Here is a 54,534-nt window from a genome sequence, read left to right on the forward strand (position 1 = left end):
GTCGGGCGCGGCGTCGCGAACGGTGTCGACTATCTCCTCGTCGCGGTCGGTCCCGAGTTTCACCTTCAACACGGAGTAGCCGTCGTCGACGGCGGCTTCCGTCTTCTCGCGCATCGTCTCCGTCTCGTCTAACCCGACGGTGAACGACGTCGTCGGGGCTTCCGTCGGGTCGAGTCCCCACAGGCGGTAGAGCGGGAGGCCGAGGCGCTTCGACGCGAGGTCGTGGAGTGCGATGCTCACGGCCGCGCGCGCCGACGGGTTCCCCGCCACGCGTTCGCGCATCAGTCGCTCGATGCGGGCGTGTCCGTGGGGGTCGCCGACCGACTCGACGACGTCGAGGAGTTCCGGGAGAACCGCCTCGACGGTGTCGGCCGTCTCGCCGTAGTGCGCCGAGGGGGCGGCCGCCCCGATACCGGTCATCCCGCCGTCGTCGGTGACGCGGACGACGACGTTCTCCGCCTCGGTCTGCGTGCTCCGCGAGATGGTGAACGCGTCGGCCAGCGGGTACGAGACGCGTTCGAACTCGGTCGTCAAGAGCACGGTCAGTCCTCCAGAATCGCGTCCAGCACCTCGTCGGCGTCGAAGCGAACGAGGTCCGTCGCGGGCGCGTCCAGTTCGTCGGCGTAGGCGTCGACGGCGTCGCGGGCGTCGGCGTCGTCGAGGTGCGAGGTGTTCAACGCGCCGGCGACGACTTTCGACTCGTGGACGGGCGCCGACAGCGACTCGTAGAGGTCGACGTACTCGGAGACGGGCGGGATGTCGAACGACTCGTAGCCGTGGATTGCCTCGCGGCCCTCGACGTGACAGAGGACGAGCGAGTCGGCCATCGCGCCGTGGAGGATGCCGCAGGTGACCGCGGAGTACGCCGGGTGCGTGATGCTCCCCTGTCCCTCGACGAACAGCACGTCGTAGTCGTCGCCCATCTCAAGAATCATCTCCTCGACGGCTCCCGCGGTGAAGTCCGAGACCACGCGGTCGATAGGGTTGCCCCACCCCGCTATCATGATTCCCGTCTGTCCCGTCGGGACGAACCCGGCGTCGATACCGCGTTCGCGGGCCGCCTCGACCAGTTCCAAGGAGACGGTCATCTTCCCGACCGAACAGTCGGTCCCGACGGTGAGAACCACGTCGGCGTCGACGTCCGCGGACGTCCCCTGCGCCACCGAGAGGTCCTCGTGCGGCTTTCGGACGTCGTTCAGGTCGACGCCGTGGTCGGCCGCGAGGCGGGCGAACTCCTCGTCGTCCGAGAGGAAGTAGTGCAGTCCGGCGATGACGTCACAGCCGCGTTCGATGGCCGTTCGGACGTCCTCGCGCCACGACTCGTCGAAGCCGCCGCCGATGGGTGCGATGCCGACGAGGAGGGCGTCCGCGTCGGGCGCGTCGTCCATCGAGGCGACGATGGGCACGTCCGGTAAGTCCGCGCGGTGGTCGCGCGCCGTGGTGCCGGGGTTGTCTCTGTCGAGGACGGCGACCACGTCGTAGTCGGCGTACTTGAGGACGCCCGTCGCCGTCTTCGCTCGGTCCGGAAACTTCTCGTGTGCGAGGACGACGACCCGGTCTGGGCCGTCGTCGGTCCGTGCGGCAGTCATCGTGCGAGTGACGACGGCGACGGAGGGCTTAATTTCGGGTGTTCCGGCGACCGCTCACAGTCGGTACAGCCGCGTCGTCCAGAACTCCCTGACCGCCTCGCGCAGGGCGTCTTCGGGGTCGCCGGAGGCGTCCACCGTCGCGACGTGGTCGGCCATCTCTCGAAAGCCGCCGAGGACGGTTCGCTCGCCGAGGACGACCAACCCGTCGGCGACGTCGGCGTGCGCTGCGAGGACGTCGTGCGCCCTGTCGAGGTGGTTGTCGACCTGTTCGTCGCGCCGCCGTTCGAACCGCGCCTGCGAGAACCCGCCCTTCGAGTGGGCGTTCATCACGTCGGACTCCACGTCGTCGACGAGACGAACCGAGTCGCCGTCGTAGACGCCGAGGGCGAACAGGTCCGAGCGAACGAGTGCGACCTTCGTCGGAGCGTCGGGGACGAACCACGAGCGTTCGAACTCGAACTCCTCGGCCCACGTCGCGAACGTCGCGGGCGGGGTGGGAACGGAGAGGGCGACGGAGACGAGGCCGGCGTCGTCGGTGAGACAGAGACACGGCGCGGCCCGACGGACGAGTGCGCTCCGGTCGTCGAACGCGTCGGTCACCGCCTCTGGGAGTTCGTCGCCGACGACGGCGGAGAACGCTCCCTCGGGTCCGGTCGAGAACGAGTCGAGTCTGGACAGCACTTCGTCGCGACGCTCGCCGAACAGGTCCTCGGTGCCGCGGTAGTCCAGCGTCGACTCTTCGTCGCCGCCGAGTCGACCGACTCGGTCTTCCAGTTCCGTGATTCGGTCTTCGAGGCGGTTGACCTCTTCTTCGGCCTCCTGTCGCTCTCTGGCGGCCTCGGCGCGGCGTTCCTCTTCGGCCTCGGCGCGGCGTTCGAGGTGGTGTTTCTCCTCCTCCAGTTCCTCGATGCGCGCTTTGAGTTCCGCCCGTCCCAGCAACTCGTCCAGCATCTTGGTACGAGGCGGGCGCGCGGCCCACTTGAACGTGCGCCTTGTGCGGCCGGTGGCCGGCGGCCTGCGCCGAACGCGAGGGCCGAACGCGCCGGAACAGGCCGGGGGAGTCGCGGACGACGCCCGCCTCGTCGAGACAGCCGTCGAGTTCGGGGGTGACGGCGCGGCGTCGTAACTCCTCTGACGCGTCTCTTTCGGGTGCGCCGACCGAGGGAACGACGGAAGCGACCGACCGCGTCCCGGTTCAGGCGACTGCGGAGTCGTCGAAGTCGTACCCCGCGTAGCGGAGCAGTTCCGTCGCTCGCTCGGGTTTCGCGAGGAGGACGTCTCTGTCGTCCGGCAGGTCCATCCCGGCGAACTCGCGCGGGAGGGCGAGTGTGCCGGAGGGGACGCCCTCGTCGCCGACGACGGGGAAGTGTCCGTGGTCGAGTTTCATCACGAGTGGCACGTCCAGGCGGACGAGTTCCTCGTCGGCGTACAGTCGTTCGTTGACGTGGGTGTGGTCGGTTCGGTGGATAGCGGGAACGTCGCCGTCGTACGGTTCGACGTAGAGGCGGCCCAGGTAGTAGCCGCTGGAGAACTGTTCGAACATCTATGCATGTGATTGTCACACATGAACTGATATAAGCCTTGTCACGAACACACATATGGACGCGCAAACAAGGAAGTCGGTCCGCGGTGGTCGCCGAACCGCCTCGGCGTTCGTTCAGTCGTCTCGGCGTCCGCCGTTCGTCGCACCCGTCATCGACCAGACGGCCGTGAGACCCAGGATGGCCGCCGGGAGGAGGGGGAGGATGAGGAGCGCAACGGTGTACGGGATGCCGACGGCCGCGAACACCGACGGTTCCAGGTAGATTATCCCGGGGACGACGATGGTACACAGTATCAGGACGGCCACGAGTCCCCACCCCGTCGAACCGAATCCCGTCGCCTCGGGTTCGTCGCGTCCGGCGTCGGAACTGGGAGCGCCGTCGGGTCGGTGGACGTATCCGCCGGTGTCGTCGCCGTTAGAGTTCACTGTCGGGGATTACCACCACCTTGCCAAAGCCCTCACGGTTCTCTATCATCTCGTGCGCTCGCGCGATTTCGCTCATGGGGAGGGTGTCGCGGACGCGCGGTTCGAACGTGCCGTCCCACACCAAGTCGAGTGCCTCGTCGGCCTCTCCGGGCGTCGCCATCGTCGACCCGATGACGGACAGTTGGTTCCAGAAGATGCGGTTGAGGCCGGCGTCGGGGTTCGGGCCCGTCGTCGCCCCGCAGGTGACGACGCGGCCGCCCTTCCGGAGACTCTTCAGCGAGTCTTCGTACGTCGCCGCGCCGATGTGGTCGACGACCATGTCGACGCCGCGTCTGCCCGTCGCGTCGCGAATCGCGGCCGCGAAGTCGTCCGATTCGTAGTTGATGGTGTGGTCCGCGCCGCACTCCTCGGCGTACCGGAGTTTCTCGTCCGTCGACGCCGTCGCGAACACCTCCGCGCCCGCGTGGTCGGCGATTTGGACCGCCGCGTGCCCGACGCCGCCGGACGCGCCGAGGACGAGGACGGACTCGCCCGGCCGAATCTCGCCTCTGTCGACCAGCATCCGCCACGCCGTCTGGAAGACGAGCGACGCCGACCCGGCGACTTCCCAGTCGACGCCCTCGGGGACGGGAACGAGGTTCGCGGCGGGGACGGCGGCGTACTCCGCGTGGACGCCGCGGACGTGTTCGCCAATGATATGGAAGTCGTGCGCCAGCGTGGGGTCACCTTTCCGCGTGAACTCGCTGTGCTCGCCCGCGACGCCCGCGATGAGTGCGACTCTGTCCCCGGGTTCGAAACGCGTCACGCCCTCGCCGACTTCGTGGACGACGCCCGCCATGTCGCTGCCGGGGATGTGAGGCATCTCCAACTCCACGCCCGGCAGCCCACGTCGCGTCCAGATGTCGAGGTGGTTCAGCGCCGCCGCCTTCACGTCCACGACGACTTCGTCTCGCCCGGCCTCCGGGTCCGGGAACTCGCCGTACTCTAAGACGTCTCTGTCGCCGTGTTCCGAGAATTGCACAGCCTGCATAGACAGTCGGTCACACGGTGACAGTAAAAGCCTCCGTGTACGACGCATGTCTTTCTGATAGTTCGACGTTCGACGAAGTATTTCCGTGTCGAACTGTTCGCTCTGCGGCGACGGCTGAGACTCTCCGCCCCGTTCGGAGCCGTCCGCGACGGGAAACTTCTAGAGAGAGTCAAAATCTTCAACACTGGTTGTCGAGAACTAGCACACATGTCCAAAGAGCGGCGGTCTCTCGAAGACGTAGTTCTCACCCGAGAAGACGTGCTTCGAGCGGTCGTCCTCGAACCTCGGGACAAGCGCGAGTTGACCGAGGCCGTAGAGAGTTCGCGGTCGACGGTCGACCGCGCGATTCGCGAACTCCGCGATGCGGGGTTGGTGAAGCGAGTCGACGGACGGTACGAGGCGACGGTGGCCGGTGGCTGTTCGCTGGACGCCGCCGAGCAGTTCCACGAGCGAATACGAGACGTGGGCGACGCCGTGGCCGTACTGAACCAACTGCCGGTCGACGGGCCACTCGACCGGCGGTTCCTCGCCGACGCGGACGCGTACGCGGCGACGCCCGAGATGCCCGACGGCGTCGTCCAGCAGTTGTTCGACAGCGTTCGGACGGCGAAACGCCTTCGCGGCATCGCACCGGTCGTGCTCTCGGGTCATTTCGAGGGGTTCTACGAGGCGGCGACGGCGGGCGACACGCAGGTGGAGATGCTCATCTCCGACTCCGTCGTCAGCCAACTCGTCTCGACGGCGGCGACGCGCGCGGTGTTTCTCGAACAACTCCGCGACGAGAACGTGACCATCTCGCGGGCCGAGATTCCGTTCTCGTTCGGTCTCTGGGTCACCGAGTGGGAGGCCGGAATCCTCGTCTACACCGACACCGGCGTCGGCGGCCTCCTCCGCAACGATTCCGACGAGGCGGTGGCGTGGGCCGAGTCGGTGTTCGCGGACCTGGCGGCAGACGCCGACCGAATCACCCCCGACGGGATTCGGAGCGTCGGCGACGACTGACCGGCGACGCGAAACCTTTGTGCACCCGGCCCGAACGGTGCGCCCGTGAGCGACCACGGACGCGACGGGAACGAGACGCACCGCCACCGCGACGACGACGCGGGCGACCACGACCACCACGGTCAGGACGGCCACCAGCACGCGGACGACGACCACCACGACGACCATCACCACCATCACGCACACGACGTGGAGAGCCTCGGCGTCGGCGTCGTCACCGTCTCTTCCTCTCGGTCCATCGACGACGACGCCGCGGGCGACGCCATCGTCGAGGGGTTCGAAGACGCCGGCCACTCCGTCTCCGTCCGCGAACTGGTCGCGGACGACTTCGACGGCATCCAGTCCACCGTGAACCGCCTCGTGGACCGAGACGACGTGGACGCCGTCGTCACCACCGGCGGAACGGGCGTCACGCCCGACGACGTGACCGTCGAAGCCGTCGACGACCTGACGGAGAAGGCCCTCCCCGGGTTCGGCGAACTGTTCCGCCGTCTCTCCTACGACGAGGTGGGAACGCGCATCGTCGGCACGCGCGCGACGGCCGGCATCGTCCACGACACGCCCGTCTTCTGTCTTCCCGGGAGCGAGAACGCCGCGCGTCTCGGCACCGACGAGATTCTCGTCGCGGAAGCGCCCCACCTCGCCGGGTTGGCGCGGCGAGACTGACTCCGTCGTTCTCCGACGAACGAACCTGTAATTTCTGTCCCGTCGGGGTAGTTTAAGGGCACAGACGGATACCCACGAGTATGAGCAGTCAGACTCCCCGCGAGGACGAAGACGACGAACCGTTCTCCAGCGGGAAAGACGAACGTCTCCGCAGTTCCGAGGTGACGGAGGGCGCAGAGCGCGCCCCCCACCGAGCGATGTTCCGCGCCATGGGATTCGACGACGAGGACCTCGGGTCGCCGATGGTCGGCGTCGCCAACCCCGCCGCCGACATCACGCCGTGCAACGTCCACTTAGACGACGTGGCAGACGCCGCAATCGAGGGTATCGACGAGTCGGGCGGGATGCCCATCGAGTTCGGCACCATCACCATCTCCGACGCCATCTCGATGGGAACGGAGGGGATGAAAGCCTCGCTCATCTCCAGAGAGGTCATCGCCGACTCCGTCGAACTCGTCGCGTTCGGCGAACGACTCGACGCCCTCGTCACCGTCGCCGGGTGCGACAAGAACCTCCCCGGGATGATGATGGCCGCCATCCGGACGGACCTGCCGTCGGTGTTCCTCTACGGTGGCTCTATCATGCCCGGCGAACACGAGGGGCGCGAGGTGACCGTCCAGAACGTCTTCGAGGGCGTCGGAACGTACGCCGAAGGGAAGATGAGCGCCGACGAACTCGACGACTTAGAACGCCACGCCTGCCCCGGTGCGGGTTCGTGCGGCGGGATGTTCACCGCGAACACGATGGCCTCCATCTCCGAAGCACTCGGTCTCGCGCCGCTCGGCTCCGCCTCCGCGCCAGCCGAGTCCGAGGAGCGCTACGACGTCGCCCGCCGCGCGGGTGAGGCCGTCCTCGAAGCCGTCGAGAACGACCTGCGCCCCTCGGACATCCTCACGAAGGAGTCGTTCGAGAACGCCATCGCCATCCAAGTCGCCATCGGAGGCTCCACGAACGCCGTTCTCCACCTCCTCGCACTCGCCGCCGAGGCGGGAATCGACCTCTCTATCGAGGAGTTCGACGAAATCTCTCGCCGGACGCCGAAGATAGCGAACCTCCAACCCGGCGGCACGAAGGTGATGAACGACCTGCACGAACAGGGCGGCCTCCCGGTCGTAATCCGTCGTCTCGTCGACGCCGGACTGTTCCACGGCGACGCGATGACCGTCACGGGTCGCACCGTCGCGGAGGAACTCGACCACCTCGAGTTGCCCGACGACGAGGACGTCTCCGGCGACTTCATCTACACCGTCGACGACCCGTATCAAGCGGAGGGAGCCATCAAGATTCTCACCGGCAACCTCGCGCCCGACGGTGCCGTCCTCAAAGTCACGGGCGACGACGCGTTCCACCACACCGGCCCCGCCCGCGTCTTCGAGGGCGAAGAGGACGCGATGCGCTACGTCCAGGAGGGACACATCGAGTCGGGCGACGTCATCTGCATCCGCAACGAGGGACCGAAAGGCGGTCCCGGGATGCGCGAGATGCTTGGCGTCACCGCCGCCGTCGTCGGACAGGGCCACGAGGACGACGTCGCACTCCTGACCGACGGCCGGTTCTCCGGCGCGACGCGGGGTCCGATGGTCGGCCACGTCGCCCCCGAGGCGGCCGTCGGCGGCCCGATAGCCCTCCTCGAAGACGGCGACGAGGTGACGGTCGACATCCCCGAACGCGAACTCTCCGTGGACCTCTCGCAGGACGAACTCGACGCCCGAAAGGACGAGTGGGAACCGCGTGACCCGCCGTACACCTCGGGTGTGCTGGCGAAGTACGCGAACGACTTCGGTTCGGCGGCGAACGGCGCGGTGACGAATCCGGGCGCGAAGCGGTAACTAGCGTTCGGCGTTTTTGGTCCAGCTTTTCGAGCGAGCGTCGTGCTCAGTCGGGCGTTTCGCTGTCGTCCATCATCGACGAGACGACGAGTCGTTTGATTCCACGTCGGAGGAGGCCGCTGGCCGCGGGCTGAGAGATACCCAACTCGTCGGCGACGTCGCTGAGCGTCGCGTTCCGCGGCTCTTCGAAGTACCCCGTCTCGAAGGCGACGAGGAGCGCGTTCCGTTGGCTGTCGGTCAACCCGGCGTCGGTATCGCCCAAACTCGCGTACTCGTTCACCCGCAGTAACTCGATGTCGATGCCGTTCCGTTGCGCGTAGTCCCAGATGTGAACCAAGTCCGTGCGCTCGGGAATCCACACCGTGAGAACCCACGCGCGCCCCTCGTTCTTCATGTCGAGGATGACGCCGTTGGCGGCCGAAACCACCGGCGAGAGGACCTTGGCTTCGTCCGTGTACTCGAAGCGATAGATGGCTTTCCGGTCGCCGGTTTCGGAGACTCGCTCGAACGCGCCGATGGTGCGGTCGTTCCGTAACCCATCTTCGAACCGGGAGAAATCCGACGACTCGATGTGATAGAAGAACTTCCCCGACGTCGGGTCGGTTCCCGCTTCGGACACCGACCTGACGCTCGAACTAGGGTCGTGGCTGACTGTCTCCGTGAGGACGATGTCCGAGTGCTCGACTCGGACGACCGCTTTGGTGTCGGTCATCGTTCTGTGGGCCGCGTGGTGGTCGCGTTCGGGCGTTCCACTCGAACTTTCTTAAACGCTCGGTGGACGGTCGGAGCGCGAGGTGTGCTCGCGGAGCGTAGCGGTGGCGATGTGACGACTCGACTGGTCCGGTTTGTCGCTGGTTTCGAACGCCGAGAACCTGTCCGTTGCGTCGGACCGCACCCGTGCCTGCCTCTTCGGGTAGTCACATCAGAAACCGTCGCAATCGACCACGTGTCGACCGTTTCAACGCAGTCGCGCGCGGTGGTATCGACGTTTCAGACTCGATTGTTGAACAGCGCCGACCAGACGTCGTCGACCAGCGTGGTCTCGAACGCCGAGGTTTCCCCGGCGGGCAGATAGAGGGCCGATTCGGTGGTCGTGCTCTGCGCGTTCGCGTGGTGGCTCTGTGCCATACACGTGAGTTGACGGCTCGTAACTCCATCGTTCTGTAGCTTAAGCGTATAACCCGTTTATATGGGGTTCAGCGTAGCTTGGACGGTTCCACCTCTGCGGGACGTACGGCGACTCGCTTCGCTCGTCGCGTAGCGTCGTCAGAAGATATGGGACCGCTGAGAGTCGAACTCAGGTCCTACCGACCCCATCGGCAGAGGATACCACTACCCCACGGTCCCAGGGTGTATTCGAGAGAAGGAGGGTCCGACCGTTAAGTGCTTCGTTTCGAGGCGGCGCAGTCACGGGATACCACGATTATGTGTCGGCGTCGGCGTCCGTGTCGGCGTCGGCGTCGGCGTCGCGCGGGACGACCAACTCGCCGTCGTCGCGGACGGCCATGCTCAGCACGGGGTCGCCCTCGTACGCGGCCAGTCCCTCCCGCCGAGCGATGACGTAGCCGTCGTGTTCTGATTCGACGGTGTCGGTTGTGTCGCCGTGAGGCGACACCACGTCGGCGACGACGTCGCCCGCTTCGACCACGTCTCCGGCGACGACGCGGTGGCGCACGAGTCCGGCCGTCTCCGTCCGCGGGTGGACCGCACGGCGCACCGGATAGTCGACGGGCGCGTCGGGGACGTCGGTACCGGGAGCACCCACCGCGTCCGGGACGTCGCTCTCGTCGACCATCCCCATCTCGACCAGTACGCCGAAGACGCCCGCGACGCCGGCGGCGCGTACGTCCTCCTCGACGACACTGTGTCCGCCGAGTTCGACGGTAAAGGACGGAATCCCGGCCGCGTTCAGCGCCGCGCCGGCCGTCGAGCGCTGGAGGGCCTGTTCGACGTACTCCGCGGCGGGGTACTCCGTGAGCGTCGGAAAGCCGTACGCGTCGACGAGTCGGGACAGGTCCTCGGCGAGCGATTCGGCCTCGGACTCGTCGCGTCGTTCGCCGTACAGCACCCGGTCGCGGATGACGAACGGCATCGACCCGACCTGTGCAGTGTGGAGGTCCACGAGGGCGTCCGCGGAGTCGCAGAACGCCTCGTACAGTCGCTCGTCGATGCGTTCTTGCACGCTCGGCGGACGCGAGGAGGACGACTCGGGGTCCGGGAAGTAGCGGTTCGGGTCGTCGCCGCCGTAGTACGAGTGGCGGCGGTTGCGACGAAGTCCGGCGGGGTTGACGACGGGCACGCAGACGACCGTACCCGAGAGCCGCCGGAGGAAGTCGGCGTCCATCGCGGCCGTCGCGTCCTGCGCGACGGCGACGCCCGTCGCCTCGTCGCCGTGGACCCCGCCGGTGAGCCACAGCGTCGGCCCCTCGGAGGCACCCTCGGCGACGACGACCGGGAGTCGCTCGGACCCGCCGGTCGGGAGTCCGGTCACTTCGAGCCATCCGCTCGCGCGTTCGCCGGGTTCGGATTCGACGTCTCCAACGTTCACGTCTCGGGGTCTCGGTCGGCGGAGAAAAGCGGCCGGGTCGCGGAAACGCGCGTCCGAACGCGGAGATGGACACGTCTGAACGCAGACGAGGGCGCGCCCGAGTCAGACGAGGACGCGTTCGAGCGAGACGACTTCGCCCCCTTCGGCGTCGGGGTCACCGACGAGTCGGCCGAGACAGACGGCGGCGTCGTCGGGCGTGACGCAGGCGACGAGCGACCCGCGTTCGGCGTCCTCGGCGGCTATCACGCCGGGGGCGTAGACGGGCGCACCCTGCGCGACCTGTTCGGCCGCAGAGTACGCGACGGTGAGGTGCGGGAGGTGCGAGAGCGCTCGTTCCGCGGGCGCGACGATGTCTCGAATCGGGCCTTCGTCGCCGTCCTCGGCGAACGCGAGGGCGTCCGCGAGGTCGTACATCGTCGAGAGGGTGGCGTCGTCGAACGGGTCAGTCGCCGTCCGTCGGAGGTGGCCCATGTGTGCTCCCGTTCCGGCGGCGAGACCGATGTCGTGGCAGAGTTTGCGTACGTAGGTCCCGCTCTCACACCGGATTCTGAGCAGTGCCTGTCGGTCCTGCACCTCAAGCAGGTCCAACTCGTACACCTCGCGCGAGCGGAGGCGGCGGGTGACGGCGCTCTTCCGCGGCGGTTTCTGGTAGACGTCGGCCTCGAATTCCGAGACGACGGCGTCGAGGTCCGACGGCGCGGGCTTGTGCAGTTCTAAGACGGAGACGTACTCTTTGGTCCCCTCCAAGAACACCTGTGCCATCCGCGTGGCGTCGCCGAGGAGCGTCGGGAGACACCCGGTGACTTTCGGGTCCAGCGTTCCGGCGTGCGCCGCCTGTTCGACGCCGGCCATGTCGCGAACCCACGCCGCGACCTGGTGCGCGGAGGGGCCGGGTGGCTTGTCGAGGTTGACGACGCCGAACGAGAGCAGGTCAGAGAGCGAACGGTCGTCGGGTGGGCCGCGAAACTCGGTCATCGTTCAGAAGTCGTATCTGACGCCCTCGACGGGGAACTTGCCCTCGTCGTCTACGGGGTCGTAGGCTTCGACGGCGGCGGTCAGGATGTCCGGGACGTCCTCCTCGCTCCACCGGGCCGTGTTGAGCGTGATGTCGTAGATGCTGTGGTCTCCGATGTCGATGTTGTAGTACTCGTGGTAGCGAAGCGCCTCGCTCTCCTCTCTGGCGCGCGTCTCCTCGCGCGCCGTCTCGACGGACTTGTCTTCTCGGTCGGCGATACGCGTCGCGCGGACGTCGAGTGGCGCGTCCAACCACAGGCGGATGTCGGCCGCATCGCCCGCCAACCACCCGGCCAGTCGCGACTCCAAGAGCACGTCGTCACGTTCGACGGCGATGGTTCGGAGACGGCGGTCCAAGTCGCGGTCTATCTGGTCGTCTTCCTCCGCGAGTCGGTTGAACTCCACGGCCGTCATGTCTCGCTCGGCGGCTAGTTCTCGGAAGATGTCGCCACCCGAAATGTGTTCGAGGCCGAAGGCCTCGGCGAGTGTGGCGACGGTCGTACTCTTTCCGGCACCCGGTGGGCCGGAGACAGTCAACAACATATAGACTCTCGGACGGTGCGGCTAAAAGAGGTTGTCTTTGCCGCATGGGTGTGTGAGTTCGTAGCGAACCTCGAACGAAGAGGAGAACCGGTGTCGTCTACGACGTCGACGGAGTCATGTCGATGTTCAGGCTCTTGCGGATAATCTGAGTGAAGCCCATCGAGCAGAGGAAGTACCAGACGATCCAGGCCTGCATCGGGCCGATGACTCCCTCGGTCCACTGCACGGACCCAACGAGAGGTAAGACGACCGGTTCGAGCGCGTAGGCGGCGTCGGCGTTCCCGCCGACACCGATAGCCCAGTACATCCAGAGGAACGCCGGGATGGTGAGGAACATAATCCACACCATCGGGCGGAACTGCTCTTTGAACATCCCCATCTGGTCGCCCATCGCCTCCATCTGCTCTTGCTGGATGGCGTCGAGAGCGTCGTCGTCGCCCGCCTCGCGGGCCTCCTTCTGTCGACGCTGGATGTCCTTCATCCGCTCTTGGTACTTGCCCATCTTCTCCATGTCCATGAGGTTCGCCTGCAGGAGCGTCGAGTACAGGCCCGTCGCCAGCGCGATAACCATCACGACGGCGTAGAACGGGAGGATGTCCGTGAGCGGTCCCAACAGGAGGTCCATCCCGTTGCCGATGATGTCTCGGAGCGGTTTCCAGCCGTACGCGGCGAACAGTGCCACTGTGACGACGCCCGCCATCTTGTCGTACGTCGACCACGAGGAGTCGCCGAGGTCCGAGGTGTCGACCGTCGACTTCGACACCGACGGACTGGAGGACGACTCCGACGCCTCCTCCAGACCGGCGCGCGTCGCCTCGGGGTCGGCGAGTTCGAACCCTTCGTCGCCGTCGACGAGGACGCCCTTCTCGATGAGTCGCCCCCAGTGACCGCTCGTGATGTCTCCTTTCACGTCGACCCAGCGGACGTCGCCGTCGTCGGCCCGTTCGAGGACCGTGTCGATGGCGTCCCGCATCTCCGGGTCCGAGGAGACGAGGTCGCGCACCTTCTGTTCGATTCGTGCCATTGCCGAGAAAGTAGCAACTCACCGGTTATGAACCTTTTACTCTCTTCGTCGGTGTCGCTCCGCCCGCGAGCCGACGGAAAACTGCCTCGTAGCGGCGTCTCAGGCGTCGTCGACGACGGAAGCGACGTCCTCGAACACGTCGTCCGGCGTCTGTTCGCCGTCTATCTCGACGAGGACGCCCTCCTCGCGGTAGTGGTCGACGACGGGTTCGGTGTTCTCGTGGTATACCGAGAGACGCTCGCGGACGGTCGCTTCGGTGTCGTCGTCACGCTGAATCAGATCCGCGCCGCACTCGTCGCAGACGCCCTCCTCCGCCGGCGGCGCGAACTCGACGTGGTAGTTCGACCCGCACTCGGGACAGACGCGGCGACCGGTCAGACGGTCGACGAGTTCCTCCTCCGAGACGTCGAGGTAGAGGACGGCGTCGAGGTCCGTAATCTCCGAGAGATACTCCGCCTGGTCGAGGTTGCGCGGGTAGCCGTCGAGGACGTAGCCGTCGGCCGACTGCAGCGCCGTCTTGACGATTTCGTTTACCACGTCGTCGGGGACGAGTTCGCCCGCATCCATGTACGCGCGCGGCGTGTCGTACTCGAAGTCCATGTCGCTGATGTCCATGTCCTTGTTCGCGCGAAGCGCGTCACCCGTCGTGACGTGTTCGAGGTCGAACTCCGAGGCGAGTCGCTTCGATTGCGTTCCCTTTCCGGCACCGGGTGCGCCGAGCAACAAGATGTGCTTGCCCATATTCGCACATCCCGGGCCGTCGGTATAACGTTGAAGAAAACGTCGCTCCGTTCAGTTCGTTCGCACGCGCTGACGCTGGACCACCGGCAACGACGTCCGGTCGCGACGTGCCACCGTTCGGCGAGCGTGAACGACGCCGGTCACGCCGTTTTTCTACCGACGCCGAGTACGGCCAGTATGACCAGATTCGACGCCGACGAACCGACGGAACGACGGAAACTGTTCGCCGAAGCGGTCGCCGCCCACCGCACCCGAGCGAGTCCGTTTCTGACCATCGAGGTGGACAGAGACCCCGACATCGACGGCGAGGACGAACCGGCCCCGTGGGTGCAGTTCGCCGACCAGACGTTCAACATGGACGTGACCGACGCGGAGTTAGACCGCGCGAAGTCGCTGCTCTCGGAGTTCCCCGAGTTCCGAATCGACCAGATGGAGTCGCCCGAGGAGGCCGAAGGGACGAACCTGCGAATCACGGCGCGGTCGGACGCGAACCGTCTCGCCGCGTTCGCCGACCGAGTGTTCCTCGACGTGTACGGACGCGACGACGACTACCGGGCGTGGGTCGCCGCCGTCTGAGCGCCGTTCGCGCCACGGCGCGCGCGAAATTCGCCGACGACGCGAACCCTGTTTGCGAACTTCTAAAGCTGAGGAGGCTCAATAACTCAGTTATGACCGACCGCGAAACTCGTTCACGCACGCGTATCTCTCGTTTCGGTGGGAGGGGGCAGACAGACTCGACAGTCTGCGCCGAGAGCAGCGATACGTCCGCGTCACCGTGGGCGACGCGTCGCTGCGGACCGTCGCTCGACGCCGACGGAGGTGGACGACTTGGTTGACGACGCTTCGGAGTCGCTGTTCGCGCGACCGTTGGTTCCCGTCGCCGGCGAGGACGACGCGCGAGCGACGGCCGCGGCCGTTCTCCCTCGCGTCGCCGCCGTCGGCGGCCGTCCCGTCTTCGTTCACGTCATCGAGAAAGCGGGCGGTGCGCCCGACAAGGCGCCCCTCGAACAGCGCGAAGAACTCGCCGAGGAACTGTTTGCGGCGGTTCGTCGGGCGGGCGAGGACGCCGGTGTGACCGTCGAGACAGACCTCCGCTACGGCACCGACGTCGCCGACGCCATCATCGACGCCGCCCACGAGTTCGACGCGACCTGTATCGCGTTCACCCCGCGCGGTGGGAGTCGCTGGTGGGACCTGTTCTCCGGCGACACCCGCGACGCGTTGGTGACCGAGAGCGACCTACCGGTCGTCGCGCTCCCGGATGCCAGCGAGGAGGGTGAGTCGTCGTGAGCGGCGACGACTGTTCTTCCCCGCTCACGGTTCCGACACACGGAGGTGTCTCGGCGTGAGCGACGACTATTCTTCCCCGCTCACGGTTCCGACACACGGAGGTGTCTCGGCGTGAGCGACGAAGAACTCGCCAAAGACCTGGGGCCACTCGCCGCCCTCACTATCGGCGTCGGGACGATGATCGGCGCGGGCATCTTCGTCCTGCCCGGCCCCGCCGTCCTACAGGCCGGACCCCTCGCCGCGGCGGCGTTCGTCCTCGGCGGCGCAATCGCACTTCTCACTGCGCTCTCGGCGTCCGAACTCGGTACGGCGATGCCGAAGTCCGGCGGCGCGTACTACTACGTCAACCACGCGCTCGGCCCCCTCTTCGGTAGTATCGCGGGCTGGGGCAACTGGATGGGCCTCGCGTTCGCCTCGGCGTTCTACATGGCCGGGTTCGGTCAGTACGTCACCACGTTCCTCGCGGTTCCGACGCTCGACCTCGGCGTCGCCACGATATCGGGCGTGAAAATCGTCGCCCTCGCGGGCGCGGGTCTGTTCGTCTTCGTCAACTACGTCGGCGCGAAGGAGACGGGGAAACTCCAGAACTACATCGTCGTCACCCTCGTCGCCATCCTCGCCGTCTTCACGGCGTTCGGCGCGATGAACGCCGACCTCTCGTCGCTCCGACCCATCGTCCCGCCGGACAAGGGTATCTCGCCGCTCCTCCCGGTGACGGGACTGGTGTTCGTCTCGTATCTGGGCTTCGTCCAGATTACCTCCGTCGCAGAGGAGATTCAAGAACCCGGTAAGAACCTCCCGCGCGCTGTCATCGGGAGCGTCCTCATCGTGACGACGGTGTACGCACTCGTCCTCGTGACGGTGCTCGCCGCCGTCCCGAACGAAGTCGTCGCCGGAAACGACACCGCCGTCGTCGACGTGGCGCGGATGCTCATCGGGCCCATCGGCGCGGCGGCGATGCTGTTCGGCGGCCTCCTCGCGACGGCGTCGAGCGCGAACGCCTCCATCCTCGCGTCGTCGCGAATCAACTTCGCGATGGGTCGCGACAGAATCGTCTCCGAGGACCTCAACGAGATTCACCCGCGGTTCGGCACGCCGTACCGTTCTATCGCCATCACCGGCGGCTTCATCTTCGCGTTCATCCTGCTCGCGGACGTGGAGACGCTGGCGACGGCGGGCAGCGTCCTCCACCTCATCATCTACGGCCTGTTGAACCTCGCGCTCATCGTGATGCGAACGGCCGACCCCGAGGAGTACCAACCCGACTACACGGTGCCGCTCTACCCGTTCACGCCCATCGTCGGTCTCCTCACGTCGTTCGCGCTCATCTACTTCTTCGCGGTCGACATCATCCTGCTCGCCGTCGGGTTCACCGTCTTCTCGATGCTGTGGTATCTGGGCTACGCCCGGTCGCGGACCACGAAGCAGGGCATCCTCGGGCAGTACATCCTCAGTCGGTCCGAGAAGATGCCCGAGGCGGCCGTCTCGGCGGCCACGTCCGTCCAACCCGACGGCGGACAGTACCGGGTGATGGTTCCGTTGGCGAACCCCGCCAACGAGACTGACCTCATCACCCTCGCCAGCGCACTCGCGAAAGAACGGAACGGAACCGTCGTCGCCGTCCACATCGAACAGGTGCCCGACCAGACGGCGCTGGAATCCGCCCGCGAACGCGGGGACTTCGCCGAGGCGCACGAACTGCTCGAACGCGCCCGCGACGACGCCGAGACGTTCGGTGCCCCCATCGAGACGCACACCATCCTCTCGCACCGCTCGTTCGAGGAGATATTCGACGCCGCGCGCACGTACGACGCCGACATCACCGTCATGGGATGGGGCCCGGACTCCCACGGCGCGCCCGGACGGGCCGAGTCGGCCATCGACGAACTCGCGAGTTCGCTCCCGTGCGACTTCCTCGTGCTGAAAGACCGCGGCTTCGACGCCTCCGAGATACTCGTTCCGACGGCCGGCGGCCCCGACTCGGAACTCTCCGCGGCCGTCGCGGCGACGCTCCGCGAACAGTACGGTTCGACGGTCAGACTGCTCCACGTCACCGACGACCAGGAGGAGGGCGAACGGTTCCTCTCCGAGTGGGCCGACGAACACGGCCTCAGCGAGGCCGAACTGCTCGTCGACGAGACGGCGGACGTCGAGGGGAGCATCGAACGCCACGCCGAAGACGCGTCGATGCTCATCATCGGTGCGACGGAGCGCGGACTCCTCTCGCGCCTCGTCCGCGGAACCCTCGTCCTGGACGTCGTCGAGGACGTGAGCTGTTCCGTCCTGCTGGCCGAACGGAAGCGGAAACGCTCGCTCCGCGAGCGTCTGTTCGGGCGGAACTGACGCGGCCGGTGCCGCTCGGAGGGTAGTGGCTGTCACGCCGGGCGTGACAAACCGCTATGTCTTTGGAAGACGTTCTGTCCACGTGGAAAGTATCGACACACAGCGGTATCTCCGCGCGTTCGGGGAGGGTGGAACCGACGGTGAACCCCTGACGGCGGCGGAAGTCGCGACGATGGTGGGTGACGAGGACGACCGGGCCGTCGGGGTACTCGGTGAACTGGAAGACGAGGGTCGAGTGCGAGCCAAGAGGGTCGGAGAAGAGCGAGTGTGGTGGGTCGACGCGGCGACACGACGGCCCGCGGTCGCTCGATCGTTGCCGACGCCCGGCGTCGCCGTCGACTCGCTGCTTCGCGTCATGCCCGTCGGCGCACTCCTCCTCGACGCCGACGGGGACGTTCTCAGGGCGAACGACCGCGCGAGGGAACTGCTGGACCTCGACGACGGAGACGAGTCGCTCTCCAGGTCGGACTGGCTGACGGGGACGGAGACGAGCGTCGTCGACAGAGTGGTCGCGAGTCGGGAGACGCTCACCCGCGAGGAAGTCGTCTCCGACGACGCCTCGGACCGACTCGTGGTGAGTGCGGCACCCATCGTCCAACACGACAGCGTCGAACAGGTCGTCGTCACGTTCGACAGGGTGAGCGCCGACGAACAGACCGTGGACGGCGTCTCAGAGCGGTTGGCCCGACTCGTCTCGACGTTTCGGGCGACGGTGGCCGTGGTCGTGGAGGCGACGAACAAAGCCCAGTTGGAGTCGAGACTGTGCCACCGCCTCGTCGACGACGGTCCGTACGCGTTCGCGTGGGTCGGTCGCGTGAACTGGGTGACCGAGACGGTGTCACCGACCCACTGGGCGACGCGTTCGGACACCGACCTCCCCGAGCGACCGGCGTCGAAACGAGCGATATCCGTCGGCCCCGCGGCGACCGTCGTCGCCGAACGGCGGACGGTGCTGGTCGCCGACCTCGAACTCGCCGACCCGAGCGTCGACGAGGAGTGGCGCACGGAGAGCCTCGAACGCGGCTACCGCTCGATGGCGGCAATTCCACTCAACTACGAGGGACGACTGTTCGGCGTGTTGAGCGTGTACAGTCGGGAACCGGGAGTCTTCGGCGGCGGTTCCTCCCACGACGTCGCTATCAGGGACGAGGACGCCGACATCCTGACCGACCTCGGACGCGCCGTCGGCCACGCCCTGAGCGCACTGGAACGGCGCGACGCGCTTCTCACCGAAAGCGTCGTCGAAGTTCGGTACCGGTCTCGGGCGATGGGCGAACGCTTCGCGGGACTCCCCGACGGCGTCTGCATCGTCGTCGACCAGACGGTTCCGATGGAGGACTCGCAGATCCAGTTCTACACCGTCGAGGGAACCGACGCCGACACGTTCGCGTCCGCGATGGAGGGGCGCTCCGACGTCGAGACCACGCGCGTCATCGAGTCCGACGGGGACTCCGGGCGGGTCGCCGTGCAGACGACGCACAGGTCGCTCGCTCACGTGATGGCGACTCACGGCGGGAAAGTCGACGAGATGCGTATCGAGGGCGGTGTGGTGTCGTTCACGGCCGTCCTCCCCCAGTTCGTCGACGTCCAAGAGGTTACGCGAGTCGTGAGAGACGAGTTCGGCGGCGTCGAACTCGTCGACTATCGGACGACGGTCCCCGAACGACGTCGAGACGCCGACGTGGCCGCGGGACTCGAAGCGCAGTTGACCGACCGTCAGTGGTCCGCGCTCGAACTCGCGTACTACGGCGGCTACTTCGACTGGCCGACGCGCGGCGGGTCGCTCGAAGACATCGCGACGGAGATAGGCGTCACCCCACAGACCGCGAGCGAACACCTGCGGAAAGCGGAGTCGAAGGTGTTCTCGATGCTGTTCGAGACGGTCCTCTCCGATGGCGGGGCAGAGCCGGTGTGACCGCCGTCCGTCACCGGCGAGTCGTGAGCACGGCGACGCACCCCTCCTCGACGACGACGTCGGAGCCTCGGTACTCGAACGAGATGCGGTCGACGTCGGTTCCGAGTCGCGCCAGTTCTCGGGGGTCGACCGCGCGGTAGAGCGGTTCGAGTCGGAGCGGGTCTTCGTCGTGGTGAATCGCGAGTGCGCGGATGACCCCCTCGACGACCGGCCCCTCGCCGATTTCGTACGAGACGAACTCGTCGGCGGTGTGCTTCCACTCGTTCATGTCTACTCTTCGACGGCCTTCGCCAGTCTGTCCACCGGCGGGTCGTCCAACCACCGGTCGTGAAGGTTGTCGTGTCGCCACGCGGTGACGGCCCTATCGTCGCTGTCGTAGTCGAGGACGCCCGCCCGTCCGAGCATCGGGAGGTGGACGTGGTGGAACACCACCGCCACCTCCCGCTGCTCGTCGTACGAGACGTCGGTCGGCCGTTCCCCCTCCTGCCAGGCCACGAACGCCGCGGCCACCGACGACAGCGGTTCCGGTTTCGCTTGGCCGTTGAGATGCGAGAGAACGAATCGTCGTTCGGTCGCACTCAGTAGTGTGTGCGCCCTGTCACGGGCGGTGTGTCGCTGAGTCATGGGTCTCCTTGGGTCTCTCCCCGGGCGAACCTACGGACTGAACCCACATACGAGGCCACCCTGTTCTATCAGGGAGCGTCGCTCTGCGTCCGGCCGCGCGACGCAAGTATTTGCCGACGGACGCCCAACGAGGGGGTATGACATCGACAGACCTCACCCTGAACCGCGGGGTCACACCGGAACTCGTTCACGTGCGTGGCGAGTCGCAGTTCGTCGACGTCGGTGACGTGGAACTGCACGTCGTCACCGCGGGACCGGCGGACGGCGAACCCGTCGTCCTCCTCCACGGGTTCCCGGAGTTCTGGTACGCGTGGCACGACTACGTCGGCCCCCTCGCCGACGCGGGCTATCGGGTCGTCGTCCCCGACCAACGGGGCTACCACCTGAGCGAGAAACCGACGTCCGTCGCCGACTACCACCCCGACGAACTCGCGGGCGACGTCCTCGGACTCATGGACGCACTCGACCTGTCGGACGCCCACCTCGTCGGGCACGACTGGGGCGCGTTCGTCGCGTGGTGGGTCGGTCTGCACACGCCCGAACGCGTCCGCACGCTCTCCGTGGCGAACGCGCCCCACCCCGCGGCGTTCCGTCGCGCCCTCCGTCACGACTGGGAACAGCGATTCCGGAGTCTGTACGTCGTCCTGTTCCAACTGCCGAAGGTTCCGGAGACGCTCTCGAAGATGGGCGGCTATCGGATGCTCTGCGACGGGATGCGCCGGTCGAGTCAACCCGGGACGTTCAACGCCGCCGACTTCGACTGCTACCGACAGGCGTGGGCGCAACCCGGGGCGTACCGGTCGATGCTCGACTGGTATCGCGCCATCGTCCGACTGAACCCCCGCCCGAACCGCGAACAGGTGGACGTTCCGACGCTCGTCCTCTGGGGGGCCAAAGACGCCTTCCTCACCCGTTCGCTCGCCCTGCAGAGCGTCGAGTACTGCGAGGAGAGCCACCTCGTCGTCCTCGACGAGGCGACCCACTGGATTCACCACGAAGAACCCGTCCGCGTTCGCCGCGAACTCACCGACCACTTCCGGATGGGTTCGACCTGAGAGTCGTCTCTCGGGCCGTCGCGATGCCGGGACGTTCGTGATTCCTGCCGAATATATACCACCACTGAGGCGACTTAGCGACTTTCTTAAGTGATGACGAACTACGTACAGGTGACGCAGGGTGAGGTTGCGAACTCGGGACTGGATGACCCCGCTCGATACTTTCGCTCTCGCGTCTCCTTCATGAGCCGACCGGTCGCCCCCGTGCGTCCGGTCGTTTTCACTCCGCGAACGTGGACGTGGACGAGCGGTGCGACTAGCGCTCTCGGCCGAGCACTACGTCGAACCGAGCGCCGCCGTCTCGACTCTCGCCGACGTCGACCCGCCACTCGTGCGCGTCGGCGATGGCGGCGACGATAGCGAGGCCGAACCCCGTTCCGTCGGTGCGTCCCGACACCCCACGTCGGAACACCGATTCGCGACGCTCCCGGTCGATACCGTCGCCGTCGTCGGCGACGTAGAACCCCTCGTCCGTCCCGCCGAGTTCGACGGTGACGTCCGACCCGACGTGCGTCTTCGCGTTGTCGAAGAGGTTCTCTAAGAGCCGTCTGAGTCGCGGTTCGTCGGCGTACACCGTCTCGGGCGGACGGGAGAACCGAAGCGCTCCGTCGTCAGGCCCGGCCAACTCCCACGCCGAAACCGCCGTCTCGCGGAGGTCGACGGCCGTCGGTTCCATCGCGCGGGCACCCTCCCGCGCGAGCGTGAGCGCTTCGTCGATTCGGTCGCTCATCCGGAGGAGCGACTGGTACGCCGTGTCGAGATGCGGGTGCGTATCCCCCGGATACCGGGCCTGCGCGATGTCGAGTTGCGCGAGTGCCGCACTCAGCGAGTTCTGCAGGTCGTGCGAGACGCTGCTTGCGAAGGCGGCGAGCCGTTCGTTTCGGCGTTCGAGCGACCGCCGTTCGGAGCGGTCGTCGGTCACGTCGCGGACGACGACGGCGTATCCGTCTCGGTCCCCGGCGTTCGGGACCGTGGGCACGTCGTCGTCTCGGTCGAACGAGGTGACCGCGACGTGCGCGTCGTAAGACTCCCCTTCGACGTCGCGTGCGGTGCACTCGACTTCGACGCGGCCCCTCGCATCGGCCTCTTCGAGGAGCGTCGTCGCGTCCACCTCGGTGTGGAGCACCGACTCCACGTCGGTGCCGCGGGCGCTGGAACGGTCGTATCCCGTGACGCGCCGAGCGCTCGCGTTCCACGTGACTACCTGTCCGTCTCCGTCCAGGAGGACCACCGCCGCGTCGACGGCGCGTTCGATGAGCCTGCGGTACTCCCCGTCGCTCGTCCCGGGTCTCGTCGTCGGCGACTCCGAGACGTCACTCTCGTCGGTCACGGCCCCTCCCGTGAGCGTGACGACTGACGAACAGTCCGTACTGTGGGGGGCGGGCGTCTGCCGCCGTCCCGCGTCGTCGGGACGGACGGCATCGAAACGCCCGGTCCGCATCCGCATGACATCGGTTTATTCGCACTCAAGATGCATCTAATACTATATTTTTCGGCCGGTGGCGAGCGACAACGCCACGTTGAAACCGCCCGCTCGCGACCACCAGTCATGACCGACCTCGGAAAGGTGGACCGCGCGTTCTTCGACCGATACGTCTTCTCCAACCTCGGCGCGGACCGCGACGACGTGGCGCTCGGACCGACGCACGGGGTCGACTTCGGCCTCCTCGACGTCGACGGCACTGCCGTCGCCATCGCCACCGACCCGGTCTCCGTCCTCCCCGGCCTCGGCTACGCCCGCGCCGGACGCTTCGCGCTCGATTTCGTCCTCGCCGACGTCGCCGTCTCCGGCCTCCCGCCCTCGCATCTCGCCGTTTCGTTCACCCTGCCGCCCGAACTCGAAGACGACGACTTCGCGGAACTCTGGACCGCGATGCACGAGGAGGCCGAAGACCTCGGCGTCAGCATCGTCACCGGACACACGGCCCGCTACTCGGGGTGTTCGTTCCCGTGGGTCGGCGGCGCCACCGCCCTCGCCCTCGGCGACCACGCCGACGTGATTCGCCCCGACGGCGCGCGCGTCGGCGACGACGTGGTGGTGACCAACGGTCCCGCCGTCGAGGCCACGGGACTGCTCACGACGCTGTTTCCCGACCAGTTCGACCTCCCCGCCGAGACGCTCGCGGCCGCGCAGTCGCGACTCGACGAGGCCGAGTGCGTCCGCGACGCGATGACCGCCGCGGCCGTCGGCGGCGTCCACGCGATGCACGACGCCACCGAGTGCGGCCTGTTCGGCGCGTTCAACGAGGTGGCCGACGGCGCGGGCGTCCACATCGACGTCTCAACCGAGTCGATTCCGGTTCGCCCCGGCGTCGCGGAGACCTGCGAGTTCCTGGGGATGAACCCGTGGACGGCGACGACGGGCGGAACGCTCGTCCTCTGCGTCGACCCCGACCGAACCGCGAACGTCGTCTCGGCGCTGGAATCGGAGGGTACGCCCGTCGGCGTCGCCGGAACGGTCCGGGAGGGACGCGGCGTCACCGTCGACGGCGAGGACGTGCCCCATCCCGACGTCGACCCGTCGTGGGCGGCGTACGAGCGGTTGGCGCACGAGGAGTAGGCGAACTCGCTCTCAGAACTCGCCCACCCGCTCGACCATCCGGTCGAACGCTTCGTCCGCCGCGTCCACCTCGGCGGTGAGACTCAAGAACCCGTGGACCATCGCCGGGTAGTGTTGATGGACGACGCCGACGTCGGCCTCCCGGAGACGCGCGGCGTAGCGCGCGCCGTCGTCGCGAAGCGGGTCGAACCCCGCCGTCACGAAGCGGGTCGAACCCCGCCGTCACGACGCAGGCGGGGGCCACCGATTCGAGCAGTTCGTCGTCCGCGAGCAACGGGGCGGCGAACGGACTGCGTCGGTCCACCGGACTCCGGAGATACTGCTCGCGGAACCACTTCATGTCCTCGCGCGTGAGCAGTGGGCCGTCGGCGTTCTCCTCGTAGGAGTCGGCGTCGAACGTCTGCGAGAGGACGGGGTACAGCAGGAGTTGTCCCGCCGGTTCGGGTCCCTCGTTCCCGTCTCCGCCGTCCTCGTCACCGTTCGCTCCCGCTCCGTCGACGCCCGCGGCCGCCCGGAGAGCGACGCCAGCGGCGAGATTTCCACCGGCGCTCGTCCCCCCGACGACGACGTTCTCGACGTCGCCGCCCAGCGAGTCGCCGTGCTCGCAGACCCACTCGAAGGCGGCGAACGCGTCGTCCAGCGGTTCGGGGAAGGGGTGGTCGGGCGCGAGTCGGTAGTCCACGCTGACGACCAGTCGCCCCGAGCGAACGGCGAGACGGCGGCAGACGCCGTCGATGGAGTCCAATGTTCCGAGCGTCCACCCGCCGCCGTGGTAGAACACGAGCACACCGCGCGTCTCCGTCGGTTCAGGGTGGTAGGTCCGAATCGGAATCTCGCCGTGCGGGCCGGGAATCGCCATCTCTCGGACGCGTTCGACCCACGGCGGGTCCGTCGCGGCGAACGCCTCGTCCTCGACGGTTCGCGCGCTCTCGACCGACAGCGAGTGCCACGGCGGCACCCCCTCGGCCTCGAACGCCTCGACTACCGCGGCGACCTGCGGGTCCGGTTCCGGCGCGCGTCGTTCCATACGCTCACCCCGCGGGCGAGCGACTAAAAGCGGCGGGGAACCGCGGGACACGAAGCTCTTTGCGGTCCGCGCCGGAGTGGCCGACATGGACGACCCCACCCTCGCCGACGCCCGCGAACGTGACCGGGCGGACCCCCTCGCCGACGTGCGCGACCGGTTCTACCTTCCGGACGAGTTGTACATGGACGGCAACTCGCTCGGACTGCTCTCAGCGGACGCGGAAGCGGCACTCGACCGAGTGCTGGACGAGTGGAAGTCGCTCGCCATCCGCGGGTGGACCGACGCCGACCCCGACTGGTTCACCTACGGCGAACGGCTCGGCGACCGGGTCGCCCCGCTCGTCGGCGCCGACGGCGACGAGGTGGTCGTCGGCAACTCCACGACGGTGAACATCCACACGCTGGTCGGGACGTTCTACGACCCCGAACGCGGCGAGCAGATTCTCGTGAACGACCTCGACTTCCCGACGGACCACTACGCCATCCGCGCGCAACTCCGACAGATGGGACGAGACCCCGACGACGCTCTCCGCGTCGTGGAGAGTCGCGACGGCCGGACCATCGACGAGGACGACGTCGTCTCGGCCATCGACGACGACGTGGGGATGGTGTTTCTCCCCTCCGTCCTCTACCGGAGCGGACAACTGCTCGACGTCGAACGAATCACCGAGGCGGCCCACGACGCGGGCGCACTCGTCGGGTTCGACCTCGCGCACTCCGTCGGCGTCGTCCCGCACCGATTGTCCGAACACGGCGTCGACTTCGCCGTCTGGTGTCACTACAAGTATCTCAACGCCGGACCGGGCGCGCTAGCCGGTCTGTACGTGAACGAACGACACTTCGGCGTCACGCCCGTCCTCGCGGGGTGGTGGGGACACGAGAAGGCGACGCAGTTCGAGATGCGCCACACGTTCACGCCGGCGCAGTCGGCGGGCGCGTTCCAAATCGGGACGCCGCCGTTGCTCGCGGCGGCCCCCCTGGACGGCGCACTCGACGTGACCGAAGCCGCCGGCATCGACCGACTCAGAGAGAAGTCCGTCGCGCTGACGGAGTATCTCGTCTCGCTCGTGGACGAACGCCTGCCGGAGTGCGAGGTGGGGACGCCGCGCGACCCCGAACGCCGCGGGGGTCACGTCGCCGTCGAACATCCCGAGGCGTATCGACTCTCGGAGGCGCTGAGAGAACGCGGCGTCGTCGTCGACTTCCGACCGCCGAACGTGGTGCGAGTGTGCCCGTCGCCGTACTACGTCCGCTTCGAGGACGTGTACCGAGTGGTCGAACATCTCGAAGAGATTCTGGAGAACGACGAGTACGAACGGTTCGAGACGCGCGGCGGTGGTGTCACGTAATCCCGATAGACCACCGGGTCAGACACTCAGGTTTGCAGTATGCTATAATTATATTCGTGTCCGTCGTTCGACTGGTTGGAGAGTTTATGAACTACAAACGTCTCGCCCTCGGTGGTGGTAACGTAGTGGGTGCGCTCCTCGCACTCGTAATTGCCGTGCTGTTCGGACTGTTGAGCGCACTCCCTCTCGTCATCTCGGGACTGAGTGCCTCCGGTGAGCCGATTTCGACGACCGTCAGGTTCGCGAACGTCCTCGTCGTCGTCGGAACGGTCGGGTTGGCTCTCGCGTGTGTCGTCGCCGCCGGTGGCTGGTTCACCGACGCCGTCTCTCGTCGCGTACAGCGGCGCGCGTCGATTGCCGGTATCGCCCTCGCCGTTCTCGGGTCTGTGGGAACCGGCCTAATGAGCGGAACGCTGTTGGGTGTCCTCGTGATGGGTGCGATGCTCGGCATCCCCGCCATCGCACTGGTCACGAACCTCTTTGTCTTCCGGTCTTCGACCGGCGACGACGTTCCGACGGTCGAAGACGAACCCGTCCGACCGTCGGTCTGAGGGAGTTTCGAGTTCGACTACCAGTCGATAACTTCCTTGTCGCGCCAGAAGTGGCCCGACGGCGCGCCGGGTTCGAATCGCGAGAGCCACACGGGCGTCTCCGCGCCGCGTTCGACGGACCGGTCTGCTTCTTCGCCGCCCATGTCGGTTCGGACCCATCCCGGACAGACCGAGTTCGCGACGAGTCCTTTCTCGCCGTACTCGCCGTCTAGATACTTCGTCAGGCCGTTCAGCCCCGTCTTCGAGATGCGGTAGGAGGGAGAGCCACCGGACTGGTCCTCGCCGAGTGCGCCCATCCCCGAGGAGACGTTGACGACGCGCCCGCCCTCGTCCTGGATGAGGAGGGGGACGGCGTGCTTGCAGACGAGCATCGGGCCGCGGAGGTTCGTCGCCAACGTTCGGTCGATGTTCGTGACCGACTCGGCGACGATGTCGCCCTCGTCTTCGAGCACTCCCGCGTTGTTGACGAGGATGTCGAGACGGCCCGCGCCGGCGAAGATGTCGTCCACGGCGTCCGATATCTCGCCCTCTTGGGTCACGTCCACGAGGAGGTGTTCCCACTCGTCGGGGACGTCGTGGGTCATGCTCCGCGTCGCGGCGAACACCGTCGCACCCAGGTCGTGCAACTGCTCGGCTATCTCGCGTCCGATACCACGGTTCGCACCCGTCACGAGTGCGACCTGCCCTTCCAGAGAGTCATACACGTCAGGTTCCGGCACGTCCGCTGTCATCGGCGGGAGAGAAGAGGCGACGCGGGAAGGGGGTTGTGTTCTCGTCGCGCGGGTCGTGTCACTCGGCGTCGACGATTTCGAGCGGTTCGAACGCGTCCCCGGTGAAGCGATAGGCGTTCAGTCGCCCGTCCGGGTGGCAGACGAGGTAGACGTAGCCCGTCCACCGCGCTTCCTGTTCGTCGGTGCGACTCGGCACCGGGTCGCTCTCGGGGTGACTGTGGTAGAACCCGACGACGTCGTGTCCGTCGGCCTCCATCGCGTCGATGGTCTCGACGGTCGCCGCGGGGTCGAGGACGTACTGCGTCCGGGTGTCTTCGGCGACGTTCGCTACCGGTTCGGCGACGGCGACTGCGTCGGTGTCCGCGCCGTCGTCACCCGACGCTCGTCGGCCCCCTAACACCCCGCAGACTTCGCTCGGCGGCGTCGTCAACGCGCCCTCGCGGGCGTGCGCGAGAATCGCGTCTCTCGCGTCAGTACGGAGTCGGAGACTGTTCATCGGCGTGTTCGTCCTCGAAATCGCGGCGCATCGCGATTTCGAACCACGGGCACAGACGGAGTTGCCGGTACCACTCCGGATGCTCGTAGAGGTGTTCGTAGTCGACCCAGAGCAGTCCGGCTATCTCCTCCTCGTCGGGGTCGAGCGATGTGTCGTCGAGCGTCACCTTCAGCACCGCGCAAACCTCCCACTCCAGTCCGGCGTTCTCGTAGTAGCGTCGGTACTCGAAGCGGTCGGTCACGCGCAGGTCGTCGTACTGGTCGGGGGTGATTCCGAGTTCCTCTTCGAGACGCTGTTCGGTCGCCTCCTCTTGGCTCTGGCCCTCCACGGGGTGGGAGGCGACGGTGCCGTCCCAATGGGTGTCCCAGAGGCGCTTGTTCGGCGCGCGCTGGCCGAGGAGCAGACGCCCCTCGCCGTCGAAGACGAGACAGGTGAACGCGCGGTGACGCGTCCCGTGGCCGGTGTGGGCATCCAGTCGGTTGACCAGTCCGACCTCGTTGTCGTCGGGGTCGACGGCGATGACGTCCTGTTTGGCGTTCTTGTGGAGTTCGCCCTCCGAGTCGGTGGCGGCACTCCCGCCCTCGTCTGCACTCATACGCCTCACAATGGCGAGGTGGGTCAAGGAGTCTTCGATGCGCGCCGGCGTCAGGTCGCGCCGTTCGGGTCCGACGGCGACGGTTCGTACGACGCGCCGACTGTGAATCGCATCGCCCCCGCCCTGGCGTCCGCGCGGAGGTGACGCCCCTCGACGAGTTCGCCGTCGAGGCTGAACTGCCGCGAGGTACCGGCGTCGACTTCGAGGTGCTTCGCGGTCAATCGCGTCAGGTGCGATGCACCGCGACGGAGGAGTCTGTCGGCGGCCCCCTGTCGGAGATAGTCGAGGGCCGGACGGTTCTCTACGACGACGACGTTCAACAGGCCGTCCTCCATGTTCGCCTGCCGCATCTGCTCGCCGGGGAACCGTCGGCCGTTACCGACGAGGAGCATCAACGCCTCGCCGGACCACGCGGGTTCGCGTTCCCCCGCCGGTCCGACGCGGACGTCCAACTGCAGACCCTCGAACGTCCGCGTCCGCTGGAGCGTCGAGAGGACGTAGGCGACGACGCCGAGTCGGCGCTTCGCCTCGCGAGAGGTCCGGGCACTCGCCTCGGCGGTGAGGCCGCAGACGCAGGAGTTCAGAAAGGGGCGCGGAGCGACGCGTTCGACGGCGGCCGCTGACGCCTCGGCGGTCCACTGGGCGCTTCCGAGGTCGAGTCGGCGTTCGCGGCCCTCGTCCAGGACGTCGAACGCGTGTTCGACGCCGCGTATGCCCACGTTGTCGGCGAAGTCGTTCCCGGTTCCGCCGGGAACGACGCCCAACGTCACGTCGTCGAGTCGTCCCGCGTCGTCGACGCCGCGTATGACTTCGTTCAGCGTCCCGTCGCCGCCGCAGGCCGCGATGGTGTCCGGACGCTCCGTCGCCGCCTGTCGCGCGATGTCTATCGTATCCCCCTTCGTCTGACTCTCGCGGACGTCGTATCCTCGGTTCTCGGCTATCGTCCGAGCGCGGACGCTCCGTTTGCCGTCGCCGCTTCGGGGGTTGAGTACGAGGATACGGTCGGTCACGACTGTGCCTGGGGGCAGAAGAACAAAGTCCTACCGTCGCGTCGAAACGGTCGTGTTCGCCGTCGACATCCACACGCACTCTCGTTTCTTTCACTGGTCGCCCGGAGAACCCACCTGGTTCGACCCACTCGGCCTCACGTTGGCGACGCTCTGTGCTCGTCTCCGCGGGTTGGACGGCATCGCGGTGACGAACCACGACTACACCTACAGCGCGGACCGACGGTTTCCGACGATTCCGGGCGTCGAGGTGACGACGACGAGAGGCCACCTCCTCATCGTCGGCCCGAACCCGCCGAGTCGGACGGAACCGGGAGAACTGACGCCCCACGAGGCCGTCGAAATCGCCCACGAGAACGACTGCGCGGCCATCGTCGCCCACCCGTTCCGGAACAGCGACCTGCGACACGTGGACGCGGCGTTCGACGCCGTCGAACTGAACGGGAAGAACACCGAACACGTCGAGCAGACGCGCGAACTCGCGGCGGAGATGGACGTCCCCCTCACCGGCGGCAGCGACGCGCACTACCCCATCGAAGTGGGCCGCGCGTACACGCTCGTCGACGCCGACGAACTGACGCCGAAAGCGGTGGCGGACGCGATTCGCGACGGACGAATCGAACCGGTCGTGCGCCTCAACCGCCTCGAAAAGCATCTCGACAGACTGTACACGAGGTTCCACGCGTCGAAGGGGTACGGCGACGGATTCACGGCGAACTTAGTCGAGAAGTAATCAGGGGTTCCGTCCGAGTCGCTCGTCGAGGATGAGACGGGTCTTCGTACTCTTCACCTCGTCCATCTCGCGCGCCTGCGTGATGAGTTCGTTCACCGCGCGCGTGTCCGCCGCGTCGACGACGAGGACCACGTCCTCTTCGCCGGACACCTGCCACACGAAGTCGACCTGGTCCCACTCGGCCATCCGGTCGGATATCTGCGTGGTGTCGACGTCAACTTTCACCGACACTTCTATCATCGCCTTGATGTTCCCGGTCCGGGTGGCGATAGTGAACCGTTCGATGACACCGTCGTTGGTGAGGCGTTCGACGCGGTTTCTGACCGTCCCCTCGGAGGTTCCGACCTGTTCTGCGATCTCCGTGTACGGCGTCCGAGCGTCTCGCCGAAGGAGGTCCAGAATCTGTCGGTCCAACTCGTCCATGCACCCACTGTCCGCCCCGGGACCTTACCGATTACGAAATTCGTAACTGAGCTTCGAAAGCAACATTTATGCGCCCGGGTTCCGTGTGTTTCTCGTAATGTCGGACGCCTACTTGGCTCTGGAGGACGGCCGCGTCGTGGAAGCGCGCGGTCGTGCGCCGGGACGCACACGTGGCGAACTGGTTTTCACGACTGCGTACACCGGGTACGAAGAGAGCTTGACGGACCCCTCCTACGAGGAACAGGTCCTCACGTTCTCCTACCCGCTCATCGGGAACTACGGCGTCCGAGACGAGCGATTCGAATCGGACCGTATCCACCCGCGCGCCGCCATCGCCCGCGAGTTCACCGACGACGTCGCCGAGTGGCTCGAGAGCGAAGACGTGCCGGCCATCGACCACATCGACACGCGCGACGTCGTGACCTCTGTGCGCGAGAAGGGAGCGATGAAGTGCGGTATCGCCGTCGGCGACGACGTGACGCCGGAGGACGCGAAGGCCGAACTCGCAAAGTGCAAGGGCATGAGCGAGCACACCGAAATCGGCGCACAGGTCAGTACCGTCGAACACCAGACGTACCAGGCCGACGGCGAGGCGATAGCCGACGTCGCCCTCGTCGACTGCGGCGCGAAGCTGTCCATCGTCGACTCGCTGACCCAACGCGGGGCGAACGTCCACGTCCTGCCGCACGACACGACGGCAGCGACCATCGACGAACTCGAACCCGACGTGCTGTTCGTCTCGAACGGCCCCGGCGACCCGGCGAACTTCGGCGACGCGCAGGCGCTCGTCGAGGAGTTCGTCGGCGACGTTCCCCTCGCGGGCATCTGCCTCGGCCAGCAGATTATCGCGCGCGCGCTCGGCGGCACCACGGAGAAGATGGCGTTCGGCCACCGCGGTGTCAACCAACCCGTCCGCGACCTGAACACCGGCAAAGTCGTCATGACCACGCAGAACCACGGCTACACCGTCGGCGAACCCGGTGACCTCGAAGTCACCCAGGTCAACGTCAACGACGACACCGCAGAGGGGTTAGAGAACGACGACCTGAACGTCATCACGCGCCAGTATCACCCGGAGGCCCACCCCGGCCCCCACGACTCGCTCGGCTTCTTCGACGACGTCCTCGGGATGGTCGACACCGACTCGCGCCGAGTCGTCGTCTCCGACTGACCACCACGCGACGCACCACTCCGTCCCACCTGACGCGCACCTCACGCGACACCCGACCCGACGGCGAACTCGTTTTACGTGACGGCTCGAAAGCCGGTGTCGTGAACGCGATTCGATTCCTCCCGACGCTCGGATTCTTCCTCGTCTACGGCGTCCTGTTCGTCTGGGGCGACGCATTCGGGGTATCACCCCAGAACACGCTTCTCGTGGCGTTCTTCCTCGGATTCTGCGGGGCGCTCGCCGCCGTCGCCGGGTGGGAGTTCGCCCGCGGCGTCCGCGAGGCGTGACTCTCCGTCGTCGGCCCATTCTGTTGCCACGATAAGGTCATGGGTGTACGTAGCGAACAGTCACTCATGAACGCGCTCTCTCTCCCCGAACAGGCGTTCGACGAACTCCCCACCGAGGTGGCGATTCTCGACGAACGAGGAGAGATAATCTACACGAACCGGGCGTGGCGGACGTTCGCCTCCGCGAACGGGTACACCGGCGAACTCACGTTCGTCGGCGTGAACTACCTCGCCGTCTGCGACGCCGCCCGCGAGGAGTCCGAAGAGGCCGCCGCCGTCGCCGACGGACTTCGACGCGTCCTCCACGGAGCAGACGACGTCTTCGCCGCGGACTACCCCTGCCACTCGCCGACCGAACAGCGCTGGTTCCTGATGCGTGCGGTGCCGTTCGAGTCCCCGACCGGCGGCCGGCACGCCCTCGTCCTCCACATGAACATCACCGACAGACGACTCGCGGAGAACCGCGTGAAGGTGCAGAACACCCGGCTCAAGATGCTGGCGTACATCCTCTCGACGGACCTCGAAGTACCGCTGACGGACGCGCTGTCGAAGGCGAGAGAACTCGCACAGCAGGGTAACGACGTCGGACGAGAGCTGTTGGGGTCGCTCGAACGAATCGACGTCGTCGTCGGGACCGGCGCGGCGTTGGCGTGGGACGACGACACGACCATCGAGATGCGACCGGTCACGCTCCGGAAACAGGCCGAGACGGCGTGGTACTACGCCGACGATAACGACGCGTCGTTCCTCGTCTTCGACTCGCGAGAACTCCTCGCGGACCCGAACCTCCTGCAGTTACTGTTCGACGTGCTGTTCTCGAACGCGCTCGAACACGGCGGCGACACGGTCCGGGTCCGGGTCGGGACGACCCACGGCGGCTTCTTCGTCGAAGACGACGGCCCGGGAATCGCGCCGGAAGACCGGGCTCGCGTCCTCGAAGCCGGCGTCGTCCTCGACCCGACGGCGAACGGCGAAGAACGGGGTATGGGTCTCGCCGTCGCCGCCCGAATCGCCGAACTGCACGGCTGGACGATTCGCGTCGAACAGAGCGGCCTCGGCGGTGCGCGGGTCGAAGTCGACGGCGTCGAGTGGACCTGAGAGCGGGCCCAGTCAGGTGAGGTCGGCTTCCATCACGAACGTGGGCTGTTCGGCGATGTCGGCCTTCGCGCGGGCGGCGTCGGTCACCCACTGGACGCCCTCGGGAATCAACACGCGCGTCCGGTCGGCGTCGACGCCGGCGGCGTCGCGGGCGACGGCGGTGAGGAGTGCCTCGGCGGCCGCCTCGTCGCGCCACGCCCACGCGGCGACGGCGTACTCGGCCCACGTCTCTTCGTCACCCTCGTCGCTCTCGCGTTCGTACGTTCGGTTGCGGACGGCGAACCCGCGCGTCGGCCCGGACCCGACGACCAGCAGTCGCCCCTCGTCGGCGGCGTCGTGGAGTCGCTCTCGGGTCAGCGTCGACAGCGCCCACGACTCCTCGGCGTCGAGGGTGAGTCCGCGTAACTCCGCTCGCGTGTCGCTCTCGGACCAGAACGCCCACGCCGCGTCCGGGTCGGCGTCGTCCGCGAAGACGGCCGGAAGCGACGCGGCGTCGCTCTCCGGCGTCGCGTCCGCGTCCGGAACCGGGTTGACCCACCGGAACTCGATACCCGGCCGGTAGCCGGTGTCGCGGGCGAGTCCGAGGCTCTTCACGTTCCACGAGAATATCATGTTCCGGAGCACCGTCGCGCCGGCGTCGCGGGCGAACGCGAAACTCGCCCGCGTGATGGCCTTCGCGAGTCCGCGCCCGCGGTAGTCGGGGTTGACGCGGAGTCCCTGCCCCCACGCCTCGTACGGCGACAGCGTGACCACCTGCACGATTGCGCCGAGTTCCGCCGAGGGCGTCTCCGACCCGAGGTCGACGACGAACGTCTGTCGCGTCTCGCCGTCGTCCTCGGCGATCCAATCGTGATAGATGTCGGGGATGTAGTCGCTCCCGCCGCGGTCTGACCACGTGTCCTCGGTGAACGCGGCGACGGCGTCGTAGTCCTCGGGACGGGCGGCACGGACGACCACCGACTCGCCGGTGTCGTCCTCGTACCGAGCGAACATGTCTGGTTCGGACGGGGACGGGGTCACTCCCACGGCACCGACCGCTGGGTGAGTTCGCCTGCGATATCGCGCGTCATCGACTCGGCGGCGTCGTCGCGGTTCGCGAGCGCCCACATCAGTTTCACTTTCGCGGTTCCGGGGAGGGTGTTGCCCGCCTCCACCACGCCCGCGTCCAGGATGTCGCGGCCCGTGTCGTACACGCGGTCACAGACGCGGCCGTCCAGACACTGCGTCGTCATCGTGACGACGGTTCCCGACTCAACCAACTCTTCGAGGACCGGAATGAAATCGGTGTGGACGTGGCCGAGACCCGTTCCCTCGACGACGAGGCCGTCTAAGTCGCGACTCCGCAGGAACTCCGCGTACGCGTCGAGGTCCATGCCGGGCGTGAACTTCAGGAGGTCGACGTCCTCGTTCAGGTCGGTCGCCACGGCGAACTCCGTCTCGCCGCGGGCGGCGTAGTCCCGGCGGAAGCGAATCTCTTCGGACTCGTAGTCGACTTCGCCGAGCGGTTTCGCGCCGACCGTCTGGAAGGCGTCGCGACGAGAGGTGTGGTTCTTTCGGACGCGCGTGCCGCGGTGAAGCGCGCAGACGTCGTCGGACTCGGAGCCGTGCATGCAGACGAGCACCTCCGCGCAGTCGGCCTTCGCCGCCTCGACGGCGCAGACGGCGTTCATCACGTTGTCCGAGGAGGGGCGGTCCGCGGAGCGCTGACTCCCCGTGAAGACGATGGGGACGGGCGTGTCGAGGACGAACGACATCGCCGCCGCGGTGAACTGCATCGTGTCGGTGCCGTGCATGACGACGATGCCGTCGGTGCCGGCCTCGATTTCGGCCTCGATGGCGTCGGCGAGGTCACGCCACACGTCGGGCGTCATGTTCTCCGAGAGGATGTTTGCGACGACGCGTCCGCGGTAGTTCGCGCGCCCCGCAAGGTCCGGCACGGCGCGGAGGACGTCTTCGGCGTCGAACTGCGCCGTCACCGCGCCCGTCCGGTAGTCGACGGTCGAGGCGATGGTGCCGCCCGTCGAGATGAGCGAGACGGTCGGCAGGTCGTCGTCGAACGCTATCTCGGAGGTAGTCGACTCTGACTGTGCTTCTTCGACGTCGTACACGTCGGTCTCCAGTACGTCGACGTCGGCGTCGTCGCGTTCGATACCGACGTTGTACCCCCCGTCGAGTTTGACGACGAGATACTCCGGCGTCGACGACGGCATCAGGACGCCCTCGTTCGTGACGCCCGCGCGTTCGACGCGGACGCGGTCCCCTGGGTTCATACCGCGAGGTACCGCCGGACCGGACTTCAAATCTCCCTTTCGTGGCCGTCGGATTCGCTCGTCTCTTCGTGGCCGTCGGATTCGACCGTCCCCTCGTCCGCGCGTCGCGTCGCTCGGCGCAACAGCCATACTCCCGGAACGCGCACCATCAGCCATGCAACGAACTGACGAGAGAGAACCCTCCACGTTCGACGTCTCGCTCGACAGCGACGAAGACGGCGACGCGGTGTCGTCCCCGAGAGACGGGTCGTCGAACGGCGGCCGACTGTTCTCGCCGAAGCGGTTCGTCGGCGTCTTCGTCGCCGCCCTCCTCGCGTCGTTCCTCGGCGGTGCGATTCCGCTCGTCGGCTTCGTCGGCCGATTCCTCGCACTGTTCGTCGTCGGGTTCGCCGTCGGTGCACTCTCGCACGAACGGCGGTACCTCGAAGTCGGACTGGCGGGCGGCCTCGTCTCCGGCTTGCTCTTGGCGCTGAGCACGCTCACCTCCGCGCTCGCACTCGCACCGTTCGCGCTCCGCCTCGTCACGGAGTACGGCCTCGCGATAGCCGGCGTCGGCGTCGGTGTCGGCTTTCTCGTGTCGGTCGTCGGACACTACTTCGGACGCGACCTGCGGGACGGCCTCACGCGGGAGATATAGCCGTCACGCGACGGTGCCGCCGGCGACCACCCATCGGTCGTCGTCGCGGGCGACGAGTCCGCGTTCGGCGAGTCGGTGGACCGCCTCTTCGACCGCCTCGTAGGAGGCGTTGAGTTCGCGCGCGACGCCCTCCACCGTCTCCTCGCCGCGGGCGATGGCCGCCAGCGTCTCCGCGTGGAATCTGCTGTCGGCGTCCGCCCCGATTCGCTCGTTCAGGCGGTCCAGCGCGCTCGTGATTCTGCCGTGGACCCAGCGTTGCGCCAGCGAGAGTTCGTTCTCTAAGTCCGCGAGGTGGCCGAGTTCCTTCGCGAGTTCGGCGACGTCTTGGGTTTCCTCGCGCGGGATGTCGAACGAGAGATGCGGACACCGGCCGCTCATGTCGAGGTTCGGGCTCGCCGGGTAAGCCGACTTCGCGCCGAAGCCGTACGGCGAGACGTTCACCTCCAGCCGGAGATTCCGAGAGATGTGGAAGTACTTGCGCCGTTGGTCGTCGGTCCGACTCTCGATGAGGCCGGCGTCCTCCAGTTTCCGGAGGTGGTCGATGACCGCCTTCGGACTCACCCCGAGGTACTCGCTTATCTCGGTCACGTAACACGGTTTGTGCGACAACAGCCGGAGGATGCGCCGCCGGTTCTCGTTTCCGAGTAAATCTAGCAGTACCGCGGAGTCCATAACGATAGGTAAATCACGGGGCCTGATTAGGCTTACTGAGGTTCGCTCGACGACGCGCCGTCGTCGTTCGGTCGCTACCGGTCGAACACTCGCGCCGCGAGGGCGACGGTTCCGACGGAGAGGCCGACGGTTACCGCCGCGAGGAGCAGTCCCGGTTCGTACTTCAGCGGCGGATGAAAGCCGAAGCCGTAGTCGTACGCGTCGTTGACGAGCGCCAAGACGAGTGCGAGTCCGAGCGCGCCGCGCGACGTCTTTCCGTAGTACGGGATGAGCGCCGCCTCGACGAGGAAGAACAGATGCGTGAGCATGATTCCCCAGTAGTCCCACAGCAGCGCGGGCGAGAACCCGAAGTAGAGGTCCGGTCTGAGGTTGAGTGCGACGGCCGTCCAGACGCCGTACTTCACCAGCCAGACGAAGGCGAGCGTGTGAATGACGCTGAGAACGGCGTTCGTCGGCGCGTCGCGGACGGGCCGTCCGAGGTGCGGGACGAGCGTCACGAACGAGAGCGTCGCGAGCGCCAGCGCCGTCGGGGAGTCGCCGAACAGGGGGTAGAGAAGCGAACTGACCTCGCGGAGCGAGGGCTCGGAGTGGACGTAGAAGCTCACGCCGACGAGGAACGCGCCCGTGTTGACGACGAGCAACCACGCGAGACTCGGGGCGTTCCCGAGGTAGTACTGCACCCAGCGCTCGGGCACCGGTCGTCGCCACGTCGTCTCCGACCGTCCGGTCGCCGCGTCCGTCCTCGCGTCCTCCATCGCCCGTCCGAACGGCCGGTGGCCGAAAGAAGCTGTCGCGTCTGGGTCGCCTCCGGCGAGAGAGTCCCGAACGACCCGTGAGCCCGGAACGACCCGTGAACGACCGTGAGAGACCGACTGCGGGAAACGAAGGGTAGTTACCGCTCGCCGCCGTCGCCCCGCGTATGCAGGCTGCGCTCGTTATCCTCGACGGCTGGGGCCTCGGCGACCACGACAGACGCGACGCGGTGAAGGCGGCGGACACGCCGAACTTCGACCGCTTCGCCGACGCCGGCGCGTACGGCACGCTCGACGTGTCGGGGCGAAACGTCGGCCTCCCCGACGGCCAGATGGGCAACAGCGAGGTCGGACACCTCAACATCGGCGCGGGGCGCGTCGTCAAGCAGGCGTACACCCGCATCGAGGACGCCATCGACGACGGGTCGTTCTTCGAGAACGAGGCGCTGACCTCAGCGTTCGAGCACGTCGAGCACACGGGCGGCCGCGTCCACTACATGGGTCTCGTGAGCGACGGCGGCGTCCACTCCGAGCAGGGCCACGTCCACGCGCTGGTCGAGATGGCCGCCGACCGCGGCGTCGAGGCCGTCACGCACGCGTTCATGGACGGACGCGACACCGACCCCCACGGCGGCGAGGACTACCTTGCGGCGCTGGAGTCGACCGTCGCAGACCACGGGACGGGAGACGTGGCCACCGTCTCGGGGCGGTACTACGCGATGGACCGCGACCAGAACTGGGAGCGCACGAAGCGCGCCTACGACGCCATCGTGAACCGGGAGGCCGACCACGAGGCGCCGTCGGCCGTCGACGCCGTCACCGACTCGTACGACCGCGGCGACACCGACGAGTTCGTCGAACCGACGCTGGTCGAGGGCGGCCCGGCGCTCGAAGACGGCGACGCCGTCGTCTTCTTCAACTTCCGGCCGGACCGCGCCCGCCAACTCTGCCGGATGCTCACGAACACCCGGCCGGAGTGGGCGTTCGACACGTCGCCGCCGGAGATTCGCCTCGTGACGATGACCGAGTACGACGAGACGTTCACCTTCCCCGTGGCGTTCCCGCCGAACGACCCCGAGGACACGCTCGGAGAGACGCTCTCGATGGCGGGCAAGACGCAACTCCGACTCGCGGAGTCCGAGAAGTACGCCCACGTGACCTACTTCCTCAACGGCGGGCGCGAGGTGGCGTTCGACGGGGAGAGACGCGAAATCGTCGAGAGCCCCGACGTGCCGACGTACGACGAGAAGCCGGAGATGAGCGCGGAAGAACTCACCGACACCGCAATCGAACTCGTGGAGTCAGAAGACCCCGACGCGCTGGTGTTGAACTACGCGAACCCCGACATGGTGGGTCACACCGGCGACTTCGACGCCGCCGTCGCCGCCGTCGAGGCCGTCGACGAACAGTTGGGCCGACTGGTCGACGCGATTCGGGCGGCGGGCGGACACGTCCTCATCACGGCCGACCACGGTAACGCCGACGACATGGGGACGCCGGAGTCGCCCCACACCGCGCACACGACGAACCCCGTTCCGCTCGTCTACCTCACGCCCGCGGGCGACGACGGCGGCCGAACGGTTCGCTCGGGCGGGTCGCTCTGCGACATCGCGCCGACGATGCTCGAACTGATGGACGTCCACCAACCCGACGTGATGACGGGCGCGTCGCTCCTGGAGTAGCCTCTTCTCGACGCGAGCGACTCGTTCTCCGTTCTCCGTCGTACTCGCCGCTCACGCCGCGTCGCCGTCGGCCTCCGCGTCCGTCCGTTCGCCGTACCACTCGTACGCGACCGGTACCAGGAGCACCGACGCGACCAGTCCCGCGACGACGACCACTCGCGCGTCTATCGCGCCGGCGACGTCACCCGCCGCCAGCGTCTCCGCGGACGCACCCGCGAGGACGCCCGCGACGGCCCACGGCGCTTCGCCGATGGCGGTTCCGAGCGCGAACCACCGGAGTCGGACGCCCGCGACGCCCGCTCCGACCGACACCACGTCCGAGGGCGCGGGGACGAGACGGCTGGCGACGACGCTCCTGAGGTCGCCGGTTCGCTCGACGAACGACTCGCCGGCGGCCGCCAGTCGCCCCGTTCGCCCGTACCGCTTCGCGAACAGGAACGGCGGAACGCTCGTGAGGACGATGAGACAGAGCGCGAACGGAAGGCCGGGGAGACCGAACCCGAACCCGACGACGACGGCGAGAAGCGTCGTCGGCCACGCGAGGAACGGCCGGACGACGGCGAGAACGAGCGTCGCGGCGGCCAGTCGGACGGGGTCGGCCGCGAGCCACGTCGCGTGCGCGAGGACGACGTCCGGAGACGACACCGCCGCGAGAGCGGCGACGACGAGGACCGAGAGACCGACGGCGACCCGAGCGTCGACGCGAGGGCGCTTCATCGCACGCTTCTCTCCCGCGGGAGGCTATACGCCTTGTGCCTCCGCGGCCGGAGGAGACCCCACCACGGTGCGCTTTTGTCCGTGCACCGCGCACGGTCTATCGAACCCGTGGACGACGACAGCGAGACGCAGTCGGACCTGTCGGCCTTCGACGCCGGGAGCGACGACGGTTCGGCCGATACCGACCTGACTGATGCCGACCCGACCGACGTCCGAGAGATGGACCGGAGCGAACGCGTCGAACTCGGCGTCGAACTGCTCGCACATCTGGAGACGGACGACCTGTCGCTGTCGGAGGCGGTGGACCGCATCGAGACGGTGACGACGAACCCGTCGCTCACGCGCGAGATACTCGATACCGCGGAACTCCGCGGCGTCATCGACCGAGACGGCGGCCGTATCCAGACGCGACGCGGCGGGACGTTCGTTCGGTTCGAGAGTCAGGTCGTCCGGCGCGAGGGCGAGTTCACCTGCCGACGCTGCGGTGCCGGAATCTCGACGGGACACTTCGTCCGGTTCGACGCGGGCGAACTCGGGCCGTTCGGCTCTTCGTGCATCGAGAAGGTACTCGGTCGGTCGTAATCGGTCGTCGTCGGATTGTAGCGGGGTCGCCGCCGAGTCGCCGAGTCGTCGCCGACGGACGCGTCTACCGCCCGCGGCGCAGTTCGTCGATGAGTTGTTCGATGAGTTCGCGTTGCTCGCGAATCTCCTCTCCCTGCCGGTCGACGGTCGCGCGCAACTCGGCGAGTTCGTCTGCGACGCGTTCGTTGGCGTCGGCCGCCGCCGACTCGAAGCCCGACCCGTCGAACCCGTCCCCGTTTCCGGCGTCTCCGTCGTCCGTCACCGCTTCGGTTTCGACGGACTCGGTGGTCGACTCCGCGGGCGCTTCGACCTGTCGGGCGACGCTCTGGCCCGCCGCCGACGCGTCCGCCGATGTCTCCGCCGGTGCCTCCGAGGGCGAGCGAGTCGCGTTCGCCGGTTCCTCGGAGAGTTCTGACGGGTTGGCGCTCAGGGGGTCCGGGCCGTCGCCGAAGGAGACGTCCTCCGCGTCGGCCGCCGGTTCCTCCTCGTCGGGTTCGTTCGCCGCGCGGAGTTCGTCGACCGAGGAGACGCCCCAGTAGTCGAGCAGTGCCGATTCGAGCGTCTCGCGGAGGGCGCGCGCCTCCTCGTTCGGCGCTTTGAAGCGTTCCTGCCGACCGGCGACGGTCATCACGACCGAGGTGGCGACGCTCCCGCTCTCGAACTGGAGGTCGGCCACGTCGTCGTAGCGATACTCCTCGAAGTCTTCGTCCCACAGCGACGCGCCGATGTGCTTGACGACGCGTCGCGAGGAGACGACGAGCGTGAGTTCGCTGAAACGGAACAGTCGCTGCATCGGTTCGTCGTCAGCGAGGATGTCGTTTGCCTTCAGGACGCCTTCGACCACCGGGTGGAGGGCGCGGTCTAACTGCTTGACGGGGAGTCCGAACGTCTCCTCGCCGTCGAGGCCGTAGTCGAGCGTTATCTTCGCTTTACGTCGCCCCTCGGAGACGGTGATTCGTTCTGCGGTGTGCGGGTACGCCTCGACCGCTTCGTCCGACAGAATCCCTTCCGACCGATAGACCAGCGTCCGCGTCGGCGTGGCGTACAGTTCGTCCTCGCCGCCGAGGGCGACGCGGGCGACCACGTCTTCGCCCTCGAGGGCGGACTGGACCATCTGCGGTTGGCTCATAGGTGGGTGTCCCCGTCCCGATTGATAAATCCGCGGGTGATTCTCCCGACCGCGTGTGCAGTGGTGTCACACCAACCGGCGGGACCAGATGAGAAGCTTAAAGAACTTCATCGGACAACGAATAATCGAGCCCGGGTGGCTTAGCTGGACATAGCGCCGCACTCATAGGGTTTCTGAGATTCGGTGCGGTATGCCTTGGAAGCCTCCGCCCGCTCCCCACAGGGGCCCGCCGAGCCTCAGACCTGGGACATGCGGAGATCGTGGGTTCGGAGCCCACCCCGGGCACTTCTTCGGAACGCTTCGACCGAGAGCGCGTCGGCTACCGTTCGCGTCGTTCGAGACGAGAACGCGTTCTCGGCGTCGTAGTCGAATGTGTCTCACGCGCACGCGTACGCGAACGCCTAAACAAACCAAACAAGAGGAACTGCAGTGCTCGGAGCGCTACGGTCTCGTTCTCTCTGCCGTTCGACGCTTCGGAGTCGCCAGAGCGACCGCCCCGTCTCGTCGAGAGTCGTGAGAACAGCGTGTCGTCGAACGTCCCGGCGTCGTCGACGCCGTCGCTGGTGGGTGTAGCGCGTCGAAAGAAAGTGATGTGAGAGAGCCGGCGTGAGCCGGTAGTTCAGACGTTAGTCGCGGCGGACTGCGAGGAGTGCCGCGGCCAGGAGCGCCGTCACAGCGACGACTGCACCGAAGCCGGGCGTGTTCGTTTCCGTACCGGTCTCGGTCTCGCCGCCGTCAGTCGGCGTGTCCGTTTCGCCGGTGTCGGTCGGCGTGTCAGTCTCGCCGGTGTCGGTCGGCGTGTCAGTCTCGCCGGTGTCGGTCGGCGTGTCCGTTTCGCCGGTGTCCGTACCGGTGCCGGTCTCCGTACCGGTCTCGGTCATGTTGCCGTCGCCTTCCGTGACCGTACCGTCTGCGGTGATGGAGTCAGCGACGCCGCCACGGACCGTCACCGTGAACGTGTCGTTCGCCGACTGCTCGCTGAAGTCGAAGGCAGCCTCGTACGTCCCGTTCTCGGTGACGTACGCGGTCGCCGTCTTCAGGAAGCTCGGCTGCGTGTCGCCGTCCGAGCGAACGCGGAGGTTGATTTCGGTGCCGGGTGCGACCGTCGTCTCGCCCGCTATCGACTGGTTCGCGGAAGCGGCGACTTCGACGTCGTCGAGCGTGTGCTCGGCTTCGATGAGTTCGTACTCGTCTTCGACGGACTGGTCATCCTCTGCGAGACCCGTCTCGTCGGTGACCGTGAAGTTGGCCGTGAGGCCGTCGTCTGCTTCGAGGTCACGGGCGTCGCCCATCGTGTTGACGGCGTCCGTGTCGAACATGACGAAGTAGGTGTCGTTCTCAGCGTCTGCGATGACCGTCGTGTTGTCCTCACCGAGGGCGAGCATGAACGGATCGCGGTTTGCACCGGCTTCCGTCTGCTCGACCGTGAGGTTGATAGCGTCGTTCTGGATCAGCTGGAAGAACGCCGCGGTCGTGTCGTCGTCAGTCGCTTCGAGAGCGCCCTCGAGGCCGGACGCTTCGACTTGGTGGACAGCGAGGTCGCCGTAGGCAATCTCGTCGTCCTGCGTGATGTTGCTGTTGTTGATCGCCGCGTAGACGTCTCCCTTGTTCTCGATCTCAGCGTCGGACGGTGCCGTCCAACTCTGGATGGAAGACGTGTTGCGCTCTTCGAGGACGAGGGTACCGACGCCCTGTGCGTCGTCAGGGCTGGTGCCCGTACCTGCCTGCACTTCGAGCGGGTACTCGCCTGCGTCGAGGAGTTCGCTGACGCTGTTGTCAGAGTCGATCTCTGCGCTGTCTATCTCGTCGTCCTCACCGACGGAGTAGAGCGTCTCAGCCTGGGTGTCCGAGAGGGAGCCCGAGAGACCGGACGCGGCGTAGGTGTTGAACGAGACGTTGACCATCCCGTCACCGTCGTCGTCGACGACCGTGACGTTGCTCACGAAGCCGACGTCGGACTCACCGATGGTGAGCGTCGCCGTATCCGTGTTCTGGAGTTCGACCGTGATGTTCGCGATGTCGCCACGCTCTTCGGTGACGATGCCGCCTGCACCGATGTCTGCGCGGCCTTCACCGGCCTTCGAGACGACGATGCTCGAGGATTCGGCCGTGACGCCGGACTGGTTGTCCGTCGCGACGACCGTGTAGTTGCCCGCGTCGAGGTCCGACGCGTTGAACGTGTACTCGTACTCGGCCTGACCGTTCAGCGTCGCGCCGATGGTCTTGACCGTCTCGTCGTCAGCGTCGACGAGTTCGACCGCAATCGGGCGGTTCGCCGCGTTCGCGGAGACCGTGCCCTCGATGAGGTCGTCGTCGCTGTTCGTAATGTTCAGGTCGTCGACGGAGACGTCGAGACCGAGGTTACGGAGGTTGATCTGCGCTTCGTAGCTGGAGGAACCTCCGACAGACACGTTGTACGTGTCGATGTCGCGGTTCTCCGTCGCGAAGACGAAGACGTTGCTGTTGTCACCGGTGGAACCGGAGACGAAGTAGTCGCTGTCGTCACCTTCGATCTCGACGGAGGTCGAGTCCGAGGCCGCGACGACGGCGACTTTGGAGCCCTTGTAGGCGTTGACGTCGGTGTTCGACGAGTCGACCGTCACGGGTGCGACTTCGACCGTCTTGTTACCGGTGTTGGAGAGTGCGTTGGAGCCGTCCGTGATGCTGTTGGTCAGTCGGACCGTGATGTCGCCCGTGTTGACCATGTCACCGTCGACAGGGACAACGTAGCGGCCATCAGTGTTGGTGATGGATCCACCAGCGTCACTCGCGACGTCGCTCAGCGTACCGACAGGTTCGTCGTCGATGTAGAGCTGAGCGCCATCGAGGTTGTTGACGGGTTCACTGAACGAGAGTTCGATTTCAGTGTTACCGTCATTGGCCGTCTCGTCGTAGTGAACGCTCTCGAGGTAGCTGGGAGAACCCGACTGGCTGCCGTCGGTGTTGGTGATCGTCAGACCGGCGGTGTCCGAGACGTCGGAACCAGCACTGTCAACGAGTTCGAACGAGACGTCCGCGTTGGTCGTGCTGGTGACGTTCGGGACTGCGGCGTCGAACGAGCCGTTGAGGTAGATCTGGCTCGTGACGTTGGCTGCGCCGGATGCGATAGTGACGTTCGCGCTAGCGCCCGAGGTCGTGACCGTGGACGGGATTTCGTCGCCCGTCGCGTTGACGACCGTCAGAGACTCGCTGTCAACGGTCCCTGCAGGGAGCGTGACGTTGATGTAGTCGTCGCTAGCGTCTTGCGAATAGCCGGTGAACGATACGTTAACGTTGTGCGTGTTGGTCGTGCCTTCGTCGACCGTATCGGGCTGGAAGACATCGACCGTCGCACCACTTGCCGCAGCAGCGGATCCTGCAAACGCGACGGTGCCGGCGAAAACCGACATAACCATCAGCGCCGCCAGGAAGACTGCGCGGAACTGCTTCGTGTTGCTTGTCATGGTTTTTGAGTGTTGCAATCGGCGATGCCGGCTTTCGTCCAGCCTGAGGGTCCCACAAAACGCCCGACCGTTCGGACTTGGAGGGAGTTACTCACGGACATCACCATGGATAGGGGTACGTGATGGGCAACGAACGTCCCACGTAAATACTTTCTGTACTTACACTACGGCCATTAGTATAATCCGGACAGTATCTCCGCTGTTGATAATATCATTCGAAAATGTTTTGTGCAGTTGAGCTTTACAGAGGAACGCGTACTGCCGCCTTGGGTAGGGCGGACCGCATTCCGCGGTTCGTACGCATCCCCGCGCGAAACGTGTCTCGCGCGGCTTTCGTTGGTCCACGTGGTACCCCGCAACGCACTCCTCTCGACGATATCTCCCGCTCCGGTTCCGGTCTACGCGCGTGCGAAGGTGAATATAGCATCTGGTCCGCAACACGAGTTATCCATCTAGTCCCGCACTGGACTCCCGGGAAACGGGACCCGCAGGCCGTCCGAAACACCCCTCTTAAACCCCTTATAAAGCGCACATTAAGGGGTACACCATCACACGACTTTCAGCTTAATTTGACCTTTAGATTTAAGTTACAGTAGCGTATGGAGACGAATAGACACGCCACGGCAGGGGATGGGACTGGCGACCGCTCGAAGCCGAGTCGGCCGCCGGGGGGAGAACGAACCACCGACTTCTGTCGTCGGGGTGTCGTCCGACAAACCAATCATGAAGCTCAAACAGCTCTTCACGGACGACTCCGCGGTGTCGCCGGTCATCGGCGTCATCCTGATGGTGGCTATCACCGTCATCCTCGCAGCAGTCATCGGCACGTTCGTGCTGAACCTCGGGGGAAGCGTCTCGCAAACCACGCCGCAAGCATCGTTCGGATTCGACTACAACAACAGCAACGATTCTGCAGTAATCACCCACGAAACGGGAGACACCATCGACGCCGACTCTGAAAATCTCAAAGTTGTCGTCGAAGGGAAAGATATCACCAATGCGTGGGGTGACGCATCAGAGAGCAGTAACGATGCGGTCTTCGCTGGTTCCATTTCGGCGGGTAGTTCCACCGAAATCAAGGTCAGTGGATGGGCCAGCGACACCGTTCGCGTCGTCTGGTCGAGCGAGACTGGCGAAAATTCCGCTACGCTGAGTGAAAGTACGTCTCCGTAATCATGAAGCTCAAACAGCTCTTCACGGACGACTCCGCGGTGTCGCCGGTCATCGGCGTCATCCTGATGGTGGCTATCACCGTCATCCTCGCAGCAGTCATCGGCACCTTCGTGCTGAATCTCGGGGGAAACCTATCGCAGACGACACCTCAGGCTAGCTTTGGATTCGACTTCGATGACAATGCTGGCGACGACGTGGTGACTGTGACCCACGAGACAGGAGATACGATCGAAGCAGACCGACTCAGCCTCGCTGCTAGCAAGGACGTGGACATCGCAACCACCGAAGCCGCGATCAACGGTTCAGAGACGAGTAGCAAAGAGTCGTTCATAGAATCCGATGGTGGATTCTCCGCTGGCACTATGGTCGGTGCCGGTGACACGCTCTACGCAGGCGGTAACGGTGACTTGACGGGAGCCGACTTCCGCGTCGTTTGGAGTTCCGAGAACAACGAAAACTCCGCTACGCTCTCTGAGTACACCGCGCCGAACAACTAACGACCCGACTTCCTTCCTTTATCGACGCCACACCGCCGAGCGACAGCCATCGCTCCCGGACGTGACGAACGCACCCGTCGCTCACCCGTTAGCGCCTCGAAAAAGAATCGACTGAAAAACTCGTCGTCTCAGACGGGTCGTCCGTCGCCGTCGGTTCCGACCAGCCACGTTCCCGCGGTGAGGACGATTGCACCGACGACCAGTCCGACGGCGGAGAGGAACGTCGCGTTCGGGAGCAGTCCCGGCAGGAACGCGAGCGTGCCGACGACCATCAGCGCCAGACCGACGAGCGATTTCTTGCTACTGAGCAGTCCCATGGCCGACACTCGAAATGCGACGAATATGTGTGTTGCGTTTTCGGTCGGAAATCGTGCTACTGCGACGCATTCTCGTAGTCTCGCTCGCCCGCCTCGACGCTCACGTCGAGCCAGTTCTCTTCGGGCGGAAGCGGGCACGCGAACGTGTCGCTGTAGGCGCAGAACGGCGTGTACGCGAGGTTGAGGTCGAGGACGACGGTGTCGCCGTCGGTCAGGTCGCCGTCGGGGTGCAGTTCGACGTACCGGCCGTTCCGGTAGGACTGCTGACCCGTCGTCTTGTCGCGGAAGGGGACAAAGATGGCCTCGTCGTCCTCGCGTTCCTGCTGGTAGCCGTGCAGTTCGACCGACTCGCCGTCGAGTTCGAAGGCGAACGTGACCAATCGGAGGTAGCGCACCTCGTTGCCCGCCGTCGTCTCCATCGTCACCGGTTCGGGGTCGTCGTGCACCGTCGCCGTCGCGGCGACGCGCGCGTCGGTATCGGGGTCGAAGTAGTCCAGTCCGTCGAACGAGTCGCGCTCCGCGGGTGGAATCGGCGACTGCGGATGCGACGCGAAGAAGTCGTCTTTCTCCTCGCGCTTCCGTTCGAGTTCGGCGGCGTACGCCTCGGGGTCGACGTCTGCGGATGCGTCCGAGTCGGTCATGCCCTCGCTACGGCGTCGTCACCGGTACGTCTGACGGTTCTCGGCGCTCACTCGCCCTTCGCGTCGGCGAGGCGCGCGAACTGCTCGGTCGTGAGCGAGATGTCCGCCGCGGCGAGGTTCTCCGCCAGTTGGTCGACGGTCCGCGCGCCGACGATGGGTGCCGTCACCTGGTCGTGGTGGAGCAACCACGCCAACGCGACCTGTCCCGGCGAGGCATCGACTTCCTCGGCGACGGCCTCGACAGTCTCCAGTGCGTCGAAGTTCTCCGGCGTGAGATACGAGTCGACGAACTGCTGGTCGGAGGCGGCGCGGGAGTCTCTCGGCGGCGTCTCGTCTCGGCTGTACTTCCCGGTGAGAAAGCCGCCGGCGAGCGGTGACCACGGCACGACGCCGATGTCGTAGTCGGCGCACATCTCGAGGTAGTTGCCTTCTATCTCGCGGTTGACGACGTTGTAGCGCGGTTGCGACAGCGTGAACGGTTCGTACCCGCGCTTGTCGGCGATTTCGTTGGCCTTCGCCACCTTCCAGGCGTTCGGTTCGAACGTCGACGCGCCGAGGTAGTTCACCTTCCCGTCTCGCACGAACTCGTCGAGCGTTCGCATGAACTCTCGGGCGGGCGTGTCGTCGTCCCAGCGGTGGGTGTAGAGCACGTCCACGTAGTCGGTGCCGAGTCGCGAGAGAATCTCGTCGATGCTCTGCCGGAGATGTTTTCGGTTGAGTCCGCGGCCGTTGGCGTCCTCGCGGGTGGGCCAGTAGATTTTGGAGGCGACGACGAAGTCCTCTCTGTCCCGGCCGGCCAACCAGTCTCCGATGTACTCCTCCGCGCGGCCGTCGCCGTACATGTCGGCGGTGTCGATGAACGTCCCGCCCGCGTCCGCGTACGCGTCGAGGAGTTTGTGGGCGCGGTTGGGTCCCACCTCCACCTCGCCGTCGTCGTCCTCGCGGCCGAACCGCCACGTCCCGAACGCGAGTTCGGAGACTTTCGTGCCCGTCCTCCCGAGCGAAACCGTATCGAGCGTCACACCGACGCCGACGCTCGGGAGTCGGGTAAAACGACGCGGTTCGAAGGTGAACGGCGACGGCGTGGAGGGCCGACGGCGCGGCGCGAAGAAAGGGCGGGCCGAAGCAGTGGTGTCCTGTGGAGGGCCGAAGCAGTGGTCGTCAGTCCGTCCGACTGTGCCCGTGTCCGACGATGAGAGCCGCGGCGTTCAGCGCCAGAAGCGACCCGAAGACGGTCGCTTGCCCGCCGCTGAGTCCCCCGTACAGGAGCGGAAGGTAGAGAAACGGCAGGGCGACGGCTAACCAGAACGCGACGAACTGAATCGGGTAGGCGACGAGTTTCAGTCCGACGCGGACGGAGTCCGGGGGCGTTTCTAGCACTTCGCGGAGACGGGCGAAGCGTTCGCGGGGGACCGTTGATGACGAGTTCGACATGACCTGTGACACACCTCATCTGTTCGAAGAACGGACACTCACATTAAGCCGCCCGAGAGTTGGGGTCTGTTCACGATGGTTTAAACGAGACTGTCATGAAACTCTGACTGTTCAAAAACAGCTGAGAAGAGGCGATACTGTTTATCAACTTCTCTGAAGTCTTCTTCGTTTGAAACAGTATTGCTCTCGTGTCAGTCTTTATTTTCTATACGTCTGCTGTGAGCGTAGCGTCCGACACCGTCGAGGGGCCGTCGGGAGGACGAAATTCCTCGTGCCTGTATATTCTCCCTACACACCGAGGTTCTCGGAGTTTGTTGCCGGTAAAACATTCACATAATCGGACCTGAACGGGCTTCGGACGGCTCTTCGGCCTCCTCGCGGGACGAAAGAAGTAATCAGGGGCGGGTCGTCGACCGAGACGATGCCTACGGTACACGTCGTCGGATGCGGTGGGACGATAGCGAGCGAACCGGCCGCGGACGGTGCGGCCCCCGCGAAGGCGGGCGAGGAACTGGTCGCGGCCGTTCCGGACGTCGCCGAGTACGCGACGCTTCGCGTGACAGACGCGGGGTCACGCGCCGGGTTCGACATGGACTTCGGCGTCGTCGCCTCTGCGGCCGACGCGGTTCGAACCGCCGTCGCCGACGGTGCCGACGGCGTCGTCGTCACCCACGGGACGGACACGCTCGCGGACACCGCGTACGCGTTGGACCTCGCGTGCGACGTGCCCGTCCCCGTCGTCGTCACGGGGTCGCAACGCCGCTTCGACGAACCCGGGTCGGACGCGCCCGCGAATCTCCTCACCGCCGTTCGGGCCGCCACCGAAGACCGGTTCTCGCCGGGCGTCCACGTGGCGTTCGACGACGAACTGCACGCCGCCCGCGACGTCGTGAAGACGCACACGAACGCCCTCGACACGTTCCAGTCCCCCGGGACGGGTCCGGTCGCGACGTTCACCCGCGCGACGACGCGAGTCCACCGCGACCCCGAACGGGCGCGTTCGGACGTGTCGCTCCCGGCGGACGCGCTCTCGCCCGACCGAGACGCCTCGGCGTACGCGACCGTTCCCGTCGTCCACTCGGGGACCGGAGTGACCGGGTCGGCGCTGGACCGCGTCGTCGACGAGGCGGACGGCGTCGTCGTCGAGGGAACGGGCCTCGGAAACGCGACGGGACCGCTGGGAGACGCCGTCGCCGAGGCCGTCGACCGACTCTCCGTCGTCGTCTCCTCGCGGTGTCACGCCGGCCCGACGGAGGCCGTGTACGGTACGGCCGGTGGCGGGGTCACGCTTCGGGACCACGGCGTCGCCTACGCGGGCACGCTCTCGACGGCGAAAGCGCGCGTCAAACTCGTCCTCGCGTTGACCGCCGGCCTCTCGCGCGACGCGACCGAAGCGACGTTCGAGTGAGTCACGGGAAGCCCAGACGGAGTTCGACAGCGGTCTGACCCGTGTCAGCGGGTTTTTCTGTCGGGAGGGAGAGTCACCGAACGTCTATGATGGAGGAAGACGCTCCCGCGGGACGGTCGGTCGAGAGCAACCTGTTCGTCACCGTCTCGGGGCCGCCGGGATGCGGGGCGACGACGCTGTGCGAGGGGTTATCGCGCTCTCTGAACTGCGGATACGTCTCGGGCGGCGACATCTTCCGCGAACTCGCGGAGGAACGCGGCATGACGCTCTCGCAACTCATCGCGAAAGCCGACGAGTCCGACGAGATTGACCGCGCACTCGACGGTCGCCTGCGCACGATAGCCGAACAGTGGGGGACGGCGAACAAGGCGTTCGTCCTCGAATCTCGACTCGCCGGCTGGTTGGCCGGAAACCGCGCGGACCTTCGAATCTGGCTCGACGCGCCCGAGGAGACGCGCGTCGACCGGACGCGCGGCCGAGACGAGATGGAGGCGGAGATGCGCGTCCGAGAGGTGAGCGAGGCGGGCCGCTACGACTCGTACTACGGCATCGACGTGTCGGACCGGTCGTTCTACGACCTCACGATCAACACCGCACGCTGGAGTCCGGACGCCCTGCTCGAAATCGTCCTCACGGCTATCGAGGAGTACGAAGCCGAGATGGACGAGGGCGCGTTCCGCACCGACGACGTCGAACTGTAGCCGGATTTTTTAGCGGACGCCGCCTCCGTACGGCCATGGCAGACCTCAACCGCGTGGCCAAGCGCATCCACAACGTCTCGCCGAAGCCGGTTCGTCTCACACTCGACGACGACACCACCGCCGTCTACCGGATGCACAGTACCGAGTTCTTCCAACAGGAGTTCCAAGGAGAGGGCGAACGCGTCGACGAGGCGGGCGTCGAGTACCGACTCGTCACCTCCGAGGACAACGAGTCGGTCCTCATCGGCCGGAAAGGCCCCGACGACGACGGGTGGACGATGGTCGGCGAAGTCGTCGAAGCGGCGCGCGCAGAGGAGTAGCGGAGTCCACGAGCGGTCTTCTCTCGGATATCGCCGTCTCAGTCTCGCGTCTCAGACGTGTCTCGCCCGCGAAGACGCGGCATCTCCGCGCGGATGCTCTCTCGCTTCAACAGGAGGAAGCCGGCGAAGATGACGACGAAGCCGACGACGGTGTACCGCGTCGGGAGTTCGCCGAGGAACGCCCACCCCGTGAGCGCGGCGAACACCGGCGCGACGTAGGAGACGAGGTTGATTTCGATGGGTCCGAGACGCTCCAACAGGACGAAGTAGACGAGGAAACCGAGCGCACTGGCGACGACCGAGAGATAGCCGACGGCCAACACCGCGTCCGTGGTCCACCTGACCGCCGAGACGGACTCGCCGATGCCGACGCTCAACGCGTGCATCAGGGCGGCCCCGCCGAGCATCGTCCACGCCTCCATCGTCTCGATGGGGAGGTCGGCGTCGATGCGTCTCGTGAGCACCGACCCCAGTGCGAACGACGCCGCCGCGCCGAAGACGAGGAGTTTGGCGACGGCCCCGCCCGCGAGAAGGTCGTTCGGGTCGGGGTTCGAGAGGACGACGACGCCCACGAGTCCCAACAGGAGACCGACGACGCCGACGGCGGTGAGGCGTTCGGAGGGGAGGAAGGCCCGCGCGAACGCCGTCGTCAGGAGCGGACTCAGACTGACGATGACGGCCGCGGCGGCGGAGGTGACGGCGGGGTCCGTCTCGCCGACGAACAGGAGGGCGTGATAGCCAGCCATGATGAACACCGACCCCACGGCGACGGTGGCCCACTCGTCCCGGCCGCGCGGGACCAGTTGGTCGGTGGCGTAGGCGGCGTACGCGAGCATCAACACGCCGGCCACGTCGTACCGAATCGCCGCGAACAGCACGGGCGCGTCGAAGAATCCGCCGGGGTCGGTCGGGGTACCGAGTCCGGCCTTGATAGCCATGAACGCCGCACCCCAGACGGCGGCGAGGAAGACGAACAACGCGACGTTTCGGTACCGGGTCACACCACCGCTCTGTCTGCCCGGTTCCTCAACGTTTCGTTCGGGTCCCTCGGCTACCGCTTTTCGCCCGTCGACTCCGAACGCCGCCGGTCGCGCACCGCGCGGAGGACGTCCTGCCGGGCGACGATACCGACCAGTCGCCCGCCCTCGACCACCGGCAGGCGGTTGATGTCTCTGTCGTCGTCCGCGAGGTAGTCGAGTATCGTATCGAGGTCGGTGTCGGGCGTGACGGTCACCACGTCCGCGGTCATCACCTCCCGGATGGGTTTGTTCGCGTTCTTCAGGAGGTCGACGCCGAGGTCGAAATCCTCCCACGAGACGTCGACGGCGTAGGTGAGCGTCTCCATGAACGGCGGGAAGCCGATGGGAATCCACAGGGTGCGGTCTTTCGTCTCGAACAGGCCCACGAGGTCGTGTTGGGTGACGATACCGACGAGCGCACCCGAGTCGTCGACGACCGGAAACCCGTTGAACGACGCCCGCGCGAGACGACCGAGAACCTCGCTCACGTCGTCGTCCGGGGCGACCGTCTCTACCTCCGTCGTCATCAACTCCCGTGCGGTGAGTTCCATAGCCGACGGTACGTTCTCGTCACCTATCTGTGTGTTCGTCGCCCCGGCGCGTGCGAACGCGGGTTATATTTATATTTCCCTGTCGGTTACGGATGAATATGGCCGTTCACGGCCGCCAATCACTTCGAGACTTGTTCGACGAGTCTCCGACGCCGCACATCGCGCACCCGCCCCGTACCCATCACCGCCACTTCTACGTCGCCACCGACGGCTCCTATCGACCGACGGGCGACGGTGGACTGGGCGTCGTCATCGAGGCGCGCGACGGCACACGCGTCGCTCGCGTCGCGGTGCCGGACGCCGCACCGAACAACAACGTCTCCGAGTATCGCGCGTTGCACCTCGGACTGGACGTTCTCGCCGCCCGCGCGCCGCCGAACGCACGCGTGGGGGTTCTCGTCGACCACGACGACTTAGCGGGCAACGTCAACACCCAAGTCCTCGCGGCCGCCGACCCGGACTGGCACCCGCGGCGGGCCACGTCGGTTCCGGCGGGAAGCGAGAACCACTGGCGGGGTATCCAGGCCCGCATCGCCGGATTCGCGGAACTCCGCGCCGCCCGTATCGACGGCCGGGAGAACCCCGCGCATCCGCTGGCCAACGCGCCGACGGAGTACGCGCACGTCAACCGACGGAAACCCCGATGCGTCCTCCCCGAACCGCTGTCGCCGACGGAACCGGGCGACGTCGACGACCCGCAGTTCCCGCCGCCGTCGCGGTTCGAACGACGCGCGAGCGACTGACCTCGACCGACGAACGGCGAACGCCCGTTCCCGAGAGCGTCGGTCGGACGACGACTGCCAGCGAGAGCGACGCGGGGCGCCGTCAGGCCTCCGTCGCGGGCGTCCCCGGACGGACGTTCGGGATGTCTGTGACTTCGGGCGCGTTCACGACGAGCACCTCCCGCCCCTCCAGTTCGACGCAGAACGCGTCCGCGTACGGTCCCGAGGGGACGACGTACGTGTTCGGCCCGACTTCCACCGCGCCGTGGTGACCGAGCAGTTTCAGGTAGGCGTCGTGGAACTCGACGGCGTCCCGTTCGGTGTCCCACTTCGTCGCCCAGACGTAGGCGTCCTCCTCGCCGCGGTGGTAGGTCACGAGCGTATCGCCGTCCCACCCGGTGGAGGGGACGCTTGTGTAGTTGTAGCGGTCGTACGCGCCGCCGTCGGCGACGAAGAACGCCGAGGCGTTCACGATGCCCGCGTCGTGTTCCCACGACTGGTACCAGAACATCGCGAAGACGTACGGTTCGCCGAGGTGGAAGGGGTACGGATGTCGCAACCAGCCGTCGGAGGGAGCGTGGAGGACGAGCGGGTAGGCCGTGTACTGGAACGGGTACTGGTCGGGGTGCGTCACCTGCTCGGCGTGACTCGGCGCGAG

General features: G+C 66.5%; 60 protein-coding genes and 2 tRNA genes (2 of these 62 cut by a window edge). 25 read left to right on the top strand and 37 right to left on the bottom strand.

The annotated features are described in order from the left end of the window. The 6 genes from BM282_RS11540 to BM282_RS11565 form a co-directional block, all read right to left on the bottom strand. Nucleotides 1–540, bottom strand: the 5' portion of a protein-coding gene (locus BM282_RS11540; protein WP_089880916.1) for a dipeptide epimerase. It extends 501 nt beyond the left edge of the window; 540 of the gene's 1,041 nt are visible here — the first part of the coding sequence; it begins with the start codon at nt 538–540; its stop codon lies beyond the left edge, outside the window. Nucleotides 541–542: 2 nt separating this feature from the next. Continuing rightward, on the bottom strand, nt 543–1,589 hold the full coding sequence (locus tag BM282_RS11545; RefSeq protein WP_089880918.1) for a DUF1611 domain-containing protein: 1,047 nt from the start codon (nt 1,587–1,589) through the stop codon (nt 543–545). A 54-nt stretch (nt 1,590–1,643) separates the two neighbouring features. Next, a complete protein-coding gene (locus BM282_RS11550) occupies nt 1,644–2,540 on the bottom strand; it encodes a Vms1/Ankzf1 family peptidyl-tRNA hydrolase (protein WP_089880920.1) in 897 nt (298 codons plus the stop codon). Between the two features lie 244 nt (nt 2,541–2,784). Further along, on the bottom strand, nt 2,785–3,132 hold the full coding sequence (locus BM282_RS11555) for a DUF5802 family protein (RefSeq protein ID WP_089880922.1): 348 nt from the start codon (nt 3,130–3,132) through the stop codon (nt 2,785–2,787). A 114-nt stretch (nt 3,133–3,246) separates the two neighbouring features. Then, complete coding sequence (locus BM282_RS11560; protein WP_089880924.1) at nt 3,247–3,558, bottom strand: hypothetical protein; 312 nt, start codon at nt 3,556–3,558, stop codon at nt 3,247–3,249. Beyond that, on the bottom strand, nt 3,548–4,588 hold the full coding sequence (locus BM282_RS11565; protein ID WP_089880927.1) for a zinc-binding dehydrogenase: 1,041 nt from the start codon (nt 4,586–4,588) through the stop codon (nt 3,548–3,550). The genes BM282_RS11560 and BM282_RS11565 overlap by 11 nt, the downstream gene beginning before the upstream one ends. 207 nt (nt 4,589–4,795) lie before the next feature. Here BM282_RS11565 and BM282_RS11570 point away from each other — a divergent pair, with 207 nt between their 5' ends. The 3 genes from BM282_RS11570 (at nt 4,796) to ilvD (ending at nt 8,085) form a co-directional block, all read left to right on the top strand. Then, a complete protein-coding gene (locus BM282_RS11570) occupies nt 4,796–5,590 on the top strand; it encodes a helix-turn-helix transcriptional regulator (protein ID WP_089880930.1) in 795 nt (264 codons plus the stop codon). Nucleotides 5,591–5,635: 45 nt separating this feature from the next. Beyond that, on the top strand, nt 5,636–6,256 hold the full coding sequence (locus BM282_RS11575; protein WP_089880932.1) for a MogA/MoaB family molybdenum cofactor biosynthesis protein: 621 nt from the start codon (nt 5,636–5,638) through the stop codon (nt 6,254–6,256). 80 nt (nt 6,257–6,336) lie between these two features. Continuing rightward, nucleotides 6,337–8,085 carry a dihydroxy-acid dehydratase gene (ilvD, locus tag BM282_RS11580; protein ID WP_089880935.1) on the top strand — a complete coding sequence of 583 codons (1,749 nt, stop codon included), beginning with the start codon at nt 6,337–6,339 and terminating at the stop codon, nt 8,083–8,085. 46 nt (nt 8,086–8,131) lie between these two features. On the opposite strand, the gene BM282_RS11585 is transcribed toward ilvD, so the two are convergent. The 8 genes from BM282_RS11585 to BM282_RS11615 form a co-directional block, all read right to left on the bottom strand. Next, entirely contained in the window at nt 8,132–8,797 is a 666-nt protein-coding gene (locus BM282_RS11585; protein ID WP_089880938.1) for a helix-turn-helix domain-containing protein, read from the bottom strand. Between the two features lie 278 nt (nt 8,798–9,075). Then, entirely contained in the window at nt 9,076–9,213 is a 138-nt protein-coding gene (locus BM282_RS18555; RefSeq protein ID WP_175501501.1) for a hypothetical protein, read from the bottom strand. Nucleotides 9,214–9,361: 148 nt separating this feature from the next. Next, a tRNA-Pro gene (locus tag BM282_RS11590) sits at nt 9,362–9,432 on the bottom strand. Between the two features lie 76 nt (nt 9,433–9,508). Further along, complete coding sequence (locus tag BM282_RS11595; protein WP_089880939.1) at nt 9,509–10,633, bottom strand: succinylglutamate desuccinylase/aspartoacylase family protein; 1,125 nt, start codon at nt 10,631–10,633, stop codon at nt 9,509–9,511. 102 nt (nt 10,634–10,735) lie between these two features. Beyond that, nucleotides 10,736–11,608, bottom strand: a complete 873-nt coding sequence (locus BM282_RS11600; protein ID WP_089880942.1) for an RNA-guided pseudouridylation complex pseudouridine synthase subunit Cbf5 — start codon at nt 11,606–11,608, stop codon at nt 10,736–10,738. Nucleotides 11,609–11,611: 3 nt separating this feature from the next. Continuing rightward, complete coding sequence (cmk, locus tag BM282_RS11605) at nt 11,612–12,190, bottom strand: (d)CMP kinase (RefSeq protein ID WP_089880945.1); 579 nt, start codon at nt 12,188–12,190, stop codon at nt 11,612–11,614. 97 nt (nt 12,191–12,287) lie between these two features. Then, nucleotides 12,288–13,214 (bottom strand): DUF106 domain-containing protein, encoded by a 927-nt coding sequence (locus tag BM282_RS11610; RefSeq protein WP_089880948.1) that lies wholly within the window; start codon nt 13,212–13,214, stop codon nt 12,288–12,290. Nucleotides 13,215–13,313: 99 nt separating this feature from the next. Continuing rightward, nucleotides 13,314–13,955, bottom strand: a complete 642-nt coding sequence (locus tag BM282_RS11615; RefSeq protein ID WP_089880951.1) for an adenylate kinase — start codon at nt 13,953–13,955, stop codon at nt 13,314–13,316. A 177-nt stretch (nt 13,956–14,132) separates the two neighbouring features. On the opposite strand from BM282_RS11615, the gene BM282_RS11620 reads away from it, so the two are divergent. The 4 genes from BM282_RS11620 to BM282_RS11635 all read left to right on the top strand — a co-directional run bounded on the left by BM282_RS11620 (nt 14,133) and on the right by BM282_RS11635 (nt 19,503). Beyond that, nucleotides 14,133–14,531, top strand: coding sequence for a hypothetical protein (locus BM282_RS11620; protein ID WP_089880953.1), 399 nt, complete (start codon nt 14,133–14,135; stop codon nt 14,529–14,531). A 243-nt stretch (nt 14,532–14,774) separates the two neighbouring features. Continuing rightward, nucleotides 14,775–15,245, top strand: a complete 471-nt coding sequence (locus tag BM282_RS11625) for a universal stress protein (protein WP_245758350.1) — start codon at nt 14,775–14,777, stop codon at nt 15,243–15,245. Nucleotides 15,246–15,356: 111 nt separating this feature from the next. Next, complete coding sequence (locus tag BM282_RS11630) at nt 15,357–17,588, top strand: amino acid permease (protein WP_089880957.1); 2,232 nt, start codon at nt 15,357–15,359, stop codon at nt 17,586–17,588. Between the two features lie 82 nt (nt 17,589–17,670). Continuing rightward, nucleotides 17,671–19,503, top strand: coding sequence for a bacterio-opsin activator domain-containing protein (locus BM282_RS11635; protein WP_089880960.1), 1,833 nt, complete (start codon nt 17,671–17,673; stop codon nt 19,501–19,503). Between the two features lie 10 nt (nt 19,504–19,513). On the opposite strand, the gene BM282_RS11640 is transcribed toward BM282_RS11635, so the two are convergent. Both BM282_RS11640 and BM282_RS11645 read right to left on the bottom strand, forming a co-directional pair. Continuing rightward, on the bottom strand, nt 19,514–19,771 hold the full coding sequence (locus tag BM282_RS11640) for a HalOD1 output domain-containing protein (RefSeq protein ID WP_089880963.1): 258 nt from the start codon (nt 19,769–19,771) through the stop codon (nt 19,514–19,516). Nucleotides 19,772–19,773: 2 nt separating this feature from the next. Continuing rightward, the gene (locus BM282_RS11645; RefSeq protein ID WP_089880966.1) at nt 19,774–20,127 is read right to left on the bottom strand and encodes a DUF7344 domain-containing protein; all 354 of its coding nucleotides are present in this window, start codon (nt 20,125–20,127) and stop codon (nt 19,774–19,776) included. A 137-nt stretch (nt 20,128–20,264) separates the two neighbouring features. On the opposite strand from BM282_RS11645, the gene BM282_RS11650 reads away from it, so the two are divergent. Beyond that, entirely contained in the window at nt 20,265–21,182 is a 918-nt protein-coding gene (locus BM282_RS11650; RefSeq protein ID WP_089880970.1) for an alpha/beta fold hydrolase, read from the top strand. Nucleotides 21,183–21,438: 256 nt separating this feature from the next. Here BM282_RS11650 and BM282_RS11655 read toward each other — a convergent pair whose 3' ends face one another. Next, a complete protein-coding gene (locus tag BM282_RS11655) occupies nt 21,439–22,512 on the bottom strand; it encodes a sensor histidine kinase (protein WP_175501503.1) in 1,074 nt (357 codons plus the stop codon). A 219-nt stretch (nt 22,513–22,731) separates the two neighbouring features. Between BM282_RS11655 and BM282_RS11660 the strand changes: the two genes are divergently transcribed. Then, entirely contained in the window at nt 22,732–23,742 is a 1,011-nt protein-coding gene (locus BM282_RS11660; protein ID WP_089880976.1) for an AIR synthase family protein, read from the top strand. On the opposite strand, the gene BM282_RS11665 is transcribed toward BM282_RS11660, so the two are convergent. Next, complete coding sequence (locus tag BM282_RS11665; protein WP_449271688.1) at nt 23,660–24,769, bottom strand: alpha/beta hydrolase; 1,110 nt, start codon at nt 24,767–24,769, stop codon at nt 23,660–23,662. The two genes, BM282_RS11660 and BM282_RS11665, sit on opposite strands and share 83 nt — an antisense overlap. Before the next feature lie 85 nt (nt 24,770–24,854). On the opposite strand from BM282_RS11665, the gene kynU reads away from it, so the two are divergent. Then, a complete protein-coding gene (kynU, locus tag BM282_RS11670; RefSeq protein WP_089880979.1) occupies nt 24,855–26,117 on the top strand; it encodes a kynureninase in 1,263 nt (420 codons plus the stop codon). An 86-nt stretch (nt 26,118–26,203) separates the two neighbouring features. Then, on the top strand, nt 26,204–26,668 hold the full coding sequence (locus tag BM282_RS11675) for a hypothetical protein (protein ID WP_089880982.1): 465 nt from the start codon (nt 26,204–26,206) through the stop codon (nt 26,666–26,668). A 17-nt stretch (nt 26,669–26,685) separates the two neighbouring features. Here the strand turns inward: BM282_RS11675 and BM282_RS11680 are convergent, their stop codons facing one another. From BM282_RS11680 to BM282_RS11695, 4 genes are read right to left on the bottom strand one after another with little or no spacing between them, the layout of a single operon-like run. Next, complete coding sequence (locus tag BM282_RS11680) at nt 26,686–27,399, bottom strand: SDR family NAD(P)-dependent oxidoreductase (RefSeq protein WP_089880984.1); 714 nt, start codon at nt 27,397–27,399, stop codon at nt 26,686–26,688. 58 nt (nt 27,400–27,457) lie between these two features. Then, entirely contained in the window at nt 27,458–27,895 is a 438-nt protein-coding gene (locus BM282_RS11685) for a desampylase (protein ID WP_089880987.1), read from the bottom strand. Next, a complete protein-coding gene (locus BM282_RS11690) occupies nt 27,870–28,490 on the bottom strand; it encodes an NUDIX hydrolase (protein WP_089880990.1) in 621 nt (206 codons plus the stop codon). Before BM282_RS11690 ends, BM282_RS11685 begins: the two co-directional genes overlap by 26 nt. Nucleotides 28,491–28,540: 50 nt before the next feature. Further along, a complete protein-coding gene (locus BM282_RS11695) occupies nt 28,541–29,500 on the bottom strand; it encodes a diacylglycerol/lipid kinase family protein (RefSeq protein WP_089880992.1) in 960 nt (319 codons plus the stop codon). A 52-nt stretch (nt 29,501–29,552) separates the two neighbouring features. Between BM282_RS11695 and BM282_RS11700 the strand changes: the two genes are divergently transcribed. Next, nucleotides 29,553–30,230: a PHP-associated domain-containing protein gene (locus tag BM282_RS11700; protein WP_089880994.1), complete on the top strand. Its 678-nt coding sequence runs from the start codon at nt 29,553–29,555 to the stop codon at nt 30,228–30,230. Here BM282_RS11700 and BM282_RS11705 read toward each other — a convergent pair whose 3' ends face one another. Then, nucleotides 30,231–30,653, bottom strand: coding sequence for an Lrp/AsnC family transcriptional regulator (locus BM282_RS11705; protein ID WP_089880996.1), 423 nt, complete (start codon nt 30,651–30,653; stop codon nt 30,231–30,233). A 97-nt stretch (nt 30,654–30,750) separates the two neighbouring features. On the opposite strand from BM282_RS11705, the gene carA reads away from it, so the two are divergent. The 3 genes from carA to BM282_RS11720 all read left to right on the top strand — a co-directional run bounded on the left by carA (nt 30,751) and on the right by BM282_RS11720 (nt 33,209). Then, the gene (gene carA, locus BM282_RS11710; RefSeq protein ID WP_089880998.1) at nt 30,751–31,824 is read left to right on the top strand and encodes a glutamine-hydrolyzing carbamoyl-phosphate synthase small subunit; all 1,074 of its coding nucleotides are present in this window, start codon (nt 30,751–30,753) and stop codon (nt 31,822–31,824) included. A 101-nt stretch (nt 31,825–31,925) separates the two neighbouring features. Beyond that, entirely contained in the window at nt 31,926–32,111 is a 186-nt protein-coding gene (locus BM282_RS11715; protein ID WP_089881000.1) for a hypothetical protein, read from the top strand. A gap of 66 nt (nt 32,112–32,177) precedes the next feature. Beyond that, complete coding sequence (locus BM282_RS11720; protein ID WP_089881003.1) at nt 32,178–33,209, top strand: sensor histidine kinase; 1,032 nt, start codon at nt 32,178–32,180, stop codon at nt 33,207–33,209. Between the two features lie 12 nt (nt 33,210–33,221). Here BM282_RS11720 and BM282_RS11725 read toward each other — a convergent pair whose 3' ends face one another. Both BM282_RS11725 and gatD read right to left on the bottom strand, forming a co-directional pair. Beyond that, complete coding sequence (locus BM282_RS11725) at nt 33,222–34,166, bottom strand: GNAT family N-acetyltransferase (RefSeq protein WP_175501517.1); 945 nt, start codon at nt 34,164–34,166, stop codon at nt 33,222–33,224. A gap of 59 nt (nt 34,167–34,225) precedes the next feature. Next, on the bottom strand, nt 34,226–35,479 hold the full coding sequence (gatD, locus tag BM282_RS11730; RefSeq protein ID WP_089881005.1) for a Glu-tRNA(Gln) amidotransferase subunit GatD: 1,254 nt from the start codon (nt 35,477–35,479) through the stop codon (nt 34,226–34,228). 154 nt (nt 35,480–35,633) lie between these two features. Here gatD and BM282_RS11735 point away from each other — a divergent pair, with 154 nt between their 5' ends. Next, nucleotides 35,634–36,116, top strand: coding sequence for a hypothetical protein (locus BM282_RS11735; RefSeq protein ID WP_089881007.1), 483 nt, complete (start codon nt 35,634–35,636; stop codon nt 36,114–36,116). A 3-nt stretch (nt 36,117–36,119) separates the two neighbouring features. Here the strand turns inward: BM282_RS11735 and BM282_RS11740 are convergent, their stop codons facing one another. Both BM282_RS11740 and BM282_RS11745 read right to left on the bottom strand, forming a co-directional pair. Next, nucleotides 36,120–36,788: an ArsR/SmtB family transcription factor gene (locus tag BM282_RS11740; RefSeq protein WP_089881010.1), complete on the bottom strand. Its 669-nt coding sequence runs from the start codon at nt 36,786–36,788 to the stop codon at nt 36,120–36,122. Nucleotides 36,789–36,862: 74 nt separating this feature from the next. Beyond that, nucleotides 36,863–37,543, bottom strand: coding sequence for a DUF1405 domain-containing protein (locus tag BM282_RS11745; protein WP_089881013.1), 681 nt, complete (start codon nt 37,541–37,543; stop codon nt 36,863–36,865). Nucleotides 37,544–37,707: 164 nt separating this feature from the next. Here BM282_RS11745 and gpmI point away from each other — a divergent pair, with 164 nt between their 5' ends. Then, nucleotides 37,708–39,222, top strand: coding sequence for a 2,3-bisphosphoglycerate-independent phosphoglycerate mutase (gpmI, locus tag BM282_RS11750; protein ID WP_089881016.1), 1,515 nt, complete (start codon nt 37,708–37,710; stop codon nt 39,220–39,222). A gap of 51 nt (nt 39,223–39,273) precedes the next feature. Here the strand turns inward: gpmI and BM282_RS11755 are convergent, their stop codons facing one another. Further along, the gene (locus BM282_RS11755) at nt 39,274–39,939 is read right to left on the bottom strand and encodes a TVP38/TMEM64 family protein (RefSeq protein WP_089881019.1); all 666 of its coding nucleotides are present in this window, start codon (nt 39,937–39,939) and stop codon (nt 39,274–39,276) included. Between the two features lie 219 nt (nt 39,940–40,158). Between BM282_RS11755 and BM282_RS11760 the strand changes: the two genes are divergently transcribed. Next, the gene (locus BM282_RS11760) at nt 40,159–40,521 is read left to right on the top strand and encodes a DUF5830 family protein (RefSeq protein WP_089881187.1); all 363 of its coding nucleotides are present in this window, start codon (nt 40,159–40,161) and stop codon (nt 40,519–40,521) included. Between the two features lie 64 nt (nt 40,522–40,585). On the opposite strand, the gene BM282_RS11765 is transcribed toward BM282_RS11760, so the two are convergent. After that, nucleotides 40,586–41,650 (bottom strand): DUF7115 domain-containing protein, encoded by a 1,065-nt coding sequence (locus tag BM282_RS11765; protein ID WP_175501505.1) that lies wholly within the window; start codon nt 41,648–41,650, stop codon nt 40,586–40,588. 129 nt (nt 41,651–41,779) lie between these two features. On the opposite strand from BM282_RS11765, the gene BM282_RS11770 reads away from it, so the two are divergent. Beyond that, nucleotides 41,780–41,935: transfer RNA gene (locus tag BM282_RS11770), tRNA-Met, on the top strand. Between the two features lie 341 nt (nt 41,936–42,276). On the opposite strand, the gene BM282_RS11775 is transcribed toward BM282_RS11770, so the two are convergent. Next, nucleotides 42,277–45,093 carry a DUF7827 domain-containing protein gene (locus BM282_RS11775; RefSeq protein WP_089881022.1) on the bottom strand — a complete coding sequence of 939 codons (2,817 nt, stop codon included), beginning with the start codon at nt 45,091–45,093 and terminating at the stop codon, nt 42,277–42,279. A 723-nt stretch (nt 45,094–45,816) separates the two neighbouring features. Here BM282_RS11775 and BM282_RS11780 point away from each other — a divergent pair. Together BM282_RS11780 and BM282_RS11785 are read left to right on the top strand one after the other, a co-directional pair. After that, on the top strand, nt 45,817–46,266 hold the full coding sequence (locus BM282_RS11780) for a type IV pilin (RefSeq protein WP_089881024.1): 450 nt from the start codon (nt 45,817–45,819) through the stop codon (nt 46,264–46,266). Between the two features lie 2 nt (nt 46,267–46,268). Further along, entirely contained in the window at nt 46,269–46,763 is a 495-nt protein-coding gene (locus BM282_RS11785; protein ID WP_089881027.1) for a type IV pilin, read from the top strand. Nucleotides 46,764–46,891: 128 nt separating this feature from the next. Here the strand turns inward: BM282_RS11785 and BM282_RS11790 are convergent, their stop codons facing one another. The 4 genes from BM282_RS11790 to BM282_RS11805 all read right to left on the bottom strand — a co-directional run bounded on the left by BM282_RS11790 (nt 46,892) and on the right by BM282_RS11805 (nt 49,155). Then, nucleotides 46,892–47,080, bottom strand: a complete 189-nt coding sequence (locus BM282_RS11790) for a hypothetical protein (protein WP_089881030.1) — start codon at nt 47,078–47,080, stop codon at nt 46,892–46,894. 56 nt (nt 47,081–47,136) lie between these two features. Continuing rightward, nucleotides 47,137–47,721, bottom strand: coding sequence for a DUF1684 domain-containing protein (locus tag BM282_RS11795; protein WP_089881033.1), 585 nt, complete (start codon nt 47,719–47,721; stop codon nt 47,137–47,139). A gap of 47 nt (nt 47,722–47,768) precedes the next feature. After that, nucleotides 47,769–48,743 (bottom strand): aldo/keto reductase, encoded by a 975-nt coding sequence (locus tag BM282_RS11800; RefSeq protein WP_089881036.1) that lies wholly within the window; start codon nt 48,741–48,743, stop codon nt 47,769–47,771. Nucleotides 48,744–48,882: 139 nt separating this feature from the next. Continuing rightward, entirely contained in the window at nt 48,883–49,155 is a 273-nt protein-coding gene (locus tag BM282_RS11805) for a hypothetical protein (protein ID WP_089881039.1), read from the bottom strand. 421 nt (nt 49,156–49,576) lie between these two features. On the opposite strand from BM282_RS11805, the gene BM282_RS11810 reads away from it, so the two are divergent. From BM282_RS11810 to BM282_RS11820, 3 genes are all read left to right on the top strand, one after another. Beyond that, nucleotides 49,577–50,563 carry an asparaginase gene (locus tag BM282_RS11810; RefSeq protein WP_089881041.1) on the top strand — a complete coding sequence of 329 codons (987 nt, stop codon included), beginning with the start codon at nt 49,577–49,579 and terminating at the stop codon, nt 50,561–50,563. An 89-nt stretch (nt 50,564–50,652) separates the two neighbouring features. Next, a complete protein-coding gene (gene cmk / locus BM282_RS11815) occupies nt 50,653–51,264 on the top strand; it encodes a (d)CMP kinase (RefSeq protein WP_089881193.1) in 612 nt (203 codons plus the stop codon). Nucleotides 51,265–51,299: 35 nt separating this feature from the next. Further along, on the top strand, nt 51,300–51,584 hold the full coding sequence (locus BM282_RS11820; RefSeq protein ID WP_089881044.1) for a transcriptional regulator: 285 nt from the start codon (nt 51,300–51,302) through the stop codon (nt 51,582–51,584). A 38-nt stretch (nt 51,585–51,622) separates the two neighbouring features. Here BM282_RS11820 and BM282_RS11825 read toward each other — a convergent pair whose 3' ends face one another. Next, nucleotides 51,623–52,585, bottom strand: a complete 963-nt coding sequence (locus BM282_RS11825) for a DMT family transporter (protein ID WP_089881047.1) — start codon at nt 52,583–52,585, stop codon at nt 51,623–51,625. Between the two features lie 50 nt (nt 52,586–52,635). Next, nucleotides 52,636–53,154 (bottom strand): CBS domain-containing protein, encoded by a 519-nt coding sequence (locus BM282_RS11830; RefSeq protein ID WP_089881050.1) that lies wholly within the window; start codon nt 53,152–53,154, stop codon nt 52,636–52,638. A 98-nt stretch (nt 53,155–53,252) separates the two neighbouring features. On the opposite strand from BM282_RS11830, the gene BM282_RS11835 reads away from it, so the two are divergent. Then, nucleotides 53,253–53,897, top strand: coding sequence for a ribonuclease H (locus BM282_RS11835; RefSeq protein WP_089881053.1), 645 nt, complete (start codon nt 53,253–53,255; stop codon nt 53,895–53,897). Nucleotides 53,898–53,979: 82 nt separating this feature from the next. Here the strand turns inward: BM282_RS11835 and BM282_RS11840 are convergent, their stop codons facing one another. Further along, a protein-coding gene (locus BM282_RS11840) for an Hvo_1808 family surface protein (RefSeq protein ID WP_139229716.1) crosses the window boundary here: on the bottom strand, nt 53,980–54,534 show its end. 963 nt of this gene lie beyond the right edge of the window; only the last 555 of its 1,518 coding nucleotides appear in the window; its start codon lies beyond the right edge, outside the window — the gene reads right to left on this strand; it ends in the stop codon at nt 53,980–53,982.

Source organism: Halogeometricum limi, from assembly GCF_900115785.1.
Lineage (GTDB): Archaea > Halobacteriota > Halobacteria > Halobacteriales > Haloferacaceae > Halogeometricum > Halogeometricum limi.

What these genes read in the sequence shown, in the direction of transcription:
- ilvD (WP_089880935.1), top strand. Translation starts at nt 6,337, where the DNA reads ATGAGCAGTCAGACTCCCCGCGAGGACGAAGACGACGAACCGTTCTCC.
- BM282_RS11765 (WP_175501505.1), bottom strand. Translation starts at nt 41,650, where the DNA reads ATGAGCCAACCGCAGATGGTCCAGTCCGCCCTCGAGGGCGAAGACGTG.
- BM282_RS11760 (WP_089881187.1), top strand. Translation starts at nt 40,159, where the DNA reads ATGGACCGGAGCGAACGCGTCGAACTCGGCGTCGAACTGCTCGCACAT.
- BM282_RS11740 (WP_089881010.1), bottom strand. Translation starts at nt 36,788, where the DNA reads ATGGACTCCGCGGTACTGCTAGATTTACTCGGAAACGAGAACCGGCGG.
- BM282_RS11615 (WP_089880951.1), bottom strand. Translation starts at nt 13,955, where the DNA reads ATGGGCAAGCACATCTTGTTGCTCGGCGCACCCGGTGCCGGAAAGGGA.
- BM282_RS11780 (WP_089881024.1), top strand. Translation starts at nt 45,817, where the DNA reads ATGAAGCTCAAACAGCTCTTCACGGACGACTCCGCGGTGTCGCCGGTC.
- BM282_RS11775 (WP_089881022.1), bottom strand. Translation starts at nt 45,093, where the DNA reads ATGACAAGCAACACGAAGCAGTTCCGCGCAGTCTTCCTGGCGGCGCTG.
- BM282_RS11830 (WP_089881050.1), bottom strand. Translation starts at nt 53,154, where the DNA reads ATGGAACTCACCGCACGGGAGTTGATGACGACGGAGGTAGAGACGGTC.
- BM282_RS11820 (WP_089881044.1), top strand. Translation starts at nt 51,300, where the DNA reads ATGGCAGACCTCAACCGCGTGGCCAAGCGCATCCACAACGTCTCGCCG.
- cmk (WP_089881193.1), top strand. Translation starts at nt 50,653, where the DNA reads ATGGAGGAAGACGCTCCCGCGGGACGGTCGGTCGAGAGCAACCTGTTC.
- BM282_RS11600 (WP_089880942.1), bottom strand. Translation starts at nt 11,608, where the DNA reads ATGACCGAGTTTCGCGGCCCACCCGACGACCGTTCGCTCTCTGACCTG.
- BM282_RS11550 (WP_089880920.1), bottom strand. Translation starts at nt 2,540, where the DNA reads ATGCTGGACGAGTTGCTGGGACGGGCGGAACTCAAAGCGCGCATCGAG.
- BM282_RS11685 (WP_089880987.1), bottom strand. Translation starts at nt 27,895, where the DNA reads ATGAACAGTCTCCGACTCCGTACTGACGCGAGAGACGCGATTCTCGCG.
- BM282_RS11720 (WP_089881003.1), top strand. Translation starts at nt 32,178, where the DNA reads ATGAACGCGCTCTCTCTCCCCGAACAGGCGTTCGACGAACTCCCCACC.
- BM282_RS11735 (WP_089881007.1), top strand. Translation starts at nt 35,634, where the DNA reads ATGCAACGAACTGACGAGAGAGAACCCTCCACGTTCGACGTCTCGCTC.
- kynU (WP_089880979.1), top strand. Translation starts at nt 24,855, where the DNA reads ATGGACGACCCCACCCTCGCCGACGCCCGCGAACGTGACCGGGCGGAC.
- BM282_RS11680 (WP_089880984.1), bottom strand. Translation starts at nt 27,399, where the DNA reads ATGACAGCGGACGTGCCGGAACCTGACGTGTATGACTCTCTGGAAGGG.
- BM282_RS11650 (WP_089880970.1), top strand. Translation starts at nt 20,265, where the DNA reads ATGACATCGACAGACCTCACCCTGAACCGCGGGGTCACACCGGAACTC.
- BM282_RS11705 (WP_089880996.1), bottom strand. Translation starts at nt 30,653, where the DNA reads ATGGACGAGTTGGACCGACAGATTCTGGACCTCCTTCGGCGAGACGCT.
- BM282_RS11810 (WP_089881041.1), top strand. Translation starts at nt 49,577, where the DNA reads ATGCCTACGGTACACGTCGTCGGATGCGGTGGGACGATAGCGAGCGAA.
- gatD (WP_089881005.1), bottom strand. Translation starts at nt 35,479, where the DNA reads ATGAACCCAGGGGACCGCGTCCGCGTCGAACGCGCGGGCGTCACGAAC.
- BM282_RS11745 (WP_089881013.1), bottom strand. Translation starts at nt 37,543, where the DNA reads ATGGAGGACGCGAGGACGGACGCGGCGACCGGACGGTCGGAGACGACG.
- cmk (WP_089880945.1), bottom strand. Translation starts at nt 12,190, where the DNA reads ATGTTGTTGACTGTCTCCGGCCCACCGGGTGCCGGAAAGAGTACGACC.
- BM282_RS11795 (WP_089881033.1), bottom strand. Translation starts at nt 47,721, where the DNA reads ATGACCGACTCGGACGCATCCGCAGACGTCGACCCCGAGGCGTACGCC.
- BM282_RS11645 (WP_089880966.1), bottom strand. Translation starts at nt 20,127, where the DNA reads ATGACTCAGCGACACACCGCCCGTGACAGGGCGCACACACTACTGAGT.
- BM282_RS11640 (WP_089880963.1), bottom strand. Translation starts at nt 19,771, where the DNA reads ATGAACGAGTGGAAGCACACCGCCGACGAGTTCGTCTCGTACGAAATC.
- BM282_RS11690 (WP_089880990.1), bottom strand. Translation starts at nt 28,490, where the DNA reads ATGAGTGCAGACGAGGGCGGGAGTGCCGCCACCGACTCGGAGGGCGAA.
- BM282_RS11755 (WP_089881019.1), bottom strand. Translation starts at nt 39,939, where the DNA reads ATGAAGCGCCCTCGCGTCGACGCTCGGGTCGCCGTCGGTCTCTCGGTC.
- BM282_RS11565 (WP_089880927.1), bottom strand. Translation starts at nt 4,588, where the DNA reads ATGCAGGCTGTGCAATTCTCGGAACACGGCGACAGAGACGTCTTAGAG.
- BM282_RS11785 (WP_089881027.1), top strand. Translation starts at nt 46,269, where the DNA reads ATGAAGCTCAAACAGCTCTTCACGGACGACTCCGCGGTGTCGCCGGTC.
- gpmI (WP_089881016.1), top strand. Translation starts at nt 37,708, where the DNA reads ATGCAGGCTGCGCTCGTTATCCTCGACGGCTGGGGCCTCGGCGACCAC.
- BM282_RS11610 (WP_089880948.1), bottom strand. Translation starts at nt 13,214, where the DNA reads ATGGCACGAATCGAACAGAAGGTGCGCGACCTCGTCTCCTCGGACCCG.
- BM282_RS11835 (WP_089881053.1), top strand. Translation starts at nt 53,253, where the DNA reads ATGGCCGTTCACGGCCGCCAATCACTTCGAGACTTGTTCGACGAGTCT.
- BM282_RS11660 (WP_089880976.1), top strand. Translation starts at nt 22,732, where the DNA reads ATGACCGACCTCGGAAAGGTGGACCGCGCGTTCTTCGACCGATACGTC.
- BM282_RS11555 (WP_089880922.1), bottom strand. Translation starts at nt 3,132, where the DNA reads ATGTTCGAACAGTTCTCCAGCGGCTACTACCTGGGCCGCCTCTACGTC.
- BM282_RS18555 (WP_175501501.1), bottom strand. Translation starts at nt 9,213, where the DNA reads ATGGCACAGAGCCACCACGCGAACGCGCAGAGCACGACCACCGAATCG.
- carA (WP_089880998.1), top strand. Translation starts at nt 30,751, where the DNA reads ATGTCGGACGCCTACTTGGCTCTGGAGGACGGCCGCGTCGTGGAAGCG.
- BM282_RS11805 (WP_089881039.1), bottom strand. Translation starts at nt 49,155, where the DNA reads ATGTCGAACTCGTCATCAACGGTCCCCCGCGAACGCTTCGCCCGTCTC.
- BM282_RS11620 (WP_089880953.1), top strand. Translation starts at nt 14,133, where the DNA reads ATGACCAGATTCGACGCCGACGAACCGACGGAACGACGGAAACTGTTC.
- BM282_RS11790 (WP_089881030.1), bottom strand. Translation starts at nt 47,080, where the DNA reads ATGGGACTGCTCAGTAGCAAGAAATCGCTCGTCGGTCTGGCGCTGATG.
- BM282_RS11665 (WP_449271688.1), bottom strand. Translation starts at nt 24,769, where the DNA reads ATGGAACGACGCGCGCCGGAACCGGACCCGCAGGTCGCCGCGGTAGTC.
- BM282_RS11545 (WP_089880918.1), bottom strand. Translation starts at nt 1,589, where the DNA reads ATGACTGCCGCACGGACCGACGACGGCCCAGACCGGGTCGTCGTCCTC.
- BM282_RS11675 (WP_089880982.1), top strand. Translation starts at nt 26,204, where the DNA reads ATGAACTACAAACGTCTCGCCCTCGGTGGTGGTAACGTAGTGGGTGCG.
- BM282_RS11585 (WP_089880938.1), bottom strand. Translation starts at nt 8,797, where the DNA reads ATGACCGACACCAAAGCGGTCGTCCGAGTCGAGCACTCGGACATCGTC.
- BM282_RS11570 (WP_089880930.1), top strand. Translation starts at nt 4,796, where the DNA reads ATGTCCAAAGAGCGGCGGTCTCTCGAAGACGTAGTTCTCACCCGAGAA.